The 52,125-nt window shown below is 45.2% G+C and carries 43 protein-coding genes and 6 tRNA genes; 34 read left to right on the top strand and 15 right to left on the bottom strand.

Annotated elements, in window-relative coordinates:
- The first annotated feature begins 48 nt into the window (after positions 1 to 48).
- The 10 genes from B0680_RS08670 to dtd all read left to right on the top strand — a co-directional run bounded on the left by B0680_RS08670 (position 49) and on the right by dtd (position 15,128).
- A complete protein-coding gene (locus tag B0680_RS08670; RefSeq protein WP_143821405.1) occupies positions 49 to 4,896 on the top strand; it encodes a DEAD/DEAH box helicase in 4,848 nt (1,615 codons plus the stop codon).
- Between the two features lie 39 nt (positions 4,897 to 4,935).
- Entirely contained in the window at positions 4,936 to 6,645 is a 1,710-nt protein-coding gene (locus tag B0680_RS08665) for an ATP-dependent nuclease (RefSeq protein ID WP_158078317.1), read from the top strand.
- A complete protein-coding gene (locus B0680_RS08660; RefSeq protein ID WP_078254702.1) occupies positions 6,638 to 8,023 on the top strand; it encodes a UvrD-helicase domain-containing protein in 1,386 nt (461 codons plus the stop codon). Before B0680_RS08665 ends, B0680_RS08660 begins: the two co-directional genes overlap by 8 nt.
- Positions 8,024 to 8,299: 276 nt before the next feature.
- Entirely contained in the window at positions 8,300 to 9,487 is a 1,188-nt protein-coding gene (locus tag B0680_RS08655) for an AAA family ATPase (protein ID WP_078254701.1), read from the top strand.
- Between the two features lie 8 nt (positions 9,488 to 9,495).
- On the top strand, positions 9,496 to 10,005 hold the full coding sequence (locus tag B0680_RS08650; protein WP_078254700.1) for a hypothetical protein: 510 nt from the start codon (positions 9,496 to 9,498) through the stop codon (positions 10,003 to 10,005).
- A 654-nt stretch (positions 10,006 to 10,659) separates the two neighbouring features.
- A complete protein-coding gene (gene bioA / locus B0680_RS08645) occupies positions 10,660 to 11,946 on the top strand; it encodes an adenosylmethionine--8-amino-7-oxononanoate transaminase (protein WP_143821404.1) in 1,287 nt (428 codons plus the stop codon).
- Entirely contained in the window at positions 11,939 to 13,147 is a 1,209-nt protein-coding gene (locus B0680_RS08640; protein ID WP_078254698.1) for an aminotransferase class I/II-fold pyridoxal phosphate-dependent enzyme, read from the top strand. The genes bioA and B0680_RS08640 overlap by 8 nt, the downstream gene beginning before the upstream one ends.
- The gene (gene bioC / locus B0680_RS08635) at positions 13,144 to 13,932 is read left to right on the top strand and encodes a malonyl-ACP O-methyltransferase BioC (RefSeq protein ID WP_078254697.1); all 789 of its coding nucleotides are present in this window, start codon (positions 13,144 to 13,146) and stop codon (positions 13,930 to 13,932) included. Before B0680_RS08640 ends, bioC begins: the two co-directional genes overlap by 4 nt.
- Positions 13,933 to 13,958: 26 nt before the next feature.
- Positions 13,959 to 14,648, top strand: a complete 690-nt coding sequence (gene bioD / locus B0680_RS08630) for a dethiobiotin synthase (protein WP_228143784.1) — start codon at positions 13,959 to 13,961, stop codon at positions 14,646 to 14,648.
- Positions 14,649 to 14,675: 27 nt separating this feature from the next.
- Entirely contained in the window at positions 14,676 to 15,128 is a 453-nt protein-coding gene (gene dtd / locus B0680_RS08625) for a D-aminoacyl-tRNA deacylase (RefSeq protein ID WP_078254696.1), read from the top strand.
- A gap of 38 nt (positions 15,129 to 15,166) precedes the next feature.
- Here dtd and B0680_RS08620 read toward each other — a convergent pair whose 3' ends face one another.
- A complete protein-coding gene (locus B0680_RS08620; protein ID WP_078254695.1) occupies positions 15,167 to 15,754 on the bottom strand; it encodes an NUDIX hydrolase in 588 nt (195 codons plus the stop codon).
- 71 nt (positions 15,755 to 15,825) lie between these two features.
- Here B0680_RS08620 and B0680_RS08615 point away from each other — a divergent pair, with 71 nt between their 5' ends.
- Positions 15,826 to 16,611 (top strand): NUDIX hydrolase, encoded by a 786-nt coding sequence (locus tag B0680_RS08615; protein ID WP_078254694.1) that lies wholly within the window; start codon positions 15,826 to 15,828, stop codon positions 16,609 to 16,611.
- 97 nt (positions 16,612 to 16,708) lie between these two features.
- On the opposite strand, the gene rsfS is transcribed toward B0680_RS08615, so the two are convergent.
- The 3 genes from rsfS to B0680_RS10835 are packed head-to-tail and all read right to left on the bottom strand — an operon-like array spanning position 16,709 to position 18,114.
- Entirely contained in the window at positions 16,709 to 17,077 is a 369-nt protein-coding gene (gene rsfS, locus B0680_RS08610) for a ribosome silencing factor (RefSeq protein WP_078254693.1), read from the bottom strand.
- Positions 17,078 to 17,120: 43 nt separating this feature from the next.
- Entirely contained in the window at positions 17,121 to 17,792 is a 672-nt protein-coding gene (gene nadD, locus B0680_RS08605; RefSeq protein WP_158078316.1) for a nicotinate (nicotinamide) nucleotide adenylyltransferase, read from the bottom strand.
- Complete coding sequence (locus B0680_RS10835; RefSeq protein WP_078254691.1) at positions 17,764 to 18,114, bottom strand: hypothetical protein; 351 nt, start codon at positions 18,112 to 18,114, stop codon at positions 17,764 to 17,766. The genes nadD and B0680_RS10835 overlap by 29 nt, the downstream gene beginning before the upstream one ends.
- A 178-nt stretch (positions 18,115 to 18,292) precedes the next feature.
- Between B0680_RS10835 and uvrA the strand changes: the two genes are divergently transcribed.
- From uvrA to tuf, 8 genes are all read left to right on the top strand, one after another.
- Positions 18,293 to 21,199, top strand: a complete 2,907-nt coding sequence (gene uvrA, locus B0680_RS08595; protein ID WP_078254690.1) for an excinuclease ABC subunit UvrA — start codon at positions 18,293 to 18,295, stop codon at positions 21,197 to 21,199.
- A gap of 120 nt (positions 21,200 to 21,319) precedes the next feature.
- The gene (gene ssb, locus B0680_RS08590) at positions 21,320 to 22,084 is read left to right on the top strand and encodes a single-stranded DNA-binding protein (RefSeq protein WP_078254689.1); all 765 of its coding nucleotides are present in this window, start codon (positions 21,320 to 21,322) and stop codon (positions 22,082 to 22,084) included.
- Between the two features lie 280 nt (positions 22,085 to 22,364).
- A tRNA-Thr gene (locus B0680_RS08585) sits at positions 22,365 to 22,440 on the top strand.
- Between the two features lie 80 nt (positions 22,441 to 22,520).
- Positions 22,521 to 22,604, top strand: a tRNA-Tyr gene (locus B0680_RS08580).
- 25 nt (positions 22,605 to 22,629) lie between these two features.
- Positions 22,630 to 22,703, top strand: a tRNA-Gly gene (locus B0680_RS08575).
- A 7-nt stretch (positions 22,704 to 22,710) separates the two neighbouring features.
- Positions 22,711 to 22,785: transfer RNA gene (locus B0680_RS08570), tRNA-Thr, on the top strand.
- A 308-nt stretch (positions 22,786 to 23,093) separates the two neighbouring features.
- Positions 23,094 to 23,270, top strand: coding sequence for a hypothetical protein (locus B0680_RS10885; RefSeq protein ID WP_169835337.1), 177 nt, complete (start codon positions 23,094 to 23,096; stop codon positions 23,268 to 23,270).
- Between the two features lie 131 nt (positions 23,271 to 23,401).
- Positions 23,402 to 24,592: an elongation factor Tu gene (tuf, locus tag B0680_RS08565; protein WP_078254688.1), complete on the top strand. Its 1,191-nt coding sequence runs from the start codon at positions 23,402 to 23,404 to the stop codon at positions 24,590 to 24,592.
- A gap of 146 nt (positions 24,593 to 24,738) precedes the next feature.
- On the opposite strand, the gene ygfZ is transcribed toward tuf, so the two are convergent.
- Positions 24,739 to 25,467 (bottom strand): CAF17-like 4Fe-4S cluster assembly/insertion protein YgfZ, encoded by a 729-nt coding sequence (gene ygfZ / locus B0680_RS08560; RefSeq protein ID WP_078254687.1) that lies wholly within the window; start codon positions 25,465 to 25,467, stop codon positions 24,739 to 24,741.
- A 183-nt stretch (positions 25,468 to 25,650) separates the two neighbouring features.
- On the opposite strand from ygfZ, the gene B0680_RS08555 reads away from it, so the two are divergent.
- The 6 genes from B0680_RS08555 (at position 25,651) to B0680_RS08530 (ending at position 31,638) form a co-directional block, all read left to right on the top strand.
- Positions 25,651 to 25,989 (top strand): zinc ribbon domain-containing protein YjdM, encoded by a 339-nt coding sequence (locus tag B0680_RS08555; RefSeq protein WP_078254686.1) that lies wholly within the window; start codon positions 25,651 to 25,653, stop codon positions 25,987 to 25,989.
- A 7-nt stretch (positions 25,990 to 25,996) separates the two neighbouring features.
- Positions 25,997 to 26,374 (top strand): SH3 domain-containing protein, encoded by a 378-nt coding sequence (locus B0680_RS08550; RefSeq protein WP_078254685.1) that lies wholly within the window; start codon positions 25,997 to 25,999, stop codon positions 26,372 to 26,374.
- A 15-nt stretch (positions 26,375 to 26,389) separates the two neighbouring features.
- The gene (locus tag B0680_RS08545; protein WP_078254684.1) at positions 26,390 to 26,596 is read left to right on the top strand and encodes a hypothetical protein; all 207 of its coding nucleotides are present in this window, start codon (positions 26,390 to 26,392) and stop codon (positions 26,594 to 26,596) included.
- A 90-nt stretch (positions 26,597 to 26,686) separates the two neighbouring features.
- Entirely contained in the window at positions 26,687 to 27,973 is a 1,287-nt protein-coding gene (gene hemL, locus B0680_RS08540; protein ID WP_078254683.1) for a glutamate-1-semialdehyde 2,1-aminomutase, read from the top strand.
- Positions 27,974 to 28,090: 117 nt separating this feature from the next.
- Positions 28,091 to 30,907, top strand: coding sequence for a preprotein translocase subunit SecA (secA, locus tag B0680_RS08535; RefSeq protein ID WP_078254682.1), 2,817 nt, complete (start codon positions 28,091 to 28,093; stop codon positions 30,905 to 30,907).
- 371 nt (positions 30,908 to 31,278) lie between these two features.
- Positions 31,279 to 31,638 carry a hypothetical protein gene (locus tag B0680_RS08530; protein ID WP_078254681.1) on the top strand — a complete coding sequence of 120 codons (360 nt, stop codon included), beginning with the start codon at positions 31,279 to 31,281 and terminating at the stop codon, positions 31,636 to 31,638.
- A 112-nt stretch (positions 31,639 to 31,750) separates the two neighbouring features.
- Here the strand turns inward: B0680_RS08530 and B0680_RS08525 are convergent, their stop codons facing one another.
- Entirely contained in the window at positions 31,751 to 35,392 is a 3,642-nt protein-coding gene (locus tag B0680_RS08525) for an Rne/Rng family ribonuclease (RefSeq protein WP_078254680.1), read from the bottom strand.
- A gap of 639 nt (positions 35,393 to 36,031) precedes the next feature.
- Here B0680_RS08525 and B0680_RS08520 point away from each other — a divergent pair.
- The 6 genes from B0680_RS08520 to B0680_RS08495 all read left to right on the top strand — a co-directional run bounded on the left by B0680_RS08520 (position 36,032) and on the right by B0680_RS08495 (position 43,014).
- Entirely contained in the window at positions 36,032 to 37,195 is a 1,164-nt protein-coding gene (locus tag B0680_RS08520; RefSeq protein ID WP_078254679.1) for an RluA family pseudouridine synthase, read from the top strand.
- 113 nt (positions 37,196 to 37,308) lie between these two features.
- Positions 37,309 to 38,877: an exopolyphosphatase gene (gene ppx / locus B0680_RS08515; RefSeq protein ID WP_078254678.1), complete on the top strand. Its 1,569-nt coding sequence runs from the start codon at positions 37,309 to 37,311 to the stop codon at positions 38,875 to 38,877.
- A gap of 289 nt (positions 38,878 to 39,166) precedes the next feature.
- Complete coding sequence (locus B0680_RS08510; protein ID WP_078254677.1) at positions 39,167 to 39,964, top strand: acetyl-CoA carboxylase carboxyltransferase subunit alpha; 798 nt, start codon at positions 39,167 to 39,169, stop codon at positions 39,962 to 39,964.
- A gap of 182 nt (positions 39,965 to 40,146) precedes the next feature.
- Positions 40,147 to 41,550 carry a tRNA lysidine(34) synthetase TilS gene (gene tilS / locus B0680_RS08505; RefSeq protein ID WP_078254676.1) on the top strand — a complete coding sequence of 468 codons (1,404 nt, stop codon included), beginning with the start codon at positions 40,147 to 40,149 and terminating at the stop codon, positions 41,548 to 41,550.
- Between the two features lie 35 nt (positions 41,551 to 41,585).
- Positions 41,586 to 42,437 (top strand): pyrroline-5-carboxylate reductase, encoded by an 852-nt coding sequence (proC, locus tag B0680_RS08500; RefSeq protein WP_078254675.1) that lies wholly within the window; start codon positions 41,586 to 41,588, stop codon positions 42,435 to 42,437.
- Positions 42,438 to 42,450: 13 nt separating this feature from the next.
- Positions 42,451 to 43,014 carry a YggT family protein gene (locus B0680_RS08495; protein ID WP_078254674.1) on the top strand — a complete coding sequence of 188 codons (564 nt, stop codon included), beginning with the start codon at positions 42,451 to 42,453 and terminating at the stop codon, positions 43,012 to 43,014.
- A gap of 73 nt (positions 43,015 to 43,087) precedes the next feature.
- Here the strand turns inward: B0680_RS08495 and B0680_RS08490 are convergent, their stop codons facing one another.
- The gene (locus B0680_RS08490; protein WP_078254673.1) at positions 43,088 to 43,885 is read right to left on the bottom strand and encodes a hydroxymethylpyrimidine/phosphomethylpyrimidine kinase; all 798 of its coding nucleotides are present in this window, start codon (positions 43,883 to 43,885) and stop codon (positions 43,088 to 43,090) included.
- Between the two features lie 299 nt (positions 43,886 to 44,184).
- Between B0680_RS08490 and B0680_RS08480 the strand changes: the two genes are divergently transcribed.
- The 3 genes from B0680_RS08480 (at position 44,185) to B0680_RS08470 (ending at position 45,268) form a co-directional block, all read left to right on the top strand.
- Positions 44,185 to 44,276: transfer RNA gene (locus tag B0680_RS08480), tRNA-Ser, on the top strand.
- 135 nt (positions 44,277 to 44,411) lie between these two features.
- A tRNA-Arg gene (locus tag B0680_RS08475) sits at positions 44,412 to 44,488 on the top strand.
- Positions 44,489 to 44,716: 228 nt separating this feature from the next.
- On the top strand, positions 44,717 to 45,268 hold the full coding sequence (locus tag B0680_RS08470; RefSeq protein WP_078254704.1) for an RDD family protein: 552 nt from the start codon (positions 44,717 to 44,719) through the stop codon (positions 45,266 to 45,268).
- Between the two features lie 79 nt (positions 45,269 to 45,347).
- Here B0680_RS08470 and B0680_RS08465 read toward each other — a convergent pair whose 3' ends face one another.
- The 8 genes from B0680_RS08465 to B0680_RS10755 form a co-directional block, all read right to left on the bottom strand.
- Positions 45,348 to 45,845 carry a contact-dependent growth inhibition system immunity protein gene (locus tag B0680_RS08465; RefSeq protein ID WP_078254671.1) on the bottom strand — a complete coding sequence of 166 codons (498 nt, stop codon included), beginning with the start codon at positions 45,843 to 45,845 and terminating at the stop codon, positions 45,348 to 45,350.
- A gap of 97 nt (positions 45,846 to 45,942) precedes the next feature.
- Entirely contained in the window at positions 45,943 to 47,352 is a 1,410-nt protein-coding gene (hemN, locus tag B0680_RS08460; protein WP_078254670.1) for an oxygen-independent coproporphyrinogen III oxidase, read from the bottom strand.
- 435 nt (positions 47,353 to 47,787) lie between these two features.
- Positions 47,788 to 48,042 carry a hypothetical protein gene (locus B0680_RS08455; RefSeq protein ID WP_078254669.1) on the bottom strand — a complete coding sequence of 85 codons (255 nt, stop codon included), beginning with the start codon at positions 48,040 to 48,042 and terminating at the stop codon, positions 47,788 to 47,790.
- Positions 48,014 to 48,241 (bottom strand): hypothetical protein, encoded by a 228-nt coding sequence (locus tag B0680_RS08450; RefSeq protein WP_078254668.1) that lies wholly within the window; start codon positions 48,239 to 48,241, stop codon positions 48,014 to 48,016. Before B0680_RS08450 ends, B0680_RS08455 begins: the two co-directional genes overlap by 29 nt.
- Positions 48,219 to 48,644: a hypothetical protein gene (locus B0680_RS10760; protein WP_143821402.1), complete on the bottom strand. Its 426-nt coding sequence runs from the start codon at positions 48,642 to 48,644 to the stop codon at positions 48,219 to 48,221. Before B0680_RS10760 ends, B0680_RS08450 begins: the two co-directional genes overlap by 23 nt.
- A 480-nt stretch (positions 48,645 to 49,124) precedes the next feature.
- Positions 49,125 to 51,194 carry a DUF3987 domain-containing protein gene (locus tag B0680_RS08440; protein WP_078254667.1) on the bottom strand — a complete coding sequence of 690 codons (2,070 nt, stop codon included), beginning with the start codon at positions 51,192 to 51,194 and terminating at the stop codon, positions 49,125 to 49,127.
- A complete protein-coding gene (locus tag B0680_RS08435) occupies positions 51,191 to 51,505 on the bottom strand; it encodes a hypothetical protein (protein WP_078254666.1) in 315 nt (104 codons plus the stop codon). Before B0680_RS08435 ends, B0680_RS08440 begins: the two co-directional genes overlap by 4 nt.
- Position 51,506: 1 nt before the next feature.
- On the bottom strand, positions 51,507 to 51,974 hold the full coding sequence (locus B0680_RS10755) for a hypothetical protein (protein WP_143821401.1): 468 nt from the start codon (positions 51,972 to 51,974) through the stop codon (positions 51,507 to 51,509).
- Between the last annotated feature and the right edge of the window lie 151 nt (positions 51,975 to 52,125).

Below are 52,125 nucleotides of genomic sequence, written 5' to 3'. Positions count from 1 at the left end.
ATTAGTTGACCACTACAAAGAGATTCAGGGACGTTATTTGAAGATTTGATGATTGTTTATTTTAAAAATGAACCGAAGTTTCAGACGGAATATCAAGATGTCTTGACCTATGCTAAATGGGTGGAAAAGTATGGCAATGAGCTTGGGCTGGATAGCAAAAAGGATACAGGAATTGATTTGGTAGCGACAACCTTTGCAGGTGAGCATCATGCCATTCAATGCAAAAATTATGTCAGTACGCACAAAATGGCAAAATCTGATATTGATAGCTTTATGAGTGCGTCAAGTAAGACGTATTTTAGTTATCGCATTGTAGTGAGTACGGTAACGGATTGGACGGACAACGCCATTGACATGGTGCAAAATCAGCAACCGCCTGTGAGTACAATCAGCTTGTCAGAGCTAGAGCAGTCGGTCGTGGATTGGAATAAGTTTTATCAAGAGCATACCGTTGAGTTGGTGGCAAAGAAACAGCCACGACCACATCAAATAGATGCGATTAATCACGTGGTCAATGGATTGGCAACGGCTGAGCGCGGCAAGCTCATCATGGCGTGTGGTACTGGTAAGACCTTTACATCATTAAAAATTGCTGAGCGTATGGCAGGCAAAGGGAAAAAGGTGCTATTTTTAGTGCCGAGCCTTGCTCTGCTTAGTCAGACGTTAAATGAATGGACTCAGCAGTCAAGCATTCCCTTGCGTAATTTTGCGGTGTGTTCTGATAGTGATGTGGGTAAAAAGAAAAAATCTGATGATGATTTGGTGATTGCCACTGTATCGGATTTGGATTTTCCTGCAACAACCAATCCAAAAAGCCTGTCTTATACACTAAAAGCTTTGCATAATGACGAACACATGACGGTGGTGTATTCAACCTATCATTCGCTAAGAGTGATTAGCGATGCTCAGATGTCATTTGGGTTGGATGAATTTGATTTGATTATCTGTGATGAAGCTCATCGTACCACAGGGGCAACTTTTGACGGTGAAGATGAATCAGCGTTTGTCATGGTGCATAACAATGACAATGTCATGGGTAAGAAACGCCTGTATATGACTGCCACACCACGAATTTATGGCGATACCGCCAAAGCGACCGAATCAGTCCAGCTGTGTTCTATGGATGATGAAAAGCTGTACGGCAAAGAGCTGTTTGTGATTAATTTTTCGCAGGCGGTGGCATTGGGTTTGCTCGTGGATTATAAAGTGGTCGTGCTTGCGGTAGAAGAAGCGGATATTAACCGCCAGTTGCAAGCGATTCTAACCAATGAAAACAATGAATTAAATGTCAGTGATGCGTCTAAGATTGTGGGATGTTGGAAAGCTCTAACCAAGCATGGCTTGGCTGAGTCTGAGAATGGATACGACCCGATGAAGCGTGCAGTAGCGTTTTGTCAGGTGATTGAAAAGGATTATAAAGGCTCTAAGCACAAAGTGTCATCAAAGCTGATTTCTGAGATGTTTGCAGAAGTGGTTAAGGAATACCAAGCCTTTGAGATAAAACAATTATTGGCAAAAGACCCTAATGCCGTGATTCCGCCACATTTGCAGTTGGCGTGTGAGTGTGAACACGTGGATGGCGGTATGAACGCCACCGAAAAACAAGGCAAAATTGATTGGTTAAAGCAGGAATTACCTGATAATACTTGCCACATCTTATCCAATGTCCGCTGTCTGTCAGAAGGGGTGGACGTACCGTCACTTGATGCGGTGATGTTTTTGACACCACGTCAGTCGCAGATTGATGTCGTGCAGTCGGTAGGACGTGTGATGCGTTTAGCTCCGAATAAAACTAAGGGCTATGTGATTTTGCCTGTGGTGATTCCAGCAGGGGTTGAAGCAGATGAAGCATTAGACCAGAATGAGCCTTTTAAAGTTGTTTGGCAGGTGCTGAATGCTTTACGCTCGCATGATGACCGTTTTGATGCGATGATTAATAAGCTTGAGCTAAATGGTCGTGATGCATCAAAAATGGAAGTGGTGGCAGTAAGCAACACCGTCACTAAGCCAACCAAATCATCAAACAAAGCCAGTCAAAAAGCCAAATCAAGCAACAGCATTGGCAAGAGCGACACATCAGCCCCAACTCAGCTTGGATTTAGCTTTGAAGTGGGTGAGATTGAAAAAGCGTTGTATGCGAAGATTGTCAAAAAAGTGGGCAATCGCCGTCATTGGGAAGAGTGGGCAAATGACATTGCTCAAATCGCCAATACGCATATTGACCGCATCAATGCCGTGCTAGAAAATCCTGCCAATGTTGAAGAGATTAAAGCCTTTAATGACTTTGCCAATGAGCTAAGAGATGACTTAAACAACAGTATTAGCAATAGCGAAGTAGTGGAAATGCTGGCTCAGCACCTTATTACCAAGCCTGTATTTGATGCTTTGTTTGATGAATATGATTTTACTGGCCATAATCCAATTTCTCGTGCAATGCAAAAAGTGCTGGATATACTTGAAAAACAGCATTTGGAAAAAGAGACTAAGCAGTTAAATAGCTTTTATGAATCTGTCAAAATGCGCGCCGAAGGTATCAACACCGCTCATGGTAAACAAAAAATCATCGTCGAGCTGTACGATAAATTCTTTAGAAACGCCTTTCCACGTATGACGAAGCGTTTGGGCATTGTTTATACACCGACTGAAGTGGTGGATTTTATCCTGCACAGTGTTGAGAATGTGCTAAACAATGAATTTAATGCAAGCCTTGCTGATAAGGGCGTGCATATCCTTGACCCATTCACGGGTACAGGGACGTTTATCACTCGTCTATTGCAAAGTGGTTTGATTCCGCAGGATAAGCTGACTGATAAATACAAACACGAAATCCACGCCAATGAGATTGTCCTGCTGGCTTATTATATCGCTTGTATCAATATTGAAGCGGTATATCATGCGATGATTGCTGATGAATACACGCCGTTTAATGGCATCTGCTTGACAGACACCTTTGAGATGTACGAAAAAGGCGATTTTATTAGCGATATTCTAGAAGATAATAGCGACCGCCGTAAACGTCAAAAAGAGCTGGATATTCGTGTCATTATCGGTAATCCGCCGTATTCTAAAGGTCAAAAATCTGCCAATGACAACAATAAAAATATCAAATACGATGTATTAGATGAAGAAATTAGAAATACTTATGCAAAATTTTCTAAATCTGGTAATAAGAGAGATTTATACAATCCATACATAAGAGCATTGAAATGGGCTAGTTTAAGAATGTCTTCAAGGGGTGTGATTGGATATATTATACCAAATGGCTTTATCGATAAAATCTCTATGGATGGGGTAAGAAAAGAATTAGAAAATTACTATTCAAGCATTTATCTTTACAATCTTCGTGGCGATATCCGAAAAAATATTTTAAGTAAAGGTAATGCCAAAGAGGGAGAAAATATTTTTGAAGAAAAATGTCAAAATGGTATAACTATCGCTATTTTTATTAAAAATGAAGATATGTCTAAATCTGCTCAACCGTGTAAAATTTATTATTATGAATGTGATGACAATATGAGTTATTTGGATAAGAAAAAACAAATTGAGCATCTACAATCAATCAAAAATATAAATTTTACTCTACTTGAACCAAATAACAATCATGATTGGGTTAATAAAAGAGATGATACTTTAGACACGTCTTTACAGATAGGCAACAAGGATAATAGTGATTCTAGCACAACTATTTTTGAAGATTATAGTCTGGGGTTAACTACCAATAGAGATAAGTATGTTTGGCAATTTTCTTCCAAAAAACTTGCTGAACATATAAGAGAATCAATTGATTTCTATAATAAATCTCGAAAAGATATATGGAGTAAGTTCAACAACCCAAGCGAAGAGGTAATTAGTGAAAATGTCCCTATTGATAAAACTAAAATAAGCTGGTCTAGAGGTTTGAAAAAGCTAATTAGAAGAAATACTGAAATTACTTTTGAAAGTCAAAACATTAGACGAGCATCTTTCAAGCCTTATTCTAAGGAATTTGTTTACTTCAGTAAGTATCTAAACGAATATACTTACCAGTTACCAAGAATTTTTGCAGGGGAAAATTTACTAATTTGCGTCTCTGGAGTTGGAACTAGAGGTGGATTTTCAACATTAATAGCAAATGTTATCCCAAATCTTCATCTTGTTGAAAATGGCCAATGCTTCCCACTTTATCTCTACGAAGAAAAGCAAAATGATAAGGCGGACGATTTGTTTGCCGAGCCGAGTGTAATGCAGTATGAGCGTAAAGATGCCATTAGTGATGCAGGGTTGGCTCATTTTGCCGATTATTATCAGCAGAGCATCAGTAAAGAAGATTTATTCTACTACATCTACGGCCTGCTCCACAGTGAAGATTATCGTGAAAAATACGCCGATAATCTCAGTAAGCAGTTGCCACGCATCCCACAAGTGAAGTCGTTTGATGACTTTATGGCGTTTAGCCGTGCTGGGCGTGCGTTGGCGGATTTGCATTTAAACTATGAATCGGTGGATATGTACACAGGTGTGAAGTTTGATACTAAGCTTTCAAGATTGGCGTTGGCGAGTCCGCAAGCGTGGGCAAACGCCAATCTTGATGATAAGGACTTCTATGTAGAGAAGATGAGATTCATCACAAGAGACGACAAATCAAAAATCGTCTATAACGGCAAAATCACCGTGACGGACATTCCTGTAGAAGCGTACGACTACGTGGTGAATGGTAAGTCTGCGATTGAGTGGGTTATGGAACGTCAAGGAGTGAAAACGGATAAGGCAAGTGGCATTGTCAATGATGCTAATGATTGGGCGATGGAGACCATGAACAATGCTCGTTATCCGCTGGAATTGCTACTGCGTGTGATTACAGTGAGCTTGAAAACCAATGAGATTGTGAAAGGCTTGCCGAAGCTCGTGGTGGAGTAAAAAATGATGAGAGTAAAATATTGATTTGTGGAGAGAATTTTGAAGCTTACCAAATTAAAAATTGTGAATTTTAGAAACTTTGATGAATGTGAAATTCAATTAGCTAATAAAAATCTTATTTTTGGTATGAATGATGTTGGTAAAAGCAATCTAATGTATGCTTTAAGATTGTTATTTGATAATAAAGTTAGAAATTATCAAATTTTTAATACCGACTTTCATCAGATGAACACGGCAAAAAATATAGAGATATCTTGTTTTATTGACATTGGTGATGACGATGAGTATTCTCAAATTTTGAGCGCATATGCTGAAAATGCCATTTTAACGGATAAGGCGGATTTTTGCATTAAATTGACTATTGAGCAATCAGATAACAATCAGTTTAATACAAATCTCTATTGGGGGACAGTTGATGAAGAGCTTATACCAATTCCAACAAAAGGAATAAATCGTACGAAATTAGATGATGTTTTTCATTGCATATTTGTCCCCGCCCACAATAATACCACAACAACTTTTAAAGATTTTAAGTACGAATTACTTAGAAGCCATATTGCCGTTGAAGAAGACAAGGAAATCAAGAATAATATTAGCAATCTTAATAAGTCTGTTAATGAAAATATTTCAAAATTATCTTCTGTCATGAACATGGAAGTGTATTTAAATAATCAGCTTGGTATATTTGATGATAACTATCAGATAAAGATACGACCAAACCATACTTTTGGTGATTTGCATAATAACTTAGATATTTACATGTATGACAAAATACTTGAAGAAAATGAAGAGCCTAGAATCTATCCTACATCGGGAGATGGTCGGATTAGAAAGGTAATGTACGCCATCATTAGTTATCTTCTAAAAGAAGGTAAAAATTCTGACGGTAAAATTCCTTTACTATTGATTGAAGAGCCTGAAAATCACCTTTTTATTTCATCACAGATTGAGCTTTCGCAAACAATTTTTAATGATGATTTTAATCCTTACTTATTCTTGGTAACGCATTCGCCACAATTATTTTTTAAAATTAGCAATGATGCAAATTTAATTAGGTTATATAAAAATAATTGCCATATTAAAGTTAAATCTGAAATCGTAAACATTGGTGGTGAGTACAACCAATTAAAAAATATTTTAATGGAGAGTCTGTCACAATGTCTGTTTGTAAATAGAGTGCTTTTGGTTGAAGGTCCATCCGAGAAATTATTATTTGAATGGGTTCTTGATACATTAGGTAAGAAAAGAGATGATATAGTAATTCAAGCTATAAATGGTATTTACTTTGATAAATACGTCAAAGTGCTACATGGTTTAGGTATTAAAATCTTACTAAAGACAGATAATGATATTGCGAAAGTGAAAAGAAAATCAGATGAGCCACAGAAGTATACGGCTTTAGGATTTAACCGCTGTGTTAAACTTAATAATTTAATAAATCCTTCTGAAAATATAGATTTGCTATGCCCAAACCATCTCAGCCATCAAGAATTTAGAGAATTTATAATAGATAATTATTCTGAGAATATAAATATCTTTAAAAATAATGGAATTTATTTATCAAATACAGATTTGGAGCATGATTTATCCGTTTGTCTTAATAGGGATGATGAGTCATTTGTTGAAAATCTACAAAAGTCAAAATGGGTGCGTATGTGTGATTTAATAAATGAGCTAACAATAGAAGATGCTAAAAAAATATATAATCACTCATATTTTAAATGTTTAAAGGATTTGGTAGATGGCTGATTTTGAATTAACACAAGAGCAGCACCTAATCGTTAATCCCCCTGAATTCGCTTCCGCAATGGTAATTGCCAAGGCGGGTTCAGGAAAGACTAACACTTTGGTTAGAAGGGCAATAAATCAAGCAAAAGATATTAAGCCATGGAAAAATATAGCTATAATTAGTTTTACTAATAAAAGTTCTCAGGATATAAGCTTAAAAGTTAAGCAATTAGGTGGAAGTCAGATTGTCACATCTACGTTTCATACATTTTTGATTTCCAATGTATTGTCTTTTGATGCCGCTTTCCGAGCTAAAGAATTTAGTTTTGATTTTAACACCAAATCGAGAGATTTGGATGAATGGATAAAGGTATTTAGAACAAATGGGATAATTACATCAAGCAATGATAATAAAGAAGATTATGTTTTCCAATACGCCCTAAAATGTTTATCTGACAATCCCTATATTGGCAAATATTTGAAAAATCGCTTTGCGGCTATTTATATTGATGAAGCTCAAGATAATAATCAACTGCAATATGATATTGTTGAATATTTACTAGAAATTGGCATTCAAGTTGTTTTAGTTGGCGACCCTAGTCAAACTATTTATGGCTTTAGAGGGGCTAGTGCTCATAAATTTGAATCCATGAAATTTAATAAACATTTTCGAAATAATATTCATGAATTGACAAGAAACTTCAGATGCCATGAATTAATATCAATGTGTGCTGAAAACTATGAAATCCCTAATCAGAGTAATACTGTTAAAGAAGATGGCACCACTTACGGTGTTTTTAAGATAAATGAAAATCAACTATCTACACTTATAAATAAACTTAATGATAACAAGGGCGAGGGTTTGACTTTTTTATTTTGGAGTGTAAGAAAAAAGAATATTTTACAGACTATTGATAGATTTAATTTAACTGTTGTTGAATTGCCCAAATTTATTAGGAGTAAATCCAGTGAACCAGAATATGAAAAAAACTTAGATTTGCTTTTTGCTCTTTATTTTGGCAATAATCAATTTGAGCATTTTTATATTCAAACTTTCTTATCTCATATAAAATTTAGAGATGCAAAAAAATTAATCAAAGAATTTAAAAATAATCTGAGTTTAGAAACTATTGATAATCTAAATACCTTTATAAAATATTTAAAAACAGAAGATTATCAGTCAATAATCAATTCTATCAGTCTGCCTGCTACCCAACAATTTTATCAACTTGATAAAACAAAGAATATTGCCATGACCATACATTCCGCAAAGGGCTTGGAATTTAGAAATGTAATTTTAATGGAAAATGACTTTTCTAAATTAAATGAAGAAAATCCACGCAATCTTTTTTATGTTGCATGTACTAGGGCTGAAAAAAGATTGTTTTTTGTTAAATAAAATTGACTCAGAGTAAGCTTATAACACTGGCTTCGCACTGACGACTTTATAATATCCCTAATGTCTCTCAGTGTGGTGTTGGTGGATGTTTTGGTGATATTTGACCATTTTGCTAGGTCGTAGCAGTTATACAATGAAAGTCATGCGATAAAAAACAGCATATACTCTCCGCACAGCTTGCGGAGAGTATATGCTGTTTTTTGTGTAAAAGTAATTGAACCCAGTTCAGTAAACCTGTATTATAAGTAGAGTTATTTTCCAACTTCTGGAATCAAAATGCTATTCACTCATCTTTATATCAACAACTTGTTTAGTTTTAAGCAAGCCAGTCTTGACTTGACTTATGCCAGACCTATTCAAAACAGCACCATCGCCAATGAGCATTTGAGCGGTAGGGCGAAGTTTTATGTGCGAAAAGTCGCTATTTTGTCAGGAGCAAACGCCACAGGCAAAACGTCGCTTGGTACATTGCTAAATTTAATCCAAAACTTTGTCGTGTTGCAAAAAAATGTTCTTGCTAATTTTCAAGAGCATATTTACCACAAAGAAAGAGAGGCACAGTTTACGGTAGAATTTGCCACACCAAAATCGCACCGCCTGCATCGCTTACAGCTTGATTTTTCACCCCTTAGCGTAAACGTGGGTTTTACTTACGCTCAAGTCGCCATTGGTAAAAATGACAGCGTTGGTAGCACTCGCAAACGCCTTGATGCTATTTGGCAGAGCAAGACCGCCATTCAAAACACACGCTATATATCCAGTGATAATACGGAAAAATACACCGTGGTATTAAGCGATTTGCTTGATGAATTAAAAAAAGAAGTCGAAAGTGGTTGGCTGTATTTATTTTCCAATAATGAATTTTCACAAAATATTAAAAATATGCCAGACACCGAGCTGATTAATACTGATGTGTTAAAAGCGATTTTGCAAACCTTTGATAAGTCTATCGTTGATGTATTGGTAAGTCGTGATGATGATGGTATTAATGGCTATAACATTAAATTTGGCAACCAAGATACCGTACTAATGGATTTGCATGGCAAAATCACCAATGCCGAACGCCTATCAAAGGGGACGTATGATGCCATTATGGTGGCTGAGTTCGTCTCTCGTGTGATAAATGATTTTAAGGAAAATCAAGTACCTAACACTTATTATCTTGATGAGAAAATGGCTTATTCTCACTCAGAGCTAGAGCAGGCGATTTTAAATCTGATTATTGAAAAATTGCAACCCGACAGCCAGTTTTTTTATACTACGCACAATTATGATATTTTAGACATGAATTTACCCATTCACAGCTATGTATTCTTACAGAAAGATGATGAGTATAGCCAATTTGTCCAACCTGAAACTATGTTCAAAAAGAACGATAGAAAGCTACTAAACTACGTCAAAAACGATGTATTTTGCACACTGCCTGACACCACGGCGATTGATGATTTGTTGTTTGATGAGTAAGGTGGGCTATGCAAAATTATCTAATTCTTGTAGAAGGGGATACCGAAGAACGCTTATTAAAAAAGCTGAATGTCATCGGCAAAATCCAAATTTTTAATTTATGGGATAAAGACGTACAGAAAATTGCAAGAAGGTTTAATTCCAATACTGCTGTGTTCGTGGTCTATGATACCGATACCGCTCAATCACAGAGCAATATCGCACGCTTTAATGCTAATCTTGCCTTTTTAAAACAAGGTGGTCGGCTCAAAGGTATTTTACAACAGACATTAAATTTTGAAGATGAATTAGTGCTTGCTTGTGACGGATTGAGAAATAGCCAAGGTTTGTTTAAAGTTTTTGGTGCGGTTAATGCTGATGAGTTCAAATACAAATTTTTAAAAAGCAGCAACCCGATTGCTTTGCTTGAAAAGCAGGGCTTTGATAAAATGAAACTTTGGAAACAGAAAGTCTCTGCCAACGTTGATGGCAATTACCATAAATACCTTGCGGATTTTAGCTGTCTGCCAGTAAGGTAAAAGTAAGGTAAAAAATGGTTTTTTATTGATAATATATATCTTGCCTGATTTTGAAGTTGTTTTACCAGTATTTGCCAATTATTCTATTTCAATCCAAATTTGTGTTTACATCTGACATAAATGGGAATACAACTACCCATGTGTAGAAAATATTATTAATAAATAATTAACTATTTATTTAATAAATATAAGTAAAAAAAATCAGTCCCAAAGGGATACATTTATTTTTGTTGGTATAATGGTTGGTATATTTTATAGCATATTCAATATTTTTACTTTAAAATCAATAAGTTATAAATAGAGTTTGGATTACTCCGTCTCCGCCATCCATGATTTTTGCAAAGATTTGCAACAAAGTACAAAGACAAGCAAACACCTACCAAACCCCTTGAAAATACTAGCTTTCAAGGGGTTTTTTGATGCCTGTTTGTGCGATGATAAAGTAGGGAAAATGCCATCAAGCACCAACTTTTAAGGGTATCAAAAGGGGTAGCGGTAACCGATAACAGTACACCAGACAGTACAGACGGCACAAAAGCCAAACAACGCCAAACCGCTTGCGATGGTTTTGTGGCAACAGTTGTGCATCAATTTGCTTTGTTTTGCTATGCTGTGTGCTATAATTTGCTTTTCTTGACCATGTAGATGACCGCCATGACCTTACCCACGGATGATTTTGATACCGCTCACATTTGGCATCCTTATACATCGATGACCCGGCCAATCCCTGCGCTTAAGGTAGCACGGGCGGACGGCTGTTTGATTTATCTAGAAGATGGTACGGTGCTGATTGACGGGATGTCGTCTTGGTGGTGCGCCATTCATGGTTACAATCACCCTGTGCTCAATCAAGCAGTCCAAGACCAGCTTACCAAGATGTCGCACATCATGTTTGGCGGTCTGACGCACGAGCCTGCCATCGAGCTTGCTCGGCTGTTAATCGACATCACGCCATCGCCACTTGAGCATATCTTTTTTGCTGATTCGGGGTCGGTGGCGGTCGAAGTGGCGCTCAAGATGGCGGTGCAATATCAGCACGCACAGGGCAAGCCTGCCAAATCCAATATCATCACCACCCATTCAGGCTATCATGGCGATACTTGGAATGCCATGAGTGTCTGCGACCCAGTGACAGGGATGCATGGGCTGTTTGGCGAGAGTCTGCCCAAGCGAATTTTTGTACCGGCGCCGAGCATCCGCCCTGATGAGACATGGTCAGATGATGAGATGCTACCTGTACGCCAAGCTTTTGCCGAGCATGGTGAGTCTTTGGCGGCATTTATCATTGAGCCTGTGGTGCAGGGCGCAGGCGGGATGCGTTTTTATCATCCCAATTACCTAAAAGCCATCCGTGCGCTGTGCGATGAGTATGGCGTGCTACTGATTTTTGATGAGATTGCTACAGGCTTTGGGCGGACGGGCAAATTATTCGCCTGTGAGCACGCCGATGTCACGCCTGATATTCTGTGTCTTGGCAAGGCATTAACAGGTGGCTATATGACGCTGTCGGCGACTTTGACCACACGCCAAGTGGCGCATACTATCAGTAATGGCGAAGCAGGCGTGTTCATGCATGGCCCGACATTTATGGCAAATCCACTAGCGTGCCGTGTGGCATTGGCAAGTACGCAGTTATTATTATCCCAAGAGTGGCAAGCCAAAGTAGCGAGCATCGCACAGCAGTGCCAAGCTAAGCTTGAGCCACTTAGACAGCTACCCATCGTGGCGGATGTGCGGGTGCTTGGGGCGATTGCGGTGGTGGAGCTGACCCACACGGTGGATATGCGCTGGATACAGGCGCAGTGCGTCGCTCGGGGGATTTGGATTCGACCGTTTGGGCGTCTGGTGTATTTGATGCCACCATTTGCCATCAGTGATGATGAGCTTGATACATTGCTGACGCAGATGGTGCAGATGATTGGAGAGATGGCGGATGTCTGAGCAGATATTAGCGCATTTTGCTGATAAGCTTGCAAGGCTCAAGCAAGCGCACAACCATCGCAGTTTTCGTCAGCTACAGCATCAAGGGACGCACATCCATCTGGGTGGTCAAAAGCTTGTCAATCTAGCGAGCAATGACTACTTGGGCGTGGCAAGTGATGAGCGCTTGCAGGCAGAGTTTTTGGCATCACAGCATGAGTATTTACCACTTGGCTCGTCATCATCACGGCTATTGACGGGGAATTTTGGGGTATATGAATCGCTTGAAGCACGGATGAGCTCGCTGTTTTTGGGTCGCTCGTGTTTGCTATTTAATAGTGGTTATCATGTTAATGTGGGGATTTTGCCGGCGATTTGTGATGCCCGCACGCTGATTTTGGCGGATAAATTGGTACACGCAAGCATCATCGATGGGATGCGTTTGGCAGCTGCCAATGGCACTAAGTGCGTGCGTTATCAGCACCAAAATTTCACTCAGCTTGAGACGCTTATCCAAAAATATCATGACGATAAGGACATCGAGCGTATTGTGATTGTCACCGAGTCGATTTTTAGCATGGATGGCGATGTGACGGATTTGACCGCTTTGGTGCGTCTAAAGACAAGCCATCCCAAGCTTATGCTGTATATCGATGAAGCGCACGCCATCGGGGTGTGCGGTGAGCGGGGGCTGGGCTGTAGCGAAGTTTTTGGCTGTATTGATGAGATTGATTTGATTGTTGGGGCGTTTGGCAAGGCGATGGCGTCGGTGGGCGGCTATGTGATTTGCCATGAGACGATTAAGGATTATCTGATTAACGCCATGCGTCCACTGATTTTTAGCACGGCTTTACCACCGTTGAATATCGCTTGGACGGCATTTGTATTGGATAAAATCATCACGATGCAGTCTGAGCGAGCACGGCTCAAACAACGCTATGAACAGCTGATTACGCACATCAAAAGCTTAGGTCTAGAGTGCCCATCAAATAGCCAAATCGTGCCCATTATCCTAAAGGACAACGAGCGTACGATGCGTGCCACAGCACAGCTTGCCGAGCAGGGATTTTTTGTGCTTGGGGTGCGACCGCCGACCGTCCCGCAGAATCAATCACGGCTGAGAATCTGCCTAAATAGCGCCATCAGTGATGATGAGTTTGAGCGATTTTGTCAAGTCATCACCGCATTTGGCGATGGCGATGCTTGGGATGCCAAGGTATGACATCATCGGATAATTTGGGCAAGCAAGCGGACACTCAGGCAATCGCCAAGCGATTTGACCAAGCTTATCACAGCTATCGCACGCACGCCACCGTACAGGCGGATATGGCTCGTCGCCTGATGGCGTCATTGGTGGCGTACAGTCAGCGGACGCACTTTGGGCGGGTGCTTGAGATTGGCTGCGGCAGTGGGCTGTTGACCGATGAATTTGCCAAAGTCTGTACGGCGGATGAGATGTATCTCAATGATTTATACCCACAAATTTGCCACAATCCCAAGCCGTCACAGCTAGCCGATGCCCATTATCAGTATCTGATTGGTGATGCACGGACATTGGCTTTGCCCGATGGCTTGGAGTTGATTATCTCAGGGGCGGCGATGCAGTGGATGTATCCGCTTGATACATTGATGGATAAGCTGTATCAATCGCTAGGCTCAGGTGGCTATGTGGCACTCAGCACCTTTGGGCCGCAGAATCTGTGGCAAATCAAGCACTTAACGGGGCAGGGGCTGACTTATCATAGTGCGGATGAATTATCTGTGATACTGACGAAGGCAGGCTTTGGGCTTGATATGATGATGGAATATGAACAGACGCTGTCGTTTGACACACCGGTGGCGGTGCTTAGACATTTACAACAAACGGGCGTGACAGCGACATCATCACAGTTTCGCTGGACGAAACAACGCTTGCAGGCATTTTGTCAGGAGTATCATGCCATGAGTGATGGGCAGGGCGTTGCCTTGACTTATCAGCCGATGCTCATCATTGTACACAAAGTATGACGATTATTTAAATAGGAAAATGTACCATGACAGCACCCATGCAGTTGCCGACGGGGACTTATTTTGTCACAGGGATTGACACCGACATCGGCAAGACCATCGCCACAGGCTATATCGCAAGACAGCTACATGATGCTGGCTGTCGTGTCATCACCCAAAAACTTATCCAAACTGGTTGTCAATCGCAGGCAGATGACATCATCACCCACCGAGCGATGATGGGTGTGCCACTCTTGGCAGAAGATAGCGAACGCCTGACCATGCCGATGGTGCTCAGCTACCCTGCATCACCGCATTTGGCGAGCCAAATCGATGGCGTGGCGGTGGACTTGGACGCCATCCGCCATAGCACACAGGTGCTGTCATCACGCTATGATGTGGTACTGGTCGAAGGTGCGGGCGGCTTGATGGTGCCACTACTTGATTGTACAGCAGATAGCGATGGCGATGATGGCTTGGTGATTGATTATATTGCCAAGCAAGGCTATCCTGTGATTTTGGTGACATCGGGCAGGCTTGGCAGTATCAATCATACCTTGCTAAGCCTGCAAGCATTGGCGCGCTATGGACTGACCGTGTTTGCCGTCGCTTATAATCTTAACGATGATAGCCAAGATACCATCATTGCCGATGATACCAAGCGATATCTGCAAGCTTATCTTGCCAAGTATCATCCGCAGGCGAAGTGGTGGCAAATCCCTGTTTTTAAAAACTAAGATGACAACTTAATCAAGGAAAAATCCATGAAAGCACTGATTCAACGAGTCACCCACGCCCAAGTCGATGTCGATGGGCAGACGATTGGACAGATTGATGCAGGCGTGCTTGCCTACATCGGCATCGGGCATGATGATGATTATGACAAGGCGTGTCGCTTGGTGGATAAGATATTAAGCTATCGCATTTTTGAGAATACCACCGATGCTGATAAGCTTGGCAAGCTTGACAAAAGTGTCGTCGATGTCGGTGGCGGACTGCTACTGGTATCGCAATTTACGCTGATGGCAAAGACGGACAAGGGTCGTCGCCCAGATTTCGCCCCTGCGATGCCGCCTGCTGCGGCAAATGAGCTGTTCGCACGGCTGATTGATTATGCCAAATCTCAGCACCACACGGTCGCCACAGGGCAATTTGGCGCTAATATGCAGGTCATCGCCCAAAACGATGGGCCGATTAATTTTATTTTGGAAGTGTGATTTGCTGTATAGTTCGGTGATTTTTTTTGCCAAACCTATCAAGTCAATTCATCCACCACAATCTCATCTAAGGCGATTTGGTGTAGTGGATAATTGGCAAAGTCATTGGGGTCAAGCCCTTGGTCGATGATGGCTTGTTTGTCCGCCAAATAATGCTCCAGTGTTAAGCGAATGGTGCGAAACGCAAGTTCATCCCACGGAATGTCTGACTCATCAAACAAAGCACACTCAAGGCTCTCCACACCCACGCCAAAGCGACCATCCGCCGTGAGATTGGATAAATACATCGCATGAATCTGCCCCAAAAACGGCAAATCAAATAAGCAGTACAATTTGGCATCAGTGGCAATGGCGGCGGCTTCTTCGATGGTCTCACGCAGTGCGCCTTCGAGCATGGTTTCGCCAATTTCCATAAAGCCTGCCGGCAGCGTCCATTTGCCATATTGTGGCTCAATGGCTCGGCGACACATCAGCACTTGGTCGTGATGGCGTACGAGCGCACCGCAGATCATCTTGGGGTTTTCGTAGTGGATGTAATGGCAGGCAGGGCAGACGATGCGTACTTTACTGTCGCCGGGCGGGATGATTTCTTGGGCTTGGGTGCCACAGTGTAGGCAATAGGGCATAAGCTTAAGCCTTGACTTTTAATGAGTGATAATTTAGTTTAAAACAAATCAATCACAATTACAAATCTGTTATGCCAAATTTTACCGATACCACCGCCCCAATTACCGACCAACTTACCACCCAAGCGCCCAAGTTCATTGATCGTGAAGCGTGCGTGTGTGATGATGGGCAATTTGCGCCATTATCCCAAGCATTATCCGACTATTGGCAAGCAGGCGGGCAAGAAGTACTGCCCTTATCCAAAGGGGATAATCAGCTACTCTCAGCCGATGTCGTCGCCAAATCCGAATCGGCACAAAACACCGCACCCCTGCCTGATGCTTGCGTGCTCGTCGCCATCAGTGATGAGCCTGTGCCACGCCTGCTTTTGACACGCCGTGCGGTGAATCTGAACAGTCATGCTGGCGAAGTGTCATTCGTCGGCGGTAAGCGAGATGATGCTGATGCGTCTAGCCTGTCGGTGGCGTGCCGTGAAGCTTTTGAAGAAGTGGGGCTAAATCAGCATCACATATCGCTGATTGGCTATCTGCCGATGCAGATGTCTCGCAGTGGGCTGTTTGTGCGTCCTGTGGTGGCAAGCATCGAGCAGTCGGCGATGGATGGCTTGATTGCCAATCAAGATGAGATTGATGCGATATTTTGGCTAAATTTTGAGCAGATACTCACGCCGCCAGTGGACTTTGCGATGTCAAGACTTGTCGGCACACAGCGATTTACTCTACATACCCCAGCATGGCTTGGTGATGATGGTGCAGGCGAGCAGGTGGTGTGGGGGCTGACGGCTCGGATTTTGGCAAATCTTGCCGAGATTGGCTATGGGCAGGTGTATCCGTGGTATTATCGGCTGCGGGTGTGAATGGTGGCTGTTGGCTTATATATCTTAAAGGTATAAAAAAACCGTTCATACTGTCGCTATCGTTTGGCTTGGTATGAACGGGTTTTTGTCAATCGGCTTAGTCCTTCGGCGCAACTGCCAAAGCACGCAAGGCATCTGGTGATGACCATAAGCCTTCTAAGTCATAAAACTCACGCGCCTGTGGTGTCATTACATGGACGACCACAGAGCCTAAATCAACCAGTGTCCAGTCGCTGTCTTTGTCGCCTTCACGACCCAGTGGCATCAGCCCCGCTTCTTTGGTGGCAGCGCCAAGCTTGTCAGCTAGGGCTTTGACATGACGCTTGGAAGTGGCTTCACAGATGATGATGCGTTCGGCGACTTCGGTCAAGTGCTCGACGGATAAAGTGGTGATGTTTTTAGCTTTTAGGTCATCAAGCGTCTCAATGACCAGTGCTAAGGTTTGTTCTAAGGTTAAAGTTGTCATAACTATCATAAATCAATCGGAAAACTTGCTATTATAACATGCTTTAGCCATCTTGGTATAGCTGATGTGTATCAATATAGTCAATGACGGCAGGGTGTAGATAGTGCGCTAGTGTGTCCGTCTTGCCATCACCGATGAGCTGTCGGATGTGGCTTGATGACATGGCGTCAATCGGCGTATCATCCAGATAAATCTTGCCATCTTGCGCCAAAAATTTATCCAAATCCGTCGTACATCGAGCCATCAGCGTATCGCTCGGCGTACCTGTCTCGCCAACCCGAGCAAATGCCCAAAATTTCACCATATCGGCTAACGCTTCACCGCCACGCCATCTGGGTAGGCTAACTAAGCTATCAAAACCAATCACAAAAATCAGTACATCATCAGGATAAGTAGCGTGCAGATGGGCGATGGTATCAATGGTATAAATCGGCGGTGGCTGTGTCAGCTCATAGTCATCGATGGCAATGGGCAAATCCTGCGTGGCAAGCGATAGCATCGAGAGCCGATGTGCGCTCGCTGTCGGTGCACCCTTAAAGGGATTGCCGGCGGTGGGCAGTAGGCAGAGCGTGATGCCGTCCGCACCAAGTTTGGCAGACAGTTGTGTATAGACAGCCATCGCCATGTGCAGATGCGAGCGGTGGACAGGGTCAAACGAGCCACCCAGATAGATGCGATAAGCCATCTTAGTCTTGATTGAGATGGCTTGGGTCAAGGGTGGGGTGCTTATGCAGTGCTTGTCCAGTACGCCAGCCGTCTTCATCACCGAAGTACAATAAGCCTTGTTCATCATCTCGATAGAATTTGAGCGTATTGCCTTTTGGGTCTGTGACGACAAGCGTATCAACGATTTCTTGGCATAGGCGCTTGATGTCATCTTCGTGATTGCCAAGCGTCGGACGAGTGATGGCGTGCAGGGTTTGGCGCTGCTCGTCACTTAGCATGGGATGTTTTTGGTCACGAGCCAGAATACGCTCGGCGATTTGTTTGGCATAAGTGACCGAAAAGTCTTTTGGATCAAGGGTTAAAAAAAACATAACAAGACTCACAATACATCAAAATACAGCCTATATCATACATCAAATCAATGATGATGGCTTGGTTTGATGGTATAAAAATTGTTGTAATGCCTTACAATTTGCCACTTTAAAATCCATCAACCGCACCCCATAATGCCTTATAATACTCATTTTAAAATATCAAAAAGGCAAGTCTATGGCACACGATAAAATCGCCATCCGTGGCGCACGCACGCACAATCTCAAAAATATCGATGTCGATATCCCCCGTGATAAATTCGTGGTCATCACCGGCCTGTCAGGCTCGGGCAAATCATCGCTTGCCTTTGATACGCTATATGCCGAAGGTCAGCGCCGTTATGTCGAGAGCTTATCGGCGTATGCTCGCCAGTTTCTTAGCCAAATGGAAAAGCCCGATGTTGATAGCATCGAAGGGCTATCCCCTGCCATCGCCATCGAACAAAAATCCACCAACCACAACCCCCGCTCGACGGTCGGCACGATTACCGAAGTGTATGACTATCTGCGCCTATTGTTTGCTCGTGTGGGCGTGCCACATTGCCCTGAGCATGGCGAGCCGATGGTGGCGCAGACGGTGAGTGAGATGGTCGATGGTGTGCTCGGTTTGCCTGCCGATACTAGGCTTATGATTCTTGCGCCTGTGGTGCGTGAACGCAAAGGCGAGCACACGGCGCTACTTGAGCAGCTGCCATCACAGGGCTTTACGAAGGTGCGTATCGATGGCGTGATTTATGATACCGATGAATTGCCAAGTCTAGAAAAAAACAAAAAACACAGCATCGAAGTGGTGGTTGATCGCTTTAAGGTGCGCGATGATTTGGGCAATCGTGTGGCTGAGAGCCTTGAGACAGCGCTCAAGCTTGGCAATGACATCGCCATTTTGTATCACATGGATGGCAATCCTGATGGCGATGATGAGCAGATTTTATCCGCCAAGCACTCATGCCCTGTGTGTGATCGTGCGGTGAGTGAGCTTGAGCCACGCTTGTTTAGTTTTAATAACCCAGCTGGGGCGTGTCCTGCCTGTGATGGCTTGGGCAAGCGTCAATATTTCGCCGCAGAACGCATCGTCACCCATCCCGAAAAATCGCTCAATCAAGGGGCGATTCACGGCTGGGATAAACGCCATGCCTATTATTTTGGGCTACTTAGCACCGTGTGCCGTCATTTTGATATCGATATGGATGCGCCGTGGCAAGCGCTACCTGCCAAACAGCAAGGTATTATTCTAAATGGCTCGGGCAAAGAAAAAATCGAATTTCAGTTCACCGACGAGCGGGGACGAAAAAGCACTAAGACCGTGCCATTTGAAGGGATCTTGCCGTATCTAGAGCGCCGTTATGCCACGACGACGAGTAATTTGGTACGTGATGAATTGGCACAATATCTGTCGGACACGGCGTGTAATGTCTGTGATGGCGTGCGTCTCAATGACATTGCCCGTCATGTGCAGGTCGATGGCAAAGGTATTGGTGAGATTATCCATCTGCCGATTGGCGATGCGTGGCAGTATTACGAAAATCTGCACATTGATGGCGCAAAAGGCGAAGTGGCGGATAAGATTTTCAAAGAAATCCGTGAACGCTTGGGCTTTTTGACCAAAGTGGGGCTAGAATATCTGACCCTAGCTCGCAGCGCCGAGACGCTCTCAGGCGGTGAAGCACAGCGCATCCGCCTAGCTAGCCAAATCGGTGCAGGCTTGATGGGCGTGATGTATGTGCTTGATGAGCCATCCATCGGTCTGCATCAGCGAGATAATGACCGCTTGCTATCGACTTTGACGCATTTGCGAGATTTGGGCAATACTGTTGTGGTCGTCGAGCATGACGAAGATGCCATCCGCCAAGCCGATCACATCATCGACATCGGTGTCGGTGCAGGCGTGCACGGTGGGCGAGTGGTCGCTCAAGGCACAGCCAAACAAATCGCCGCCACCAAAGGTTCATTGACCGGTGAATATCTGTCGGGCAAGCGCCGTATCGAAGTGCCAAGCGTCCGCCATACGCCTGCCACCATCACGGTTGAGACCGGCAAAGGTAAGGCTAAAACCAGTCATGATGAGCCACTGTACATCGAGCTACAGGGAGCTTGTGGCAATAACCTAAAGAATGTCAATCTATCCATCCCAATCGGTGTGATGACCTGTATCACAGGCGTGTCAGGCTCGGGCAAATCGACCTTGATTAACCGCACCTTGATGCCGCTAGCTGCCACAGCACTCAACAACGCCACGACACTCGTACCCGAAAAATACGACACCATCACAGGGCTTGAGCATCTGGATAAGATGGTGGACATCGACCAAAGCCCGATTGGACGCACCCCACGCAGTAACCCTGCCACTTATACAGGCGTATTTACCTTGATTCGTGATTTATTCACGCAGACGCCCGAAGCACGCGCTCGTGGCTACAAGGCAGGGCGATTTAGTTTCAATGTCAAAGGCGGTCGCTGTGAGTCTTGTCAAGGGGATGGCTTGATTAAGGTTGAGATGCACTTTTTGCCAGATATGTATGTGCCGTGCGATGCCTGTCATGGCAAACGCTACAACCGTGAAACGCTCGAAGTCAAATACAAAGGCAAATCCATCAGTGATGTGCTTGATATGACGGTCGAAGAGGCGATGGCGTTCTTTGAGGCGATTCCGGTGATTCATCGCAGACTTGAGGCACTGCATGAAGTGGGACTAGATTACATCCGTCTGGGTCAATCGGCGACAACGCTGTCAGGCGGTGAGGCGCAGCGTGTCAAGCTTGCCAAAGAGCTTGCCAAACGAGACACCGGCAAGACCTTATACATCCTAGATGAGCCGACCACAGGGCTACATTTTCATGACATTGCCAAGCTACTACACATCTTGCACACCTTGCGTGACCGTGGCAATACCATTGTGGTGATTGAGCATAATTTGGATGTCATCAAAACAGCCGACTGGATTGTCGATTTGGGCTATGAAGGCGGTAGCGGTGGCGGTGAAATCGTCGCCACAGGCACGCCAGAGACGGTGGCAATGGATGATAAGTCGCATACGGGCAGATTCTTAAAGCCGATGTTGGATGCGGCTAAATCTTTGACAAAATAATTTGTAAATTTGCCAAAAACCCCTAGCAATTTTACTATAAATTTCGTAAAGTAAGCAGGAAAATTGATGCGATAATTTCAGCTGATTTTTAGTGAGTTTAACAACAACAAAGGAAAGCGTATGAGCGTAAATAAGGTCATTCTTGTGGGTAACTTAGGTAACGACCCAGAAGTGAAGCAGTTTGATAATGGTGGTATGATTGCCACCGTATCTATCGCCACATCCGAAAGATGGCGTGACAAGAACACAGGCGAACAGCGTGAGCAGACCGAGTGGCATCGTGTGGTGTTCAATAATCGTCTTGCCGAGATTGCTCAGCAATTCTTGCGCAAAGGCTCTCAGGTCTATGTCGAAGGCAGTCTGCGTACTCGCAAATGGACTGACCCACAGACAGGTCAAGAACGCTACAGCACCGAGATTCGTGCTGATAATATGCAGATGCTTGGCAGTCGTGGTGGTAATGACAATGGTGGCGGCTATCAAGGCAATCAAGGCGGTAATTATGGCAACCAATATCAAAATGGCGGCTATAATAATCAAGGTCGTGGTGGTTATCAAAATAACCAAAATCAAGGCTACAACAACCAATTTGCCCAAAACCAAAACTACAACCAACAAGCCTATGCCAACCAAAATATGGGGCAACAGCCACAGGGCAACCCAGCTTATAATCAGGGCATGAATCAAGGCATGAACGGCGGTATGGGTGGTATGAATGCCGGCATGAATAACATGGCGCAGAATAATTCATTCCAACAGCCTGCTCAAGCTGTACCACTGCAAGCACCTGTACAAGCGCCACAGCCATCGGCAAATCAGCCAAGCCCACAAGCGCCTGTCATCAGCCCTGCGACCAATGTCTCAGATGATGATATTCCGTTCTAAATAAAGTCGAGCAATACAAGGCTTAGCCTTATTTGGCTTTGGTTTATCAAAGTATCATCAGCTCAAGTGTGTGCTTGGGCTGATTTTTTTATTTGGCTTATCATATCAACGACATCGTATCACACCAACTTATAAATCAAACGAATAATAAAACAGCAAAAGTATATAAAATAAAACACAATAAAATCAATAACTTATAAACTATTTTAAAAATCAGCCAAAAAAGTGCTTGCATAGATTTCGAAGTATGATATTATACGCACCACTTAGGAAATACACCGCCGGCTTAGCTCAGTTGGTAGAGCAACTGACTTGTAATCAGTAGGTCGCCAGTTCGATTCCGGCAGCCGGCACCATTCCTAAGAAAATATTAGGTAAAGCCCAACATTGGGCTTAATCTTTTACCAGACCAGTAAAAGAGACGCCTAGCCAATTTGGTGGGGTTGGGGAGCGGTCAAACCCAACAGACTGTAACTCTGTCGCGAAAGCTTCGAAGGTTCGAATCCTTCCCCCACCACCATTCTTCCTACCTTGGTTACTACCCTGCGGGTGTAGTTTAGTGGTAGAACCTCAGCCTTCCAAGCTGATGGTGCGGGTTCGATTCCCGCCACCCGCTCCATAATTTCGCTCTTGTAGCTCAGGGGTAGAGCACTCCCTTGGTAAGGGAGAGGTCACGAGTTCAATTCTCGTCAAGAGCTCCATATTTTGAATGATCCTTAAGACGCTTCGTTTTAAGGGTTTTTTATTTTCTAGCCATTTTTTACGATGTATAAGGAGGCATCATGCGATACAACAGCTTACCGTTATTGACTTTAGGTATTTGCTTGGCATGATGTCTAGGACGCATATCAAGCAATTTGAATGCGTCCAAATGTTGTTAGCCTGACATTTGGTCAGGCTTTTTTGTTTTTTGGATGGTCAAAAATTCATTCAATTACGCCAAATTACGCCCCAAATTGCACCAAAGCTACGCCATTTGGACGCCAATCTTAAAAAAACGAGAAAAATAATGACAAAATACACCATCCAATTACCAAAATCAGGCAAGGCACGCAATTTGGCAAGCCTATCACCGCTTATGCAAAAAGGTGGGAAATTTGAAAGCGAAAAACCAACCGCTAAGCATCGCAAGGCGCGACATCAAGCCAAAAAGATGCTTAGGCAGACGGTTTGGCGGTCAGATTAACAAAATAATCCACCCAAATGTATTCAAATACTAATTTCACTATGGTATAATGCGTCAGGATATGGTCATGGTTTTTTGGGCATCGCTCAAGAGCCGACCATGGCGTTTAATTAACAATCGAGGAAACCATCATGGCAAAGGCCAAGTTTGAACGTAACAAGCCACACGTAAACGTTGGTACCATCGGTCACGTTGACCATGGTAAAACCACTCTAACTGCTGCTATTGCGACCGTTGCTGCTAAGCACCACGGTGGTGAAGCAAAAGACTACGCTGCAATTGACTCTGCTCCAGAAGAAAAAGCACGTGGTATTACCATTAACACTTCTCACATCGAGTATGACACTGCTGCGCGTCACTACGCACACGTTGACTGCCCAGGCCACGCTGACTATGTTAAAAACATGATCACTGGTGCTGCACAGATGGACGGCGCTATCCTAGTTGTTGCTGCAACTGACGGCCCAATGCCACAAACTCGTGAGCACATCCTACTATCTCGTCAGGTTGGCGTACCATACATCATGGTATTCATGAACAAGTGTGACCTAGTTGACGACGAAGAGCTTCTAGAGCTAGTAGAAATGGAAGTTCGTGAACTTCTATCTGACTACGACTTCCCAGGTGATGACACGCCAATCATCAAAGGTTCTGCACTACTAGGCCTAAACGGTGACGCTGGTCAATATGGCGAACAAGCTATCCTTGAGCTACTAGACACCCTAGACAGCTACATCCCAGAGCCAGAGCGTGCTGTTGATAAAGCATTCCTAATGCCAATCGAAGACGTATTCTCAATCTCAGGTCGTGGTACTGTTGTCACTGGCCGTGTTGAATCAGGTGTCATCAAAGTTGGTGAAGAGATCGAAATCGTTGGTATCAAACCAACTCAAAAAACTACCTGTACTGGTGTTGAAATGTTCCGTAAACTGCTAGACGAAGGTCGTGCAGGTGAGAACTGTGGTATCCTACTACGTGGTACTAAGCGTGAAGAAGTTCAACGTGGTCAAGTACTTGCTAAGCCAGGTTCAATCACTCCACACACCAAGTTCGACGCAGAAGTATACGTACTATCTAAAGAAGAAGGTGGCCGTCACACTCCATTCCTAAATGGCTATCGTCCACAGTTCTACTTCCGTACTACTGACGTAACTGGTGCAATCACTCTACAAGAAGGCACTGAAATGGTTATGCCAGGCGATAACGTTGAGATGAGCGTTGAGCTAATCCACCCAATCGCTATGGACAAAGGTCTTCGCTTCGCAATCCGTGAAGGCGGCCGTACCGTAGGTGCTGGCGTTGTTGCAACTGTTAAAGACTAATCGTCAAACAGAACAACTAAGCAAAAAAGACAAATCCGAGAGGGTTTGTCTTTTTTTGTTGCTCACAAATCTGATTGATGACAATAAAAAAGCCATGAGAAATGCTCACAGCTGATAATGAATGATAGAGATGTGGATTAGGACAATTAATTAGCCAATCGACCCACATCGGCTTGTAGCGCTGTGGGTAATGGCAATTCTTGCAATTGGTGATTGGCAACCAAAGCTTCAATCACATCCGCACGAGCCACAACCAAAGCTTCAGAGCCATCTAGCGTACTGATGGCATTAACCACACCCAGATGATGTTCTTCTGCTTGCGTCGCAAAAAATTCTACATCGACAGATGCCACACGGTGTAGATACGCCTTTGGACTTGCCTTAAAATACAGTCGCGCGATAATCTCTTGTCCGAGATAACAGCCCTTATCATACGCTACACCGCCACGCTGATGCAGACGCAGTTCTTGCGGTTGGAATTTTTCGCTGGTCTCTTTGTCAATCCAATAGTTGCCTTGAGCGATGCTAAGTAGTTGCCATGCGACATCTGCTTGCATATCATCAAAACCAAAGCTTGGTCGTTCATCGATGATGACGGGATAAATCGGCTGTGGTGCTGATAGGGTGATTTTTGAAAATGCGCCAAATTTTTTGATATGCTTGGCAAATTCATCTGCCAAATCAGCACATAGCACCAAGCCAAAACCATCGGCGATACGACGAATCCATAGCCCAAATTGCACACGGCCTTTTAGATTACAAATCGCTGTCGGCAAAAATTCATCACTGATGCTTGCGGTGTTTGCGGTGATTTGTCCTTGTAAAAATTTATCAGCGTCATTGCCTATTAATTCAAAATAAATAAACTGTGTCATTGTACTTTCCTAATTGATTTATTTAACCCTTGATGGGTGTATTGTTGTGAATAGATGGGGTCAATTTTAACAAATTTTGGCTAAAAGTGTTAAAATTTTGTACGAATTGACAAAGCCAATGACAAAAAAGGGCGAAAATCGGTTACAATAGACAGTTAATTTAAAAAGACCAAAGGTGATATCATGAGCTTACCTGCTTGCCCAAAATGCCACGAAGAATTTACTTATGCAGATGGTGATTTGCTGATTTGCCCAATGTGCGCCCATGAATGGAAAGATGGCGAGTCAAGCGACGAGTTGCCAGTCATCAAAGATGCTGTCGGCAATGTATTGGCTGATGGCGATGCAGTGACGGTGATTAAGGATCTTAAGGTCAAAGGCTCATCAACGCCAATCAAAGTCGGCACCAAAGTCAAATCAATCCGTCTAATCTATGATGCACCCGATGACCACGATATTGACTGCAAAATTGATGGCTTTGGGGCGATGAAACTGAAATCCAGCGTGGTTAAAAAGGCTTAGACTTGCTATGCAATGTTTGGTTTTATACTCACATTACTCCGAAGGTACTTTCCCCACCTTCAAAGCAGGAACAAAACTTGGTGAACTACTACCCTGTCAAAAATATCAAGGTTGGTATAGCACCACTTATAACAATGTAGAATTTTTTGTCTATGGTGGTTTTGTTGACGAAAATAATACCTTAATAGTGGATTACAACCCCACCGAACTAGAAGTTCATCATGGTGACATGGTAGAAGTTTTGGGCTTGTATCAAGGTTGGATTTGGGTAAAAATTACTAGCAAGCACAACAATCAAGGCTCATCTGTTGGGCAAATAGGTTGGCTCCCCAATGAAATTGTTCAAAGCTGTTACACCATCAAAGATTTTAACAACAACCAATGATAAAAAAGGAAAGCCATGCAATATACAGCAATCGCCAAAGATGGTGGTTTGTTTATCCCCAACATCAGTCAATTTGCCCCCAATGAATTATTGACATTGGATATTCAACGCATTGAGCAACTGACTATTGACGACGATAATGAAGATTGTCTAGATGATGTGATTGGTATTTTAAAAGGTGTTGATGGTGTGGCTTTTCAAAATACCTTGCGTGAAGAGTAATTATGTGGCTAATTGATAGTAATTATTTCATCATCTGCCCATAACATTGATAAACCCAATAGACCAACCCTTTCATTAGTAGAGATAACCATGACCCAAACCATTAACGAACAACTATTTGAAAAAGCCAAACGCCACATCGCAGGCGGTGTCAATTCGCCAGTGCGTGCCTTTGCTGGCGTGGGTGGGACGCCTGTGTTTGTTGCGCGCGCGAAGGGTGCGTACATTTACGACACCGAAGATCATGCCTATATCGACTATGTCGGCTCATGGGGCCCGATGATTTTGGGTCATGCGCATGATGATGTCATCACAGCGGTCAAACAAGCTGCCGAAGATGGCTTGTCTTTTGGTGCGCCGACGCCATCAGAGACGACGATGGCGGATTTGATTGCCAGTATCGTGCCGAGCATTGAGCTTGTGCGTATGGTGTCATCAGGCACTGAAGCGACGATGTCGGCGATTCGCTTGGCTCGTGGCTATACGGGTCGTGATAAGATTGTCAAGTTTGAAGGCTGTTATCACGGGCATTCGGACAGCTTACTGGTCAAAGCAGGCTCAGGGATGCTGGACATTGGTGAGCCGACATCAAAGGGCGTGCCTGCGGACTTTGCCAAGCACACGCTCACCTTGCCATATAATGACATCGATGCGCTCAAGGCGTGCTTTGAGAAATTTGGCGATACGCTTGCTTGCGTGATTCTAGAGCCAATCGCAGGCAATATGAACATGGTCATCCCAAGCCAAGAATTTCAACAAACCCTGCGTACACTATGCACCGAGCATGGCGTGGTGCTGATTTTTGATGAAGTGATGACAGGATTTCGTGTGGCATTAGGCGGTGCGCAGTCGCATTTTGGCATCACGCCTGATTTGACGACCTTTGGTAAAATCATCGGCGCAGGCCTGCCGGTGGGTGCATTTGGCGGTAAGCGTGAAATCATGGAATGCATCGCACCACTTGGCGGTGTCTATCAAGCAGGCACATTGTCGGGCAATCCGCTAGCGATGCGTGCAGGTAAGGCGATGTTTGATAAATTGACCCAAGACGGCTTTTATGACGAATTGACTGCCAAGACTGAGTATCTGGTTAAGGGTCTAAAAGATGCCGCTGCCAAGCATGGCGTGGCGTTCCAAGCGTGCTCGGTGGGTGGTATGTTTGGCGTGTTCTTTAGCGACAGCTTACCGCAGAATTTCAATGATGTCGCTACCAAATGCGATGCCAAAAAGTTCGCCAAATTCTTCCATGCCATGCTTGATGAAGGCGTGTATCTTGCGCCATCAGCGTTTGAAGCGGCGTTTATGTCGTCGGCGCACAGCTATGAAGATTTGGATAAGACCATTATGGCTGCGGACAAAGTATTTGCCAGTTTGTAAAATTTTGTCAAATTCAATGACTAATTAAGGCTTGTGGCTTGATTTTAAGACATCAAAAACCATATAGCTCAAATCAAAAATGATTGTAATGGGTTTGCCCATTTTTCGGAAAAAATTATGTTAGCAAAAATCGTCGGTGCGGTCATCGGCACCAAAAATGAACGCGAATTAAAGCGAATGCGTAAAGCCGTCGCCAAGATTAACGCCCTTGAGCCGAGTATTCAGGTGCTTAGTGATGATGAACTTCGCCAAAAGACGACGGAATTTAAAGAGCGTCATCAAGCAGGTGAGAGCCTAGATAAGCTGTTGCCTGAAGCGTTTGCGGTGTGCCGTGAAGCGTCATTGCGTGTCAATGGGATGCGTCATTATGATGTGCAGTTGATTGGTGGGATGACCTTGCACGAAGGCAAAATCGCCGAGATGAAGACCGGTGAAGGTAAGACCTTGATGGCGACTTTGGCGATTTATCTGAACGCCATCAGTGGTAAGGGCGTGCACGTCGTCACCGTGAACGATTATTTGGCAAGCCGTGATGCCGAGCTGAACCGTCCGCTATTTGACTTTTTGGGCTTGACAGTGGGCGTGGTCTATAGCCAGCAGGTGCCCCAAGAAAAATTCGCCGCCTATCGTGCTGACATCACTTATGGTACTAATAACGAATACGGCTTTGACTATCTGCGCGATAATATGGTGTTTAGCCTAGCTGAAAAGAAACAGCGTCCGCTCAACTACTGTATCATTGACGAAATTGACTCAATTTTGATTGATGAAGCGCGTACACCGCTCATCATTTCAGGTCAGGCCGAAGACTCAGCACATCTGTATGCCTTGATTGATAAGGTGGTTGAAAATCTTGTTCGCTCAGATGACGAAGAAGCGAACAAGAACAATACCGCTGGTGATTTTTGGATTGATGAGAAAAACCGCACCATCGAAATCAGCGAAAAAGGCTATGAGAAAATTGAGAAATTCTTAATCGAAGTGGGTGAATTGGGCGAAAATGAAAGCCTGTACAGCCCAGCTCGTCTGCCACTACTTGCCCATGCACAAGCGGCCATCCGTGCGCACCATTTGTTCGTCAAGAATATTCACTACATCGTCCAAGATGGCGAAGTCATCATCGTTGATGAAAACACAGGTCGTACCATGCCGGGTCGTCGCTGGTCGGATGGTCTGCACCAAGCGGTCGAAGCCAAAGAAGGCGTGGAAATCCAAGCCGAAAACCAAACGATGGCGACCACCACTTTCCAAAACTATTTCCGTCTGTATGATAAGCTATCAGGCATGACAGGTACGGCAGATACCGAAGCGGCGGAGCTTAAATCCACCTATGGTTTGGATGTTGTCATCATCCCGACGCACCGTCCTGTGGCTCGTATTGACTTGGATGACCAGATTTTCTTGACCAAGCTTGGTAAGTACAAAGGCATCATCCGTGAAATCAAGTCAATCACCGAAAAAGGCGCACCTGTGCTTGTCGGCACAGCGACGATTGAAGCATCCGAAGAGCTGTCGTATCTGCTTGACCAAGAAGGCATCAAGCATGAAGTCCTAAATGCCAAACAGCACGAGAGAGAAGCGGACATCATCGCACAGGCAGGCCGTCCAAAGGCAGTGACCATCGCCACCAATATGGCAGGTCGTGGTACAGACATTATCCTAGGGGGTAACTGGCAAGCCGAGCTTGAAGGTGTCGAAGGCGTCACTGAAGAGATGCGCCAAGCTGCCCAAGCGGCGTGGCAACAGCGTCATGATGCGGTGCTTGCCGCAGGCGGTCTGCATATCATTGGTTCAGAACGCCACGAGTCACGCCGTATCGACAACCAGTTGCGTGGTCGTGCCGGTCGTCAAGGTGACCCTGGTCAATCTCGCTTTTTCTTATCGCTAGAAGATGATTTGATGCGTATCTTTGCCGGTGATCGTATCACCAATATGTTCCGTGCGATGGGCCTAAAAGAAGATGAAGCGATTGAGCATAAGATGGTTTCTCGTTCGATTGAAGGTGCGCAAGGCAAGGTCGAAGCTCGTGACTTTGATGCTCGCAAAAACCTGCTCAAGTATGACGATGTCGCCAACGAACAGCGTAAAGTCATCTATTCACAGCGTGATGATTTGCTTGCAGAGATGGATTTGCAAGAAGGCATCAAAGCCATGCACCATGAGGTGTACAATGCACTGATCGATCAGTTTGTACCACCGGGCTCAGTTGATGATCAGTGGAATATTGACGGACTTGAAGATGAAATCGAAGAAGCGTTCCGTTTTTATATGCCAATCAATGACTGGCTCGATGCTGATCGCCGTCTTGACGAAGAGGGCTTGCGTGAAAAAATCATCAACACCGCCATCGAACGCTATGAGGCTCGCCGTGAGCAGATGGGCGCTGAGACCGCTGCATCACTAGAACGCCATTTCATGCTAAAAAGCTTGGATCACCACTGGAAAGAGCATCTAACCCAGATGGATCAGCTGCGCAAAGGTATCCACCTGCGTAGCTATGCCCAAAAAAATCCAGAGCAAGAGTACAAGCGTGAGTCGTTTGAGCTGTTCCAATCGATGATGGGTGCGATTAAATCAGATGTGGTGCAGGATTTGGCTCGTGTGCATGTACCGACGCCAGAAGAGCTAGCTGCCCTAGAAGAAGAGCGTCGCCTGCAGGCTGAGCGTATGCAGATGATGTTTGAGCATAATGAAATCAACTTGGACGGCACTGAAAGTCGTGACCCTGAGCTGACCACGGGTCCCGTGCCAAATCGTCATCGCATCAGGCAGAACATGACTATCACTTTGGGTGCAGCAGCACCAAGCGAGACAGTGGCAGAACCACAGCTTGACAATGATGAACTGGTGATCCCTGCTAATATCAACCGCAATGCACCATGTCCATGTGGCTCTGGCCTAAAATACAAACAATGCCACGGCAAACTTGGCTAATTGCCTTGCTGTGTCATTGACAGTACTGACCAACAAAAGCAGATGACGAGTGCATCTGCTTTTTTTTCTATGCCATAAAGTAGAAATATTGGCAAGTTTTGAGTAGCTTATCGTAACCGTTGTACTGTATTGTTTATGTAAACTTATGCTATACTAAGCAGTACGATCATGGGAAAAACTTGTCTAAAAAAATAACATGATGCACACAGGTCTGTGGTAGTTTGCACAGGTTGTGTGGTATTTGGTGTATATGACAAGATGATCCATGATAAACAGATATTCGCCGATGGTTGATTGATTGGCGGTTTTGTATGAATTGGGCAAAGGTTTGGTTGGGTTGCCATATTTTGCCACTTTTTAAGGATGTAGCGATGAAAAAATCCCTATGGCAAGTGATTGCTCTGTGCGGTGTGATCGCACTGAGCGCTTGTAGCAAGCAAGAACAAAATACCGATACGGCCACCGAGCCAAAAGATGTGCCCATGAGTGCCGCACCAGCTGCGCCGACGACGATGGCAGAAGGCAGTGATGAACCAGCGGGTGAGCCAACGGAGGATGATTTGGCGGATGCTAATGCAATGCCCGCTGAAGGTGCTGAAGGTGCAAATGGCACGACAGAAGCCGAAGATGACACGCCAATCGCAGAAGCGGTCGAAATCGATGATGCCGCTGCCGCAACTGCCACCGCTGATGCTGAAGTGGTGGACGAAGAAGAACAAAAGCAAAAATAACGCTGTATTGATTGGCTGTGTTGATTATATGACAGATTGCAGCTGATTCAATCAAATGGGCAACTAACAACAAAGCCATTGAATAACTCAATGGCTTTGTTGTTTTGGTGGATTATTCAGCACTGTCGTCGCTAGGCGTGTCGGCAGGCTTGCTGATTTTGCGCACTTCGACTTTGGTCGGCTTTTTGCTCGGCTTTCTTGGTGCACGAGTTTTTGGCGCTTTGGTGGCCTTCGGTGCTTTGGCTGCCATCAGATTTAGGATGCCTACCTGTGGCTGTAGCTGACCGGCGACATTTTCAATCATGTCTTTATAACTGCTGGTCTTGGACTTTTTCTCAGCCTTTTGCTCAGCAGTGATTTCTTTGACTTGACTTGCCTTTTTGGGCTTTGTGGCGGCTACTGTATTGTCGTCAGTAGCATCGACATCACTTGCGACATCTGCCGTGCCTGTGGTAGCGTCATCAGTGCTGATAGCATCGGCAGTTTTACTGTTTGCGACAGCGTCTTTACTCGCTTGCTCAGATGCATCTGTATCGGCGGTGGTTGTGTCATTGGCATCGCCTAAATGCGAGAACAAATCCACAGCAGCGGCAGCGATGGTTGCGACATTGTCGATGGTTTCGCTCACCACTTCATTGACCGAGTCTGAGACTTGCTCAGCGGTTAGCTTGGCGACATCGATGGCATCATCAACCAGATGACTGACCACTTCACCGACAGTCTCGCCTTGAGTTTCTGTGGTTTCGCCGACTACTTTGGTGACTTCGGCTGTTGTGGCTACAGTTTGTTCCACTGCTTCGGTTGTCGCCACTTCAGATACTGCATCGATACTTTGGCTTGCTTGCTCGTCTGCCATTTCGCTTGGTACTACCGCTGTTTGCGCATCTGACTCGACGTAGTCAGGATGCTGACCGCGTGGGTCGTTGGCGGCACGGCGTGCGATAGGGCGTGGTGCGACGGCGGTTTTGCCTTGTGGGGCAGATGCCTGTGATACTGCTTGGGTCAGTTTGTCAAATTCAGACTTGGCAGCATCATCAATCGGTGCGTAGCCAAAGTTGCTAAAATCAAACTCACCTGCTTGCGATTGCGACTTGGCAAGTGCAGTCAAAAAGTCGGCGACAAATTGACCACTGACATCAGCACCTAACACACTTGTGATGAACTCACCTGCAGTGCCACGAATCGGCGCAGTCGGTGCTTGTAGGGCAGCCTGCACCACACGCGGGTCGTTCGGCGCTTTGTTCATTGACTTAGCAAGCATTGCAATGCGAGCCTGTAATTCAGGCGCAAGGGCGGGCTTGGCTACAGGCTTGTCATCCACCGCAGGCGTATCGATGGCTTTAGGTGCTTGCTCTGTGCTCACGACTTCGCTAGTCGCATCAACGGTCACATCAGGGGTAGCGACATCAGCGACAGGGGCTGATTCGATACTATTTGTGCTGACTGGCTCTGCGGTCGTGGCGGTAGCATTGTCAGCGTTGTCGGTTTTTTCTACTTTTTCGGCACGAGCCTTAGTTTTCTTAGGCTTACTACCATCTAGTGATAGATGTACCACTTGGGTTGTGGCTTCTTCTGACTTGCTGGCGCTGATATGTAGCACCACTTCATCAGGATTGGCTGACTTTTGGCGTGGTGCACGCTCTGCCTTGTCCGCTTTTGGTTTATCGGTGCGTTCTTTTTTGTCCGCTTTTTCGACTTTTTCGCTCTTGTCACTCTTAGCGGTTAAGGTTTCATGACGCACGATTTCGCCACGAGATTCACGGCGTGAGCCTGCTTCTCGTTTTGGGTGCTGTTCGACTGGTTTGTCTTTTTTGGTTTTTTTCTCAGCTTTGTCAGCGACTTCTTTGTCTTCGATGGCTTCTTTTTTGTGTTTTGGCTTTCTGCGCTTGTCATCGGCGTGTGGGCGAGCGGCTGCATGGCTTGGCTCGGCGCTTGATGCCGTATCGATGATGGCTGAGATATTACCTGATGCACCTAGACTGACACCACCGCCATTGACGATGGCTTCGATGGCAGATGCAGCATCTGCTGTGCCTAGACTGCCTGCCAGTTTGGCTTGTGGTTTTGGCGCAAATAGGTTGGATAGCCATGCCACTGCTTGTGGTTCGGCTTTGGTAGGGGTGGCTTGCTCGGCTTGTGGTTTGGCGACTTTTTTGTCGCTCTTATCGCTGTGCTTATGCCAGCGTGCAGTATCCTTGCCATCATTATCGCTTTGCCAATTGACTTCATAGCCACGGTCGATGGTTTCTTTTTCTTCAGTATCGGCGATGCGCTCATAGCTTGATGGCGCAAAGCCGTCTGGGTTGAAGTGCAAGGTGAAATTCGGGCTTTCTAGGTGTGCGTGTGGCAAGATAGTAATGCGAGCGCCACTGTCTTGCTCTAGATACACTAGGCTTTCACGCTTTTCGTTCAATAAGAAAGCAGCGATATCGGTCGGCACTTCGGCTTGGATTTCGCCCATGCGTTCTTTTAGGGCGATTTGTTCGATTTGGCGCATGATAGATAGCGACAGCGAACGCAAATCACGAATCATACCATTGCCATGACAGCGTGGGCAGATGTAGCCTGTGGCTTCTTCGAGTGATGGGCGTAGGCGCTGACGGCTCATTTCCATCAGACCAAATTTACTGATTTCGGCAAATTGCACACGAGCACGGTCATGGCGGGTCGCTTCAATCAGACGCTTTTCGACATCTTTTTGATGGCGTGGGTCGTTCATGTCAATAAAGTCAATGACAATCAGACCACCCATATCACGCAGGCGTAGCTGACGCGCGATTTCGTCGGCGGCTTCTAGGTTGGTGTTATAGGCAGTTTCGGCGACATCTGAGCCTTTGGTGGACTTCGATGAGTTGATGTCGATTGATACCAGTGCTTCGGTTTGGTCGATGACAATCGAGCCGCCTGATGGCAGGCGTACTTCACGCTGATAGGCGGTTTCGATTTGGCGTTCGATACCAAAACGGGCAAACATCGGCTCATATTCGGTGTATTTACGCAGTTTGCTCATTTGGCTTGGCATGACAGCGCTGATAAAATTCGCCGCTTCGTTATAGGCGTTTTCGCTGTCAATCCACACTTCTCCGATATCATCACGCAGATAGTCACGCACCGCACGAGTGACCACGCCGGCTTCTTGGTGGACTAGGCAGGGGCTTGGGCGAGTTTTGTTTTGTTCTTGGATGGATTTCCAGATATCAAGCAGATGGTCAAGGTCGTTTTGTAGGTCTTCAGCACCTTTGCCAAGGCCAGCTGTACGCACGATGACGCTCATACCTTTTGGTAGGTTGAGCCCTGCGATGATTTGTTTCATCTCTTCACGGACTTTGCCTGAGATTTGACGGCTGATACCGCCTGCTTTGGCGTTGTTTGGCATCAATACCAAATAGCGACCGGCAAGCGAGATAAAAGTCGATAACGCCGCACCTTTGTTGCCACGCTCTTCTTTTTCGACTTGGACGATGACTTCATCGCCTTCTTTGATGAGCTGTTTGATGTTGTCTTCACGCAGATTGCCGTGCAGATATTCGCTGGCAATCTCACGCAGTGGCAAAAAGCCTTGACGAGCCGAACCATACTCAACAAAAGCCGCTTCTAGCGATGGCTCAACTCGGGTGATGTGGCCTTTATAAATATTGGCCTTTTTTTGTTCACGAGTGCGATTTTCTAGGTCAAAATCGTACAGGTGGCTGTCTTTGCACAGAGCAACACGAATTTCTTCGTTATGCGTGGCGTTGATTAAAATGCGTTTCATGATGTTCCTTATAAGGGCAAAAGCCCGAATCAAGCAACATCGGTATTTTTTCCAAAGATTTATTAGCTGTACGAAACAATCAGCAATAGATGCTTATCATCTAGGCTGAGTGAACGAGCAATCATTACAAGTCGCTTGTCTGTACAAACGACACTTAGCACTGCTTGCACCAATGCTATAAAAATTCTGTAAGCTTGAGCCGACTGGGGTTTACCTTGCAAAAGCAGAGTTTGTCTTGTGCTTTTGAACCAGTGGTACTCAACAAGGCTAAAAGACGAACAATCGTCCTAGCGAAATCTTGTACGGTATCAATACCGAAGTTGCATTATCATGCTTAAAATGGCTGTAGTGCTTTTTTAAGCGATTATTAACTATTTTGGCGGTTGCAAGGGCAAATATGAGCGTGGGCGTGACCATCACGCAGTAGGGCGTAGGTATCGTTGAGACTTAGGTTCGCTAAAATCATGCCAAAACCGATATCGCTCAATCGCCAATTTTTTTTACCCAGTATTGCAATCAGTGATTATTATAGCTGATTGTTGAATTTAACTGTGGTAACAAAAAAATCTCAGGGATTTGCAAGTGTGTCGGATAAAAATTGTGTCAAACGACAAAAATTATCCTGTATTTGTTTGCAACATGCTAAACTATACCAAATCTTTTGCCAAACGCCTACAAAAATTTGACAAAACCATGAAAAATTTACAAAAAAGTCCAAAAAATCAGCCATCAAGCCATCGTTTTGGCAAAAATTCCCCAAAATCTCGCCCATCGGCACGACCAAGCCAAGCTAAGCACAATCCACACCCTAAGCAATCGGCGGATGTGGCGATTAGTAATTTTAATCAGGTGAATTTTTTGACGGTGACGGATAATCAAGCAGGACAGCGGATTGATAATTTTTTGCTCGCCCGGCTCAAGGGCTTGCCACGCTCACACTTATATAAGCTCATCCGTGCTGATGAAGTGCGTATCAATGGCAAACGCTGTAAGCCACATGATAAGCTTGATGTTGGTGATGTGGTACGCATTGCGCCCATTCGCTTATCAGTGCGTGAAGAAGTGATTATCAGTGACAGCTTTGCCAAAGGCTTGATGGCACGCATCATCCACGAAGATGATGGGCTAATCGTGCTCAATAAACCATCGGGCATGGCGGTGCATGGCGGTAGCGGTGAGAGCTTTGGGGTGATTGAAGCGATGCGTCAGGCGACGGGCAAAAAGTACCTTGAGCTTGTGCATCGCATTGATAAGGACACATCAGGTTTACTACTTATCGCAAAAAAACGCAGTACACTCAAGCACTTACAAGAACAATTTCGCCAAAAAACCATCCACAAGCAATATCTGTGCTTGAGTGCAGGCTATATCAAAGCAGACAGCCAAACCATCGATGTGCCACTACTGCGTTATACGCTTGATAACGGTGAGCGTCGTGTCAAGGTGGCAAAGCTTGGGGCGGCACAGGGCGAAGAAGTCGCTAAGCCTAGCTTAACGCAGATTAAAGTATTGGCACGATTTGAGCTAGACGGCAAGCCTGTCAGCCTTGTACTTGCCATGCCTGCCACAGGGCGTACACATCAGATACGGGTGCATATGGCGCACATTGGGCACGCCTTGCTTGGTGATGATAAATATCAACTGAACAAATCTACCCCACAGGTCAAACGCCTATGCCTGCACGCTTGGCGATTGTCTTTGGCGGATGTGGCGATGGATGATGACAGGCCTTTGCAGTATCTTGCACCGCTGCCGTCTGATATGGCGGATTTGCTACCTGATTCGGTGCAGATACCTGCTTAAACTACCTACTTAAACTTCACCCCAAATTAACCAAAAATCCATAGACAATTTGGGCAAATTATCGTAAAGTTAGACCTAAATTTTGTGTAAAAAAATAATCAAAAGGAGTTCGCATGAACCCAACTTTTCCAGACACCACCGAATGCCACCAACAAATCGCCAGTGCCATCAATGATGCTGCTGCCATCGGGCGTGATGAGCTTTTGGGGGCGATTGACTTAGGCTCAAACAGCTTTCATCTAGCGATTGCTCGTCTTGACCACGGTGAAGTACGAAAAGTGGCATCGATTTCTGAAAAAGTACAATTGGCAGCAGGGCTTGATGAGAACAATGTCCTAAGCGAAGAAGCCATTCAGCGGGGGCTAGACTGCTTACACCGCTTTGCTCAGCATGTTACCGAAGTACATCCGACCCGTCTGCGTATCGTGGCGACTAATGCCCTGCGAAAAGCGGTCAACGCCCAAGAGTTTATCCGCCGTGCCAATCTACTACTACCCAAGCCGATTGAGATTATCGCCGGTCGTGAAGAAGCTCGCTTGATTTATCTGGGTGTGTCGCACTCAAATGCCAGTACCGATACTCGCTTGGTGATTGATATTGGTGGTGGTTCGACGGAGTTTATCATCGGGCAAGGTTTTGAGCCGATTGAGATGGAAAGCTTGCAGATGGGCTGTGTGGCTTATACCAAAAAATTCTTTGCCGATGGCAAAATCACCGAAAAAGCTTTTGAGCAAGCTGCCAAGCACACCCAAACCGAGCTACTTGCCATCGCCAAACGCTACAAAAAAGTCGGCTGGGATAATGCCATCGGCTCATCAGGTACGATTAAGGCGGCCCGCCTTGTGCTTGCCGAGCTTGGCTTTAGCGGTGAGAGCATCACTTTAGATGGGATGATGAAGCTTAAAAAACATCTGATTAAGCTTGGCTCGGTAGATAAGATTGAATTTGAAGGGGTCAAGGCGCATCGCCAAGCGGTATTCCCTGCAGGCGTGGCAGAGCTACTTGCCATCATGCAGACGCTTGAGATTGATGAGCTTGGCTATTCGGACGGCGCACTGCGTGAAGGCGTGATGTATGATATGCTTGGCAGGCTCAATTCTGAAGATGTGCGTGACCGCTCGGTGGCGGCACTGGCAGAGCGTTATTCGGTCGATGTCAAGCAAGCAGGGCGTGTGATGACGCGAGCGGCTCGCTTGTTTAATGATGTCAAAGATGAGCTTGAGTTTAGTAGCGAAGATGCTGACCTGCTCCGCCGTGCGGCAAATTTGTACGAGATTGGCTTGGCGGTTGGGCACAGCAACTATCAGCGCCACAGTGCCTATTTGCTTGAGCATTCAGACATTGCAGGCTTTTCGCAGGTGGGTCAAGCAATGATGGCGCAGCTTGTGCTACATCATCGCCGCAAGCTCAAATCCGATGCGCTTGATATCGTTGAGAATCTGGGCGGTCGCAAGCTTGCCTATCTGTGTTTGATTTTGCGTCTAGCAGCGCAGTCTAGCCAATCACGCACCACCAAGGCCGCTGCGATTAATCTGAACATCATCAGTGCTGACCATTGGCAAGTGTTGGTCGGCGCAGGGATGCACGAAGAGCTAATCGCCACACAGCTTGAGCAAGATGCGCCACAGTTTGCCAAATGGGGCGTACAGCTTGATGTGGTGAGCACGGGCGAATTTGCCTGATGGCATAAGATAGACAACAAACCCCAAAGATGGCAGTATGATGCGCTTTGGGGTTTTGTTTTTTGGGATGTGTGAATATTGAATTGCCTATTGATTTGGTTTACAAACCATCATCGGATACAAGTTTATCAAGGCGGTGTGCTTGTTGAATGCTGGTCAATTGATTAATGGGCGGTGAATTTTGGGATTTTCAAACCAAAATCACAACAAAAAAGATGACGAGATACCAAAAAATGTGCTAAACTAAATCTTAGTTTACATTTGTACAATCATTTTTTTAGAGTGGACTATGAGTAAAGTTTGGGAAAGTGTGCAATTGGCACGCCATGCAAAGCGTCCGTTGTTCCTTGATTATGTATCGGCATTATTTACCGAATTTGATGAATTGCACGGCGACCGTGCCTTTGCAGATGATAAAGCCATCATTGGTGGCTTGGCACGATTTAACGGTCAGCCTGTGATGGTCATCGGTCAGCATCGTGGTCGCAGTACTCGTGAGCGTATTGCACACAACTTTGGTATGGCGAACCCCGAAGGCTATCGCAAGGTGATTCGTCTTGTGCAGATGGCGGAGCGTTTTGGCTTGCCGGTATTGACTTTTATTGATACTCAAGGGGCATATCCGGGCGTGGGTGCTGAAGAGCGTGGACAAGCCGAAGCCATCGCCAAGAGCATCGCTGTATTCTCAAGTCTTGGCACGCCAGTTATTGCGACCGTCATCGGTGAAGGCGGCTCGGGTGGTGCGCTGGCTATTGGCGTGGCTGACCGTGTCAATATGCTTGAAAATAGTATTTATTCGGTGATTTCACCTGAAGGCTGTGCGTCTATCCTGTGGAAAACTGCCGAAAAAGCCCCAGATGCATCTGATGCACTCAAGCTCAACGCCGTCAATCTGCATCAGCTAGGGCTGATTGATGAAGTCATCGAAGAAGGCGTGGGTGCGCACGAAGCGCCAGAGCCTGTGATGGCTGCGCTCAACTCACTGCTAACAGCACAGCTTGCCGAGCTTGAGCAATTACCAAAAGATGAACTACTACAAAAACGCTATGAGCGTTTGATGCAGTTTAATTCTAAGGTATCTTTATAAAGTATATTTATAAGTTTTTTTATAAGATGCTTTATAAAAAGCATCTTGAAAGCTTTTTTGGGCTTATCAAGTATCTTTCAAAGTATTTCACCAAAGCATTTAACGGCGATTTGCTGATAAATTTGCTACAATAGGGCAAAAGAGATTTTGCCCTATTTTTTTATCTTTTGAATTATCAAACCATGTCCGACACACTGACCCATGCTTTATTGAATGCTTATCACGACCATCGCCACAGGCTAGATGGGGCGACGCTGTATTTGGCATGCAGTGGCGGGCGTGATTCGCTGTCGATGGCGTATGCGTGCTATCAGCTGTATCAAGCGGGGCAGATGGATAGGCTACCAATCTTACTGCATGTGCATCATGGGTGGCAACAGGCAAATGATGATTGGGCGGATTTGGTGGCGACTTGGGCGACAGCGCATGGCTTTGACTGTCGGATATTGCCTGTTACCTTGTCAAAAAACAGCGAAACGCACGCACGCACCGCTCGCTATGATGCTATGCTGTCGCTGATGCAGGACAATGATGTGCTGATGCTGGCTCATCATGCCCATGACCAAGCCGAAACGGTCTTGTACAGGCTGATTCATGGTGCAGGCGTGCAGGGTTTGGCAGGGATGAAATCATGGCAAGCCAAATCCAGTCATGATAAGCAAGTGTGGCTGTGGCGACCGTGGCTTGGCGTTACTCGCAAGGAGATTAGCCAATTTGCCAGCATGCACAAGCTCCCCTTTGTTGATGATGCGACCAATACCGATACCGCTTATGTACGCGGGCGACTGCGGACGCTGATTATGCCCTTGCTCACTGATATCAACCCACGAGCGGTAGAGAATATCGTACGCAGTGCCGAGCTACTTGCCAAGAGTGCCGAGTGGCAGCAGCACAGCACAGATACGCACTTGGCACAGTTATCTTGTGCAGAGACTTATCTGCCATACCAAGCTGTCATGGATATTGAGCAATTTAACCAAGCACCAACAGCCGCCAAGTCCAGTATCTTACACCAGTGGCTACAGGGTGATGAACCCTTGCCACCAAGCCACAAAACCACCCAATCCGTGCTTGACCTGATGACTCGCACGGACAATGACCACGCCAGTCAGGTGATTTGGCAAGGGGCGCATTATAGCTATGTGCTGTGCTGTTATGATGGGCGATTGTACCGCTATCGGGCGGATGTGTGGCGACTTTTGACGGCAGGCGTGCAAGCGGATGATTTGGCAAGTGTTGGTGATGGGCATGGGTATGAACATGGGCTTGATAAATTTCAATCTCACGAATTAATACTGGTAGCAGATGGGCAATTACACATTGTATTTACAAGCCATCACGCCATCACCCATGCCCAAAAAATGAACAAAACCACATCCGTCATCATTGGCAAACACACCTTTAAAGGCAAAAAACTTGCCCAAAAACTGCGCCTACCGCCGTGGCTACGAGCACATCTGTGGCAGGTGCATATCGGGGCGGATGCTTGGCTGATTGCGCCGATGTGCGTGTGGCGATTGGATGATTTGACGCCTGTGGCTTTGGATAATTTTGCACCGATAGGGCGAATGGTGTACAATGGGTGAAGTTTTACTTTGATAAATTTGATAAAAGGTGCGTTATGACAACTGTTGCTGATTTTGGCGTATTAAATGGCAAAACCATCGCATTCATCGGTGGTGGTAATATGGCAGGGGCGATTATCGATGGACTATTAAAGGCAAAAGCCGAGCAGGGGCTGGATTTGACCTTGTCTGTGTCTGATACCGATACCGATAAGCAAGCGCAGTTCATCGCCAAAGGCGTGAATGCCGTCAGCCCAGAGCAAGCCGAGCAAATCATCACGCCAGCGGATGTCGTTGTCCTAGCGGTCAAGCCACAGGTGATGGGCGTGGTGGGTGCATCGATTGCGCCATATCTGTCATCACAGCTGGTGCTGTCTATCGCAGCAGGCTTGTCGGTGGCGACCTTATCGCAGATGCTTGGTGGTTATACCAATATCGTGCGTTGTATGCCAAATCTACCTGCCAGCGTGGGCTTTGGTGCATCAGGCTTGTTCGCTGATGGCATCAGTGAGACCGCTTGTCAAATGGCGGAAAAAGTGATGCAGGCATCAGGCATCACCGCATGGGTCAAGGACGAAAACCTACTGCACGCTGTGACGGCGGTGGCAGGTTCTGCGCCTGCGTATTTCTTTTATGTACTAGAAAATATGATTGCCAAAGCGGTCGAAATGGGTCTATCACCTGACGATGCTCATGCTTTGGCAGTCCAAAGCGTGTGCGGTGCAGGCGCATTGGCAATCAATCAAGACCCTGCGACATTGCGTGAGCAAGTCACTTCAAAAGGCGGCACAACAGCAGCGGCGCTAGAGAGCCTATATGCTGATGATGTCGGTCAAGCATTCGCCCGTGCGATGCAGGCGTGTAGCGACCGCAGTGTCGAGCTTGGGGCGGTGCTAAGCCAAGCTTAAGCAGGATAACTTTATGAATTCATTGCCTTTTGTATTGGTCAATGCCGTTATTAATTTTGCGCTGATTTTGCTGTTTTTGCGGTTCATGGTACAGCTTGCCGAGATTGATAAGACGCATCCTTTTGCCAAGACGACTTATCGACTGACCCAAGTGGTGGATGTGTTTGCACGCATTTTCCCAACGATGGGTAAGGGGCGTATCAGCACGGCTGCGGTGGTGCTGATGCTGCTTTTGTATCTGATTAATTTGGTGGCGGATGCTGCTATCTTGGGCAAGAGCCTATCAGCGGTCGAAGTGTTTTTTGTGGCGACGATTTCAGCGATTATGCAATTTTTGCAGGCGCTTCGCTATTTGATGATGGCATCAGCGATTAGCAGTTTATTGATGATGTTTTTGAATGTCAATAGCAGTATTTTTGGCGTGATGATGCAGTTGTCCGAGCCGATTGTTGCGCCGTTTCGCCGTTTTGTGCCCAATATTGGCATGATTGATTTGTCATTTTTGGTGGCATTATTTAGCTTATTATTGCTCGAAAAATTCATCGGTATCATCAGTGCCAATATTTGGATGGGCTAAGCTGGCATAATTTACAAGCATCCATCCCAAAAAATCAGCACTATCTGCGTGCTGATTTTTTTTGCACGGCGATTTATCGATGGCGTACAAAGCGATTGGGCATCATTTGGGCGGCAGGATTGTCAGGATGTGGCACATCGGCATAGATGAGCGACTGATGCACCCAGCCATCGGCATGAATGATGGCATCGACCAAATCATCACCCATTGCCAGTCGTCCTGCGATGTGGCTAGCGAGCGAACAGCCCGAGCCGTGATATTCACCATCTAGGCGTGGCACGATACTGGTGTGCTCAATACGCCCATTCATGTACAAAAACTGCTCAATATCCCCCGCCTCAAAGTCATGCGATGTCTTGACAAGTACGGCATTGACGCCTTGATCATTGAGCGCTTTGGCGGCGTCATGTAGATCATCACGACCGCTTAGGGCGCGCAGTTCGTGCGTGTTTGGCGTGATGAGTGTGGCGTGGGGTAAGAGCTTGGCAAACGCCTGCACCAAAGTCGCAGGATCACCGAGACTACCGCCAGAGTTGGCGACCAGTACAGGGTCGAGCACATAAGGCGTGCCATGTGGGATTTGGTGGCTGTCAAATAGATTGGTGATGGCGTCGATATTCTCAACCGTGCCAAGCATCCCTGATTTGATGGCTTGTACCGGTAGATCGGCAAGTACGGCACAGGCTTGAGCGGTGAGTAGCTGACTAGATACAGGCTCAAAGCCAAACACCTGCTGAGAGCTTTGTACGGTGATGGCGGTGCAGGCGATGGCAGCGTGCGCCCCTGCTGCGCCAATGGCTTCGATGTCGGCTTGCAGTCCTGCGCCCCCTGATGGATCAAGCCCCGAAAAGCATAGCACGGTCGGTCGCATGATATCTCCTTAATGACGACTTTTTTTGATGATTTTTTTGAAATTATATATCAAAATACGCCCAAAAAGACATTGCCATATCCCAAAATTGATGAAATTTTATACAAAAATTCATCGTCATCGCACTACATTATCAGTGATCATGGCAGAATGATGGCAAAAACGCATTATTTTTATAAAAATTTGCCAAAAACACTTGCAAAGTATCAAATTTTTGTTATAATTATCGCCCACAACGACAAGCGAAATCATCAATGATGATGGATGATAAGTGTAGCAACTTATCAAAGCGACCGTTCGGTGAAGTGGGTGAGTGGCTGAAACCAGTTCCCTGCTAAGGAACCATACCTAATTACGGGTATCGAGGGTTCGAATCCCTCCTTCACCGCCATTTATTTTCTAATTAATCTTGTCAATCACAAGAAAAAAATCGAAAATAAATAAAAAAAGCGCTTGACATACAAAATAAACACTGTATAATAGCCGCCACAACGAACGATGTTGAATAACAAAGTGAGTTGAATCCGCACCCGTAGCTCAGTTGGATAGAGCACTTGGCTACGAACTAAGGGGTCGGGAGTTCGAATCTCTCCGGGTGCGCCATATTACGAAAATCACCGAAGTCATTGATTTCGGTGATTTTTTTATTCATTAAATCCGATTTGTCTAATTTGCCAATCCTGCCAAATATCGGTCAAGCTTACCCAATCAGCCGCTTTTGTGCTACAATAACGCATCTTTTTTCTGCTGATATCATCCATCATGTCAAAACGCACGCCCAAACAGAATCAAGCCACCGCACCAGCCGAAACGCCTACCGTCGCCAAGCCTTTGGTGCGACTGTCTGCCATCGTCTATGATGGGATGCTGATTTTGGCGATGCTGTTTTTGGTGGGTGCGGTGCTGTCGGTGGTCGGTACGCTGCTGTTTTTGGATGTGGGGACGACTTCCCAAGATGCCAAAGCATTGCCCCTGTGGTACCAAAACGGCGTGATGACGCCAGCGTTTGTGCTGACTTTGGTGGGATTTTATGGGATTTTTTGGCGTAAGTCGGGGCAGACCTTGGGTATGCAGACTTGGCGACTAAAGACTGTGGATGCCAATGGGCAGCTGCTTAGCTGGGGGCAGAGCTTTATGCGGATCATTAGTGCCTGCCTTGTGCCTGCCTTGTGTGCAGCGGTTGGTGCGTTTATCCATGGGTCGAAGCTTGCGATTTTGTTGGCGGCGTTTTTGGGCTTTTTGTTCAATTTTTTGTTTTGTGTGTTTAACACTCGGGGGCTAGCGGTGCATGATATGCTATCAAACACCATCACGCTCAAAGTGCCAAAAATCGCCCACGAAACCCTATGGCAAAGCCTAAAACACCGTAAATCAAAAAGCTAGATACGCCAAAGCCGTTGTTATCAACGGCTTTTTTTTGTAGGCGTAGTATAATGAGTAAAATTGCCAAACTGAAATTTGACTACAAACAATAACTCATCGCCAAACGCAATCCTTTTCCAATTTCATCAGATGTGCTATCTAAAGGCAAAGTGATTGTTTTATCATCATCCAAGCCTTCCCAAGCATGCAATTTGACATGGCGACTAGGAGCAATCTCAATCATGCCATTAAATAGTGATATACTACAAGACATCATGTTTTTAAATAATGCTTTTTTTGATTTGTAGTCCAAAGATTGATGCAAGTAATCCACCCAATTTTCATAGCGTTCCTTTCCTTTGGTTAAATCAAAAAAATCTATAATTTCTTCACTATCCAAAACTAATGTTCTACTACTAGATAAAGATTTCAATAATGTCTCGCCAAGCATATTATCATCAATATCCAAGGGTAAAACATGAGGCTGATACATATAATCAATTGCCAACAAACCATTACCGGATTGAGTCTGAATGATAATCGCGGTTTCGTTAAATCCGATAAATGCAGAATAGTACTGTTCTTGATTAAAAACCATTGTTTTATTTCCGTAATTTTAATTATAATATGGCGAGTTTTGGGGTGTGTATCAGTTGTGTCAAAAAACAAATTTGAGAACAGCACACCATCTGCACCTAAATCACCTTTGAAAACCGTCCTGCGTGCTTTTGGCTCAGATATTCATCAAACACCATCGCCACATTACGCCCAAGGATACGCCCCTTTGGCAGAATACTGATACCATCATCATCAACCTGCACCAGCCCATCGGCCGCCATGTCGTGTAAGTTTGCAATCTCATCAGCGAACACTTGGGTCGGCTCAATGCCAAATCGCTCACGCAAATACCCAAAATTCATATAATCATGGCAGAGCAGATTCATGATGATATGACGGCGTAGCTCGTCTTTTGGCTCGCTTTGGATGTGCTTGACGGCAGGGAGTTTACCATCACCGATGACGGCTTGGTAGTCGGCAAGAGCGGTGGGATTTTGGGTGATGTGCGCACCAATCTGACTAATCGCACTGACCCCAAAGCCAAGCAAATCGCAGTCGCCCAAGATGGCATAACCCTGAAAATTGCGATGCAATTTGCCATCTCGCTGAGCGATCGCCATCTCATCACTAGGTTTGGCAAAGTGGTCAATGCCGATGTACTGATAGCCAGCATCCGATAGTGCATGGATAATATTGCCAAACATAGTCAGCTTATCACTTGGGCTTGGCAGGTCGGCTTCATTGATGCGTCTTTGGGCGGTGAATCGCTCGGGCAAGTGTGCATAGTTGAACACCGACAACCGATCGGGTGATAGCTTGATAATCTCATCAATCGTCCGTCGCATCCCATCGACACGCTGATGGGGCAGCCCATAAATCAAATCGATATTAATCGAGTCAAAGCCAAGCCTGCGAGCATCCGCCATCACCGACTGAATTAGCGGCAGGGGCTGCACTCGATTGACGGCGATTTGTACCGTTTCATCGAGATCTTGGACGCCGAAGCTTAGGCGATTAAACCCAAGATTTCGTAGTGTCTGTAGCGTCGTATCTCGTAGCTCTCGTGGGTCAATCTCAATCGAGTAATCGCCATCGGGCGCAAAGGTAAATTCCGCTTGCAAAAACTGCCACAACCGCACCAGCTCATCATCACTAAAAAATGTCGGTGTACCACCGCCTAAGTGTAGCTGCTTGACGATACTATTGCCTTGTAGCAGCGATTTTTTGTGGCGGATTTCGGCAAATAGATAGTCCAGATAGTCGCCTGCATCGCTGTTCTTTTTGGTGATGATTTTGTTGCAGCCGCAGTAGTAGCACAGATGGCGACAAAATGGAATATGAAAGTACAGCGATAGTGGCGTGGCAGGATTGCGAGTGCTTAGGATTTTGGCTTCGACACCATCAGCCATCGACACGAACTCAAGTGCAGTCGGGTAGGATGTGTAGCGCGGGCCTTGACGGTTGTATTTGTGAATCAAGGCTTCATCGAACTCGATACCGTCAAAGTGCTTGGCGGTGCGGTTGGCGTAGGGGTGGGATGTGGTCATGCCAAAACCTTATAAAGACTATGGAATTGACGACATTATACCCAAAAATGACATAAATTACCAATCCAAGCCTATGATGGCATGACACCAAGAATAAAATGATGGCAAATAAAAAAGCTTGTACGATTGACAAGCTTTTTGAAATATGGTCGGAGTGGCGTGGACAAAACTACCTTTGAAAAGCATTGCAAATAAAGGCTTGGCAAGGGGTAGTAAAAAACCGATACCAACACTGATACCAACAAATTAAAAAGTCACCCCCAAAAATCGCCATTTTTTACCCATTTTTGATGCCATTGGCAGGCGTGCAAACTTCCATTTTTGCGGTGATATAAATTTGCATGGGTTGGCGGTCATCTGCACCAATCGCCCAAACTTTTACACCGCCCCTTTTTATAAAGCCCAAAAACCGCTTTTTTATCCATTCCAATTAGACTAGCTTTTGCGATATTCGGGCAATAACTCTAAGTTGTCATCTCTCATTCTAGCATCTTTAACATCCACTACTACTTGAATGGGTGTAGGCGTATTAGCTTGTTCAAATGCCTTGCCTGTATCAAGTCCTAATAGCTTGGCTTGTAGTGCCACTGCACTAATCACGCTGTTAAATTGACCGTTTGCCATTGCTTGTGCTTTGGCGGTTTCTAAATCTGCCATTAGGCTATGAATGGTAGGTAGTTTTTTTGTCATTGCTTAACTCTTTCATCAAATCTGCCATCAAATCTACGGCATCTTGGTTTTTGTCATGTAATTGTGGTTTATCCAATCCCAAAAGCTTAGCTTGTGCCAATGTTGCAGTTACTAAGGCGTTGGGGTTTTCGTTACGCTCTGCAATGTCTTTGGCTTTTTGTAGGTCATTCAATAAATCATCTAGGGTTATATTTGTCATGATATTCACCGATAAATAGTTTGGTCAATCGCTCGTACTCACTGATTAATCTTTGATAGGTCTTTTGGTGCATTCCTTTGGGTCTATCACCCATGCCATGTGCGATACCACGCACCCACCCCAAACGCTCTCGTATGCGGTTTATACGCTCGTTTAAGCGGTCTAATGGCTGATTAAGTTGAGATTGATACAAAGCCCCCACGCAATGCCTGCACCGCCATTGATGCACCAAATAAAGCACGCCAACACGCTTACCACAATCACAAATAAACCAATCACGATAACCGCCAAAGTTACAAGCGGTCTTTGTCGTGGTCAAGTCATCACGCCCACAAAGTTTGTATTGCTTGATGCTTAGTTTGGGGTAGTTGTCTAGGCTGTTAGTTGTGGCGATTTTTGGCATCTTAATCATCTTGGGCAACTATCATGATTTTCGTGATAGTAGCTATTTTTGGCATTTTAAATTTGGGGTCTGTATGGGGGAAATCTCCATAGTTGCTATTTTTGGCATCATGGAAATCTAAATCATTAGGGATATTGTAGCACGGGTTTCAATCTTGGTGCGATTTTGAACACGCCCAAGTATTACCGAAATCATACCGTGATTTATCAAATCTTGTGGTTATCTTGTGGTGATTTTGGATTTTAAAACCGAAATAGCAGGCGTGATTTTGTATTTAGATATGGGAAATTAGGGAAAGTGGGAAAGTAACTGGCTCTAGCCCTTATGGTGTAAGGCTTTGTAACTTTCCTTTTGGCTAGGAAAGTAAAAGGAAAGTAGGGAAAGTAGCAGGCTTTTTATCCGTCACTTTCCCCACTTTCCCTTAGCTTTCCCTTTAAAAAGGAAAGTTGCTAGCCCTTGTGGTGTAAGGCTTTGCGGTGTTTACTTTCCCGTTTTCCCTGTTTTTCCCTGCAATACTAACGGATTGATGATAATTTCACGGCTTTTGGTGTTTCCCATAAATCCTAGCTTGATATGATGGCTGTACGCTAGACTTTCGGTCAGCATTTGCAGTACTTCACGCTTGTTTAGCCTATCGGGTTTGATATTGCTTTGCACCCATGAATAGCCCAAACGGTCTGTTTTTTTCTCACGGCATTTTTTGACCAGCCAATTTAGCAAAATTTCAGCGTCCGAAATCTCATTATCATCTTGATAATGGATTTGTTCGTTAATGCTGTACTGCACCAATTTAAAAGCACCGTCCAAATACTCGGTCGTTAATTGCTCTTTGCCATCAAAGTAGGCTAGTAGCGTGGCAATACGGCTGGCATTCTCTGCCATACGTGATGCAAAAGCCTGATAGCCTGCCAATGCTTGACCATCTGCCATGCTGTTTTCGATATGCTGTTGAAACTTGGCAAGATGTCGCATGGCATCACTAGCAAACGGCATATTAAAGCGGTTTTTGCGGTCTCTGTTTGGCTCTACATCAGCAAAGGGGATATGGTCAGCTGGATAATTTGCCATGTCATTGAGCAAGTAATCACATCTTGCCCAAAAGCCCTTTAATATTGCATCATCATATGGATTGGCTGATAATCTTTCATCGCTTGACCAGTCACGATAGCCGATATATGACTTTTCAGCAGATAATAAAAACCGTGCCATAAAACCTTGTTCACTCATTAATTTATCACTGAATGCAGGCTGTATTACCGCACCTTGACCGCTCATATCAATGGTTAGTCGCACATCGTATGCGCTCGTTTTCCATGTTGCATCTTTTGCACGCTGGGAACGCACTCTATTCACATAACCGCCATCATACAAATTGGTTAAATGCCCCATAGCATTGCCACTGGTGCTTGATTGCATGGTATAGCCATTAAAAAATTTGGATGCTTCGGATGTCACCCATGCCACATTGTCGCACTCATCAATGACCATCTTATCAAGGATGGGTTCTATCGTGGCATCATCCAGCATCATTTGTTTGTTCACTGGCTTTGGGTTGTCCATCTTGTATTCTGCCAATTCTTTGCCTTTGAGTGTTTGGGTCATCATTTCCCATTCAGTCATGCAATCGCTGAATTTTTGGTAAATTTTGCGGTCATGGTCAAAAATCGCCTTGTATGCCAATTTTTGAACGCTGGTTTTGCCTGCACCGCTGGGGGCTTCAGTCAGTAGATATAGGCTTGTTGGCTTGTGGTCATGGCTAAATGGTGCATTCACTTTGGCTTGCCCAATGGTCGATAGCACACCAAGCACGCTTTGACCTGCCATTGATGGCGGTACTTGTGCATAATAAGCAAGTATATTGACCACATCCGCTAGATTGCCAAACGCATCTATTGGATAGGGATTATTCCTATTTGCCCTTGCAAATGGCGTTGGCGTTTGCCACTGAATACGGCTCAATTCCACCTTGTCGGATTGTTCGCACACATCATCAAGGCTATCATTGGCTAATGCTGTTTGCAGGTCTGCAATGGTCAGATATAACACGCCATTGACGGCGGTTTTTAGGCTCTCTAGGCGTTGTTTGTCGGTCAGTGGTGCATATACCGCCAAAGGCTTGTTAAGCGTGCCAAAATGCGTAATAAGGGCGTTAAAATGATGCTCTAGCAGGCGTGGTAGGCATACCACACATCCTAAGTCATCTTTGACGGCATCATAAAGCACATCAGCATTATCAAAGCCAATCACGGCATGAATTTTGGTGCATAATGTCGCATTGCCCAAAACCACCGCTTGCCCTTGATAATCTTTCATCAAAAATGGGCGTTTGTAGTTGCTTGCAATCTCGGTATTTGGGTAAATAAAGAGATTGTTTTTATCGCCTGTATTGTCCTGCAAAATCACGCCTGCACTGTCTATGGCTGGATAATCTTTGGCATCGCTATTGACCGATACAAATACATCACGCCACACATCACGCATCGCATAGCACAAATCATCATGATAACTTGGCGTGTGGTCTAGTAAGGTTAGTTCTTTAATCTCAATCATTCATCACCCCATTCATCAGTAAATGAACGCACCGTTACACGCTCAATTTGTGCTTGTGGATAATCTTTGGCTAGGTGTTCAGCAAAGATAATGGCATCAGATTTATTGGCAAATGTGCGATAAATTGGCGGTTTGTCGCATTGAATGATGAATGGTGCATCAATTCCCCATGCCTGCACTTCATGAACGCTAAAATCTCGTTCATAGATAATGGCATCATCAAAATGCTTGGCATAGTGCATGGCATAATCTAGCTGGGCAAATGGTTTGTAAATGCTATGCTTAACGCTATCCACGATAAATGCTTTCATCTTACACCCCCATAACCGCTAGAATGCCAAAGACAAGGCAAGCAATAGGCAAGCCAAGCACAAAGCCCAAAACAAGGCTTTCGATTGGGGTAAAGATAGAAAATTTTTGGATGGTGTTTGAGATTGCATTCATGGTGAACGCTCCTAGTAGATTAGTCGGTGATACCAACCGCAAAAAGGGTTGGCGGGGTTGAACTCCGCTACTAGACGGTGTGCATATTTCCCAAAAGGGTGTTGTATTTTGCACCATCGCCCCGCCATAACTGGTGATACTGTGCGTATCTTGTAATGACGGAATATTTACACCTGTAGGGCTGTTATCGCTAACAGTAGGCGTAAAAATAGCCAATGTTTGACGGTTTGGCAAGTCCGCTAGTAGTGTAGTAGTGTGCTCATTATCACCACTTGCCCCATCGATGGCAAATGATATTTTTTCATGATATAATTCTCTGTGTTGAATGTTTTTCATGTTATGATTTCCTTAGCCCCTAGCCATCAAAAGCTAGGGGAATTTTTTTAGGCTTGTTGTAGTTTCAAAATGGCAATATCGCTAGGCTCTATCCAATAAGTAGAATACGCTGTAGGCGTTTTAGCTTTGTACTTTTTGTAGTGGTCAACTA

This window comes from Moraxella pluranimalium (assembly GCF_002014825.1).
Classification (GTDB): Bacteria; Pseudomonadota; Gammaproteobacteria; order Pseudomonadales; family Moraxellaceae; genus Moraxella; species Moraxella pluranimalium.
The sequence above is the reverse complement of the archived record's forward strand: the minus strand, read 5'-3'. Positions and strand labels throughout refer to the sequence as shown.

Coding starts and splice junctions, on each gene's coding strand:
- B0680_RS08670 (WP_143821405.1), top strand. CDS start 49: ATGATTGTTTATTTTAAAAATGAACCGAAGTTTCAGACGGAATATCAA.
- B0680_RS08660 (WP_078254702.1), top strand. CDS start 6,638: ATGGCTGATTTTGAATTAACACAAGAGCAGCACCTAATCGTTAATCCC.
- B0680_RS08655 (WP_078254701.1), top strand. CDS start 8,300: ATGCTATTCACTCATCTTTATATCAACAACTTGTTTAGTTTTAAGCAA.
- B0680_RS08650 (WP_078254700.1), top strand. CDS start 9,496: ATGCAAAATTATCTAATTCTTGTAGAAGGGGATACCGAAGAACGCTTA.
- bioA (WP_143821404.1), top strand. CDS start 10,660: ATGACCTTACCCACGGATGATTTTGATACCGCTCACATTTGGCATCCT.
- B0680_RS08640 (WP_078254698.1), top strand. CDS start 11,939: ATGTCTGAGCAGATATTAGCGCATTTTGCTGATAAGCTTGCAAGGCTC.
- bioC (WP_078254697.1), top strand. CDS start 13,144: ATGACATCATCGGATAATTTGGGCAAGCAAGCGGACACTCAGGCAATC.
- bioD (WP_228143784.1), top strand. CDS start 13,959: ATGACAGCACCCATGCAGTTGCCGACGGGGACTTATTTTGTCACAGGG.
- dtd (WP_078254696.1), top strand. CDS start 14,676: ATGAAAGCACTGATTCAACGAGTCACCCACGCCCAAGTCGATGTCGAT.
- B0680_RS08620 (WP_078254695.1), bottom strand. CDS start 15,754: ATGCCCTATTGCCTACACTGTGGCACCCAAGCCCAAGAAATCATCCCG.
- B0680_RS08615 (WP_078254694.1), top strand. CDS start 15,826: ATGCCAAATTTTACCGATACCACCGCCCCAATTACCGACCAACTTACC.
- rsfS (WP_078254693.1), bottom strand. CDS start 17,077: ATGACAACTTTAACCTTAGAACAAACCTTAGCACTGGTCATTGAGACG.
- B0680_RS10835 (WP_078254691.1), bottom strand. CDS start 18,114: ATGTTTTTTTTAACCCTTGATCCAAAAGACTTTTCGGTCACTTATGCC.
- uvrA (WP_078254690.1), top strand. CDS start 18,293: ATGGCACACGATAAAATCGCCATCCGTGGCGCACGCACGCACAATCTC.
- ssb (WP_078254689.1), top strand. CDS start 21,320: ATGAGCGTAAATAAGGTCATTCTTGTGGGTAACTTAGGTAACGACCCA.
- B0680_RS10885 (WP_169835337.1), top strand. CDS start 23,094: ATGACAAAATACACCATCCAATTACCAAAATCAGGCAAGGCACGCAAT.
- tuf (WP_078254688.1), top strand. CDS start 23,402: ATGGCAAAGGCCAAGTTTGAACGTAACAAGCCACACGTAAACGTTGGT.
- ygfZ (WP_078254687.1), bottom strand. CDS start 25,467: ATGACACAGTTTATTTATTTTGAATTAATAGGCAATGACGCTGATAAA.
- B0680_RS08555 (WP_078254686.1), top strand. CDS start 25,651: ATGAGCTTACCTGCTTGCCCAAAATGCCACGAAGAATTTACTTATGCA.
- B0680_RS08550 (WP_078254685.1), top strand. CDS start 25,997: ATGCAATGTTTGGTTTTATACTCACATTACTCCGAAGGTACTTTCCCC.
- B0680_RS08545 (WP_078254684.1), top strand. CDS start 26,390: ATGCAATATACAGCAATCGCCAAAGATGGTGGTTTGTTTATCCCCAAC.
- hemL (WP_078254683.1), top strand. CDS start 26,687: ATGACCCAAACCATTAACGAACAACTATTTGAAAAAGCCAAACGCCAC.
- secA (WP_078254682.1), top strand. CDS start 28,091: ATGTTAGCAAAAATCGTCGGTGCGGTCATCGGCACCAAAAATGAACGC.
- B0680_RS08530 (WP_078254681.1), top strand. CDS start 31,279: ATGAAAAAATCCCTATGGCAAGTGATTGCTCTGTGCGGTGTGATCGCA.
- B0680_RS08525 (WP_078254680.1), bottom strand. CDS start 35,392: ATGAAACGCATTTTAATCAACGCCACGCATAACGAAGAAATTCGTGTT.
- B0680_RS08520 (WP_078254679.1), top strand. CDS start 36,032: ATGCTAAACTATACCAAATCTTTTGCCAAACGCCTACAAAAATTTGAC.
- ppx (WP_078254678.1), top strand. CDS start 37,309: ATGAACCCAACTTTTCCAGACACCACCGAATGCCACCAACAAATCGCC.
- B0680_RS08510 (WP_078254677.1), top strand. CDS start 39,167: ATGAGTAAAGTTTGGGAAAGTGTGCAATTGGCACGCCATGCAAAGCGT.
- tilS (WP_078254676.1), top strand. CDS start 40,147: ATGTCCGACACACTGACCCATGCTTTATTGAATGCTTATCACGACCAT.
- proC (WP_078254675.1), top strand. CDS start 41,586: ATGACAACTGTTGCTGATTTTGGCGTATTAAATGGCAAAACCATCGCA.
- B0680_RS08495 (WP_078254674.1), top strand. CDS start 42,451: ATGAATTCATTGCCTTTTGTATTGGTCAATGCCGTTATTAATTTTGCG.
- B0680_RS08490 (WP_078254673.1), bottom strand. CDS start 43,885: ATGCGACCGACCGTGCTATGCTTTTCGGGGCTTGATCCATCAGGGGGC.
- B0680_RS08465 (WP_078254671.1), bottom strand. CDS start 45,845: ATGGTTTTTAATCAAGAACAGTACTATTCTGCATTTATCGGATTTAAC.
- hemN (WP_078254670.1), bottom strand. CDS start 47,352: ATGACCACATCCCACCCCTACGCCAACCGCACCGCCAAGCACTTTGAC.
- B0680_RS08455 (WP_078254669.1), bottom strand. CDS start 48,042: ATGACAAAAAAACTACCTACCATTCATAGCCTAATGGCAGATTTAGAA.
- B0680_RS08450 (WP_078254668.1), bottom strand. CDS start 48,241: ATGACAAATATAACCCTAGATGATTTATTGAATGACCTACAAAAAGCC.
- B0680_RS10760 (WP_143821402.1), bottom strand. CDS start 48,644: ATGCCAAAAATCGCCACAACTAACAGCCTAGACAACTACCCCAAACTA.
- B0680_RS08440 (WP_078254667.1), bottom strand. CDS start 51,194: ATGATTGAGATTAAAGAACTAACCTTACTAGACCACACGCCAAGTTAT.
- B0680_RS08435 (WP_078254666.1), bottom strand. CDS start 51,505: ATGAAAGCATTTATCGTGGATAGCGTTAAGCATAGCATTTACAAACCA.
- B0680_RS10755 (WP_143821401.1), bottom strand. CDS start 51,974: ATGAAAAACATTCAACACAGAGAATTATATCATGAAAAAATATCATTT.